Here is a 56,725-nt window from a genome sequence, read left to right as displayed (position 1 = left end):
CCGACCCTGTCGCCAATCAGCACGTCGGCGCCGGTCAAAATGTCGGAGAGCTGCGCGATCTCAAGAAATACCTCGCGAAGCTGCTCCTCTCTGCCCTCCCAGAAACTTGGGCGGTAATTGACGTCAAAGGAAATCAGCGTGCCGTATTTTTTCGCAGCGCGCGCAAGCTCCAGGCAACATTGGCTCGACTCGGGCGAAAGCGCACAGATCAGCCCCGAGAGATGCAGAATCTGGCACCCCTCTTTCCCAAAGATGCGCTCGATGTCAAAGTCCGAGGCACAGAGCGTTCTTCCCACTTCACCCGCGCGGTCGTTGAGCACGCGCGGTCCCCGCACACCGTAGCCGCTGTCCGCAATGTTGAACTGATGACGGTAGCCCCACGGCCCGCCCTGCTCCACCTGCGCGCCCTCAAATTCCAGACCGCGGCGGCGAAGCTCCGCTCTGATAAAGTCGGAAATCGCGCTGTCCTTTACAAATTTGGTCAGCACTTTTACCGGGAGTCCTAGGGAGGCGCCGATGTTTACAACATTGGTCTCAGCGCTTGTCGCCTGCATCTCAAAAAGTCTGCTCACCCGCACGGACTGACAGTTGACCGGCGTGATTCGCACCCCCATACTCGTCGGGGTAATCAGGGCATACTTTGCGTCCTGTCTCAATACCATCGCTGTAAACCTCTCCTTACTGTGTTTTTGTCAGCTGTTCCAAATGGGCGCCGATGTGCTCTTTGAGCAGCGTATCGCAGAACTCCCTTTCCCGGCGCCACAGGCTGTACAGGCGCTCGCGAAAGCGATATGAGCCGTCCGGGCTTTTCGCGCCGAGGATGTGGCCGTAGGTGATGTGTATCAACTGGCGGGCATCGCTGTTTGAAAAGAGCTTTGGCAGCTGCTCGTCCGACAGCGAGTCCAGCGGCGGGATTCTGCTCAGGTCTGTTGTGACATGGTAGAACTTTCTCGCCTCGTCAAAGGCGCTCTCGAGCGCGTAGGCGTGGATTTCCCGGTACAGCGCAGGGGCTTTCACCGCCACGGCTTTTATTGCCTCGAGCCAGCTTGTTCCCGCCGTCTTGATGTGGAAGCGGCCCTCTGTAACCCGCCCGACGATTTCAAAGATCCGAAACTTGTCCGACCCCGAGTGAACGCTGAGCTTGTAGCCGAACTGCTGCGCGATATCCGCATGAATGGTCAGCTCCCGTTCAAACTGCGCCGTATCGCCGATGTAGTCAATTCCCTTTTGAAATTCGCCGCAGAATCTCGGAGCAACCGTCGCGACTTTTATGCCGAGTCTCTGCAGTTCCCGTGCGATGAAGTAGTGGTGCAGCGGATGCGTGACGGTTGCCGTCTCGTCGATAGAGATTTCAAAATCAATGGGGCGGCTCGCGTTCACAATCGTCCGGCGGTACACCGTGTCGATAAACTTCAATGCGGCGTCATAGATCAAAACACCGCGGCAGAACGTGTCCTCATCGAAGAAAAGGCGCTCTCCCCCCAGCACAAACTCCCTGTTGAGATAGAGGCAATCCCGCTCCGGCTGCGGGCAAAACGCCTCTTTGACCTCCCCGGCGGACATCCCCTGCACCGTATTGTCTATGTATTCGCTGCAGTCAAGCGTAATCATCGAATATCCGCAGCGCAGTGCATACTCGATCTCCTCGAGAGTCTTCAGATGATCCCCGTCGGCTCCAAAGCCCTTTTTATAGCCCCGGCGGAACACCGCAAACGTCGCGCTGTCGAGCACGTCGTCGTAGGTTCTTCCGGTGAGCTTCAATTCACGCATGGACTGCTGCGCAAACACCGGCAGTACCGAGTACCCCTCTACGGCGGCTATGTGGCCGTCGGTTGCGATGCCAAGCCGGTCGCCCAGGCCCATTGTACACGCCGAATGCAGCAGGGCGCGCGGCGCGGTGTACGCAAAGACCTCCCGAAGCCGGACGGCATTGGAATGGCTGAGCTCGCAGAGCAGAAATCCGTCTTCTGATTTGCCGGCAAAGCCCATGTCGTCCCCGAATACGACCAGAGCATCTCTGCTGCCGCAGTCCGCCATGAAAACGACGGCGTTGTCAAATCTCGACACCGAGCCGGGATATACGCCGAACTCGTTTGCCTTTGAAACGGGAAAACCCTGCCGGGCAAATTCCAAAAGCGCTCTCTTCATCTTTGTCCCTCATTTCTGTTTTTTCCAGGCGGCGTTTGATCAGGCTGTGACAAATTGAATTTCCAGCCCGCAGAAACGCTCTTTCAGATAAAACGCAGATAAGCTGCCGTCTTCGGCCCGTTCTGTTCTGCTCTCGTCGATCTGCCGGCCCATGAGCGTGAAATATGCGAGCGCCCGCTCCAGCGACAGTGTGCTTATCACAATGCCCCGACCGGCTCCATCCTGCGCTTTCGGTACCCTTTCCAAGCGGCACTCGCACTCACCAAGGCTTCCTCCCAGCAGCTCCAAAAGAGAATCTTCCCTCTCATCCTGGGCCCCATCGCCGTGCAGGCGAACCGCCTCAACATGAAAGCCCAGCACTCTTCTCATCGCGCTGCGGCACATCTGCGTGATCGCATCGTACTTTTTTTCGCGCATCAGCTCTTCTTTGACCATCCACGAGCCGCCCACTGCAAAAACCTTGTCACAGGCGAGGTAAGCGGGCGCATTTTCTTCGCTGACGCCGCCTGTCGCCATGAACCGCGCCCCGGGATAGGGGCCGCACAGCGCCCGGATCATCGACAGGCCGCCGAGCTGTTCCGCCGGGAAGAACTTGAGATTGCAAAGACCCAGCTCCAGCGCTCTCTCAATGTCGCGCGGACTTGTGCACCCCGGCACGATCGGCGTGCCCCTCTCCATCGCATGGCGAACCACCTTTTCGTTGAACCCCGGTGAGACCAGAAACTTCGCACCGGCCTCTATTGCCTCATCCACCTGCTCGACGGTGGTCACCGTTCCCGCGCCCACCAGCATGCGCGGCACATTCTGCGAGATGATTTGAATGGCCTGCGCCGCAGCCTGCGTACGAAATGTCACCTCAATGCATCCGATTCCGCCTTCGAGCAGCGCATGCGCAAGCGGCTTTGCCTGCTCAACCTCGCTGATCTTGGCGACGGGAACGATCCCGCAGTCAGAAATTTTTCTCATTGTTTCGTCCATTTTGTTCCTCTTTTCTCTATCTGCTCAGATCTCTGAGAATGTTTTCAGCCGCCATCCTGCTCATTTGCTCTGCGGCGCCCCGTGTGGACGCACCGCAGTGTGAGCCCATGATGAGATTCGGCAGACTGTAGAGCTTCTCACAGTCCGGCGGCTCCTGTGCAAACGCGTCAATGCCCGCCGCAGACAGCGTTCCGTCATGGAGCGCCTGAATCAGAGCCGTCTCATCAACAAGGCCCCCGCGCGCTGTGTTGACCAAAACGGCGCCTTTTTTCATCATTTTGAAAGCCTCTTCGTCAATGAGGTTTTCGGTCTGCGGCGTCAGGGGGATATGTAAGCTGATAAAGTCGCTCTCGCGGTAAATCTCCTCCAGCTGCGCGCGGACAATGCCGTTCTCCTCCGCATAGGCCTCGTCCCAGAGAGCGTCGTATGCCAGCACAGTCATATCAAATCCCCTCGCCCGCCGGGCGACGCCCTTTCCAATCGCCCCCAGACCGATGATTCCAATGGTCTTGCCGTAGACGTCACCCGTGACGACTTTGCCCCAGTTTTTCCGGTGGCACATCTCATTGATCTGCGTCAGCTGGCGCGCACAGGCCAGGATTAGCGCAAAGGCATAATCCGCAACTGCATTGCTGTTCGCGCCCGCCGTGACAGAGACCGGTATGCCCCGCTCCCGCGCGAAAGCAAGATCAATGTTGTCAGTCCCCACGCCGTATTTTGCAATTGCCCTGAGCTTCCTCCCGGCGGAGATAATCTCCCGGTCCAGCGGATCCACGCCAATGATGACGCCGTCGGCGTCCTCAATCAGCTCCTGCATCTGCTCTCTCGTCAGAATGGAGCCGGCGGGGTTGCAAATCAACTCATATCCCGCCTCCATCAGCAGTCTTTTGGGCGTGTCGTCTGTCTTGGCAAAGGAGCGCGGCGTAATCAGTATCTTTCCCACGGTTGCCATCCCCTCTCTATTTAGTCAGGTCGTACCAGTGCAAATAGCGCTCGTACTGCCGCCGGTAGAACTCCGAGCGCTCCGGCCGGTGTGAAACGATTCTGCCCCCGTCCAGCTCCTCGGTAAATCGCGTCACATCCTCCCGCGCGCCGCAGGCATACGCCCCCAGAACGGCCGCTCCCAGAGACGAGGCATTGATGTTCTTGACGAGCACGATATCCTGCTCGAAGATGTCCGCGATCATCTGCGTCCATCCGGCGGAGTTCAGAATGCCGCCGGAGACAATGATCTTTTCCGGCTTTTGAAGCTCGCGGCACAGCGTTTCGTAGCACTGGTACAAATTGAACAGAATTCCCGCCTGCAGCGCGCGGTACATGGCGGCAAGCGAGTGATCGGAGCTCACTTCGACAAAGCCCCCCTGGCGGTCGTCGCGCCAGCCGGGGCACCGCTCGCCGAACACAAACGGCAAAAACACCGGCATCGACCGCACCGACTCGCCCTCGCGCTCGAGCTCTTCAAAGGAAAACCGGCCCTGCAAACAGCTCTCCCGAAACCAGTCGATGCAGTTGCAGGCATTGGACACCGCGGCGCCGCACAGCCAGTCGGTGACGCCGTAGTAGTTCCACAGCTCTCTTCCCGGCGGGATGACCGGCTTTTTCGCTGTCAGTCTCACCGCGCCGCTGGTTCCCACCGACAGCGTCATTCTTCCGGCGACCGCCGCGCCGTTTGCAATTTGATTCAAAGCGCCGTCCGGGTGGGCCGGCACAACGGGGATCCCACGGTGAAGTCCGAGGGTCTGCGCTCCTTTTTCGCTCAGTGGGAACGTCTGTCTGTATGTCACAAGACCGCCGAGCTGTCCTCTGTCCACTCCCGCGTACGCGAGGGCAAAGTCGTCATACTCCAGCGAGTGAATGTTCAGCAGGCCGGAACCGGAGGCGGTGCTGACAGACTCCGCATACTCACCCGTGAGCTGGAACAGGTTGTAGGCGCCCTGGCTTATCAGCTTCTTTCCCGTCAATTTCATGCCACTGTCGGCAAGGTAGCGAAGCGTATGCCTCATATAGGTGACATGGGGGTAGCAGCCCGTGCGGGTGTACAGCTTTTCGACAAGCGCCTCGTCCTTTCGCGCCTCGGCGCACTGCAGCGACGGCGCCATGTAATTCCACGAGTAGGTGTCGCGCGCGGACATATCGCTCTCGCAGACCGCCATGCTGTGAAACGTGCCGCAGAGCGCGATCGCGGCGATATCTCTCCCCTGTGCCAGCCTCCTGCCAAGGTGCGCGGTCAGGCGAAACACACCGTCGGTATCCGTGACACCCTGCGAGCGGATGAGCCCTTCCGAGGCGTAGGAGGCGTCCGCCGTTTCCAAAACGCCCTTTTCCGTGTCGAACAAAAGGGCCTTAGCCGAGCTTGTACTGGATTCAAGCGCAAGTACCAACATAGGCCCCTCCGCTATTCACTGACATGGCGATGCAGCGTTTCACGCACCGCACCGGGACCGGTGAGCATCTCGGCAAAATAGCTCTCCACTCTCTGCCCAAGCCCGGCGGCATACAGATCCACGCCGAAAATCCGGTCATTTGACAGAATAGGTCTGAGGGTTTGGCCGGCGCCGGTATCTCCCAATGCAACGCCGCTCAGATAGGGCAGCAGCTGCCCGAACATGGGGTCGTCGCTGCGCTCAAACGCGTTGCCCCGATCGTCCACGCCCATCAGATAGCGGCACCAGCCCGCAAACACCAGCGGAATCATCTTCAGATCATCCACAGCAAGTTCGTCCGACGCCAGATACGCCTTGATGGTCTCCCCAAACCGGATGGCCAGTTTCTGCGATGTGTCGGTGGCAATTCGCTGCGGGCTGTCCGGCATGAACACGTTTGGAAAGCGCTCGTGAATCACCGTATCCAGAAACGCGCGGGGATCGAGAATCCCCGGATCCACCACGACAGGTAGCCCCTCTTTGTACCCGATGATCTCCACCATTCTGCGCAGGTCTTCGTCTTTCATCTCATCCGATATCCGTGTAAAACCAAGCAGACAACCAAAGACGGCAAGTGCCGTGTGCAGCGGGTTCAGGCAGGTACAGACTTTCATCTTTTCCACCTGGTCAACCGTTTCGCGCTGTGTAAAGATGACGCCCGCCTTATCAAGCGGCGGTCTTCCGTTCGGGAACCAATCCTCCACGACGAGGTACTGCGTCTGTTCGGCATTGACAAATGGCGCGACAAAGCTCCCCATCTTCGTCTTGAGAGACTCTGTGTCCTCAAAGCCGTCCGCCTTGAGCATCTCGACCACTTTTGCGTCCGGCCGGGGCGTGATCTTGTCGATCATGCTCCAGGGAAAGCCCACCTTTTCGCGGTCTTCCACATAGCTGAGAAAACCTTTCTCGACCAATCCCTGCGACTCCCACTTTGACGCAAAATCCCGCAGCGCCTCGTACAGACGGGTGCCATTGTGGGAGCAGTTGTCCATACTCACAAGGGCGATCGCAGGTCCCCCGCACAGAAAGCGCTTATAGAGCAGCGCCGCCACCTTGCCCATATAGCTGTCCGCCCCGTCGGGCCCCCGGGCGAAGTCCTGCTCTGTGTTCTGAAAATAGCGGCCCTGCTGGTCTTTGAGATTGTATCCTTTCTCCGTAATCGTAAAGCTCACCATTTGCAGCGAGGGGCTCTGCATCACTTCCTCAAGCCGTGCCCAATCCGGCGTTTGCCGCTGCATGGCCAGCGACTCCGTGATGCTGCCGACCACGACCTTGTCAATGCTCCCCTCCGGCTTGAGCGTAACGCTCAAAGCCAGATTGTCAAAGGGCCTGTACGCCTTTTCAATGATCTCGCAGTCGTATCCCTCTCCCACGATGATCCCCGTATCCATCCAGCCGCGGTCCAGCAGCCGCTGGGCATCCGCGGCGAGAAACGCGCGAAAAATATTGCCGGCTCCCAAATGAAGCCATATGGGTCTCTCATGCGTACGCCGTATCACTTCTTCACGGTCATACTTTGGCAGCTGATACCCTCTGTCCTCCCACGGGGCCCTGTCCGCCAGTGCCTGTGTTGTCAACTTCAAGAAAAACGCCTCCCTCTCTGTTTTACCGACTTTGAACCCGCCGGCGCATCGAAAAACAACCGGAATTCAATCCGGTTGTCTCTGTTTGAGTCCAAAGTAATCCGCAGCGTTGTAGTAGCAGATATTCTCCGCCACTTTCCCCGCCAGTTCCATGTCCTGCGGAATCTCGCCGCAGTCCATCATCCGGCCGAGCATGTTGCAGAGAATGCGGCGGAAATACTCATGGCGCGGATAGGAAATGAGCGACCGGGAATCCGTGAGCATCCCCACGAAGTCTCCGAGGCAGCCCAGGTCCGCGAAGTCGCGAAGCTGGTTTTCCATGCCGCTTTTTGTGTCGTTGAACCACCACGCCGGCCCAATCTGGACATAGCCTCTGCGGCCTGCCCCGCCGAACGAGGTGCAGATGGTAAACAGCGCCCGATTTGCGTTGCCGTCGAGCGGAAAGACGATGGTCCTCGGCAGGCTGTCCTCCTGCTCAAGCCGGTCAAACAGGCGGGCCAGATCGCGTAAATCGCCCGTGTCGAGTATCGCGTCATAGCCGGTATCCGGGCCGAGCTCGTTGAACATGCGCGTGTTGATGTTTCGCATGCAGCCGACGTGAAGCTGCATGGCGACATTCTGCTGCCTGTAGAGTTTCGCGAGAAAGACCAGAAGCGCCGTCTGATAGGCACGGCTCTCCTGCTCGGTGATCTCCTCTCCCCGCATAGCCTTTTCAAACGCCCGTACTTTCAGCCGGTCACAGTCGGGGGCAAACACCAGTTTCTCGAGCGCGTGGTCGGAAACCCGGCAGCCGAGCGCGCAGAACGCTTTCAGCCGCCGCTCCAGCGCGCAGCAGAGCCCGTTGAAATCGCTGATTTCAACGTCCGCTGCGGCGGCGAGCCGGCTGACATACTCCCGGAATCCTTTCGCCTCAATGCGCAGCGCGCCGTCCGGCCGAAAAGAGGGAACCACCAGCGTCTGAAACTTCTCTCTCTGAAGCTGACTGTGGTACTCGAGCGAGTCGCACGGATCGTCCGTCGTGCAGATCATCTCAACATTGCTGTCCTGAATCATCTTTCTTGCGCTGAGGCCGCTTTGCAAAACCCGGTTGCAGCGATCGTACACTTCGTCGCAGTTGTGCGTGCTCAGCGGCTCATAAATTCCAAAATACCGGGAGAGCTCCATGTGAGACCAGTGGTAGAGCGGATTTCCAAGACAGTGCTCAAGGGTCTGCGCAAAGGCCCTGAATTTTTCTCTGGGGTCGGCGTCACCCGTTATGTACTGCTCCTCAATTCCGTGAAAACGCATGGCGCGCCATTTGTAATGATCGTGACCCAGCCACAGCTCGGTGATGCTTTCGTATGACTTGTCCTGTGCGATCTCCTGCGCGGACAGGTGGCAGTGAAAGTCGACGATCGGCAGTTTTTCAACCGACTTGAACAGCTGCTCTGCCGATGACCCGTCGAGCAAAAAATTCTCGTCCATAAATTTTTTCACAAATCATCACATCCTCATATTGGTAATCTTTCGAAGCCGCACTTCTGATTGAATGAAAAAACATCCGCGGCGACAGCGGCAATATCCATATTTATTGTATTGCCAGCGGCACTTTTCCCGCTATGTAAAAAGCGTGGGGAACATTGCATTTTATGGGTTTCATTCTGCTGTGAGCCGCAAAAAAAAGAAAACGCCCCGTTATCGTGTAACGGGGCGTTTTCTCATCGCCGAGCCGCGCGCTCGACGCGACTTCATATTTACAATAATTTGTCAAAAAAGCAAAGGGCCGCCGGTGACGGCAGCCCTCTGTGTCAGCAAAAACAGATGTTTCTCTCAAGTCAGATGGAAATCTCGTAGGCCATCTTGTAGAGTTCGACCGGGAATTCCTTGTGCATGGACAGAGCCTGCTGCACATCGAAATCCACAATCTTGCTATCCTTAAACGCAACGACGCGATTGCCAATGCCCTGCGAGAGCAGCTCCACCGCGTGGTAGCCCATGCGGCTTGCCATGACGCGGTCGTAGCCGGTCGGGCTGCCGCCGCGCTGAACGTGGCCGAGAACGGTGGAACGGGTGTTCATCTGGGTGCGCTCGGCGATGATCTCGGTGAGCTTGTCGGTGATTTCAAGGCCCTCGGCGACAATGATGATAAAGTGCTTTTTGCCGGTCTTGGAGATCTTCTCCATACGCTTTAACACGTCGTTTTCAATGTCATAGGGAACCTCGGGAACCAGGATCGCCGAGGCGCCGACCGCGATGCCGGCCTCGAGCGCGATGTAGCCCGCGCGGCGGCCCATGACCTCGACCACCGAGCAGCGGTCGTGGCTCTGCGCGGTGTCACGCAGGCGGTCCACCATCGCGATGACCGTGTTGATGGCCGTGTCAAAACCGATGGTATAGTCGCTGCAGCCGACATCGTTGTCAATGGTTCCGGGCAGACCCACGCACGGGATACCGCGCGCAGACAGATCGCTCGCACCGCGGAAAGAGCCGTCGCCGCCGATGACCACAACGCCCTCGATACCAAATTCCTTACAGGTCTGTATCGCTTTCTGCATGCCCTCCTCGGTCTTGAACTCTTCACTTCTTGCGGTGTAGAGCACAGTTCCGCCGCGGTGGATGATGTCCGACACGCTTCTGACATCCATCTCAAAAATATCGCCCGAAATCAGGCCGCTGTACCCCCTGCGGATACCCATGACACGGATGCCGCGGTTGATGGCGGCTCTTGTCACAGCTCTGACTGCGGCGTTCATGCCGGGAGAGTCTCCCCCGCTTGTCAAAATACCGATTGTTTTCATCAGGTCTACCCCCCAAAATTTAAATTCTTACGAACATGAAATATTCTATCCTAATTTACTTTATTTTACAATAACATTTTTTTCGCCGAGGATGCCCCGCAGCTCTGCCAAAACCGTCTTGTTGCAGTCGACCCACAGGCGGCGGTTCGCCACGGTGTACTTCGCCTCATCCTCAAAGTACACGTACAGCGGCATATTCCCGTCGAAAATACGAATGACTTTCATTGCCCTCTCGAGCAGCTCGCTGTCTCTCGACGGTACACGCAGATAGAGCTTTTGCACCGCGTCGGCGGGCTGCGCACTCTGTGTGCCGGGCGCGCGCTTTTTGTAGTTCTCATAGGAGAAGCGCTCTGCGAGCGTCAGAGACCCGCCCTGCTCAATCGGGACCGCCTCCATGAGAACGAGCTTTGCATCCTCCTCCTCGCGGGCTGAGATGCGCGCGCGCAGGGCGACGACAGCCTCCTCGTGCAGCACCATCTGAAACTTCTCAAGCACTTTTGGAAAGACGATCACCTCAATGGTACCGGTCATATCCTCCAGCTGCAAAAACGCCATGGTCGCGTCGCTCTTGGTGGTCTTGAGCCGAAAAGCGGCGATGATGCCGCCCACGGTGACAATCTGGTTGTCCTCGTAGAGGCGCTCGTTTCCCTCTTCAAAAGAGCTGGTGATGTCCCTCAGGCGAACGCCCTTGATGGCCGCGATCTGGGCCTCGTACTCGCTTAAGGGATGACCCGAGAGGTAGAGCCCGGTCGCCGCCTTTTCCAGCGCCAGCCGCTGCTTTGCGGGCAGCTCGGGAATATCCGGGTAGACCGGCTCGCCGCCGGCTGTCTGCTCCTCCCCGCCGCCAAAGAGGTCAAGCTGCCCCTCCACGTTCTTGCGGCGCGAGTCGGCAATCTCGTCCATGATCTTGTCGTAGGTCGCCAGCATCTGCGAGCGGCGCAGCCCGAGGCCGTCAAAGGCGCCGGCGCTGATCATGGTCTCGACCGCTTTCTTGTTGAGATCCTGCCCGGTCATACGCGAGAGAAAGTCGTAAAAGCTGCGAAACGGCCCGTTCTCTTCGCGCTCGCGCACAACGTTTGCAATCACATTGTAGCCGATGTTTTTGATGGCGACAAGCCCGAAGAGAATGTCCTGCCCGACGACGGTGAAGCCGGAGAGGCTTCTGTTGATGTCGGGCGGCAGCACGCGGATTCCCATCTTGATGCACTCGCCGATGTAGTCGGAGACCTTGTCGGAAAAGTCGAGCACCGACGTCAGAAGCGCCGCCATATACTGCTGCGGATAGTGGCACTTGAGGTAGGCCGTGCGGTAAGAGACCACCGCGTAGGCCGCCGCGTGGGACTTGTTGAACGCGTAGCTCGCAAAGGAACTCATCTCGTCAAAAATCTCGTTGGCGACCTTTTCGCTCACGCCGTTTCGCAGCGCGCCGACGCACTCAAAGCTGCCGTCCTCGCGCTGAATGCCGTGAATGAAGTTCTTGCGCTCCTGCTCCATGACGTCGAGCTTCTTTTTGCTCATGGCCCGGCGCACCAGGTCGGCCCGGCCATAAGAGTAGCCGCCGAGCTTGCGCACGATCTGCATGACCTGCTCCTGGTAGACGATGCAGCCGTAGGTGACGTCGAGAATATCCTTGAGAAGCGGGGTCTTGTATGTCACCCGCTCCGGGTGGTTCTTGTTTTCAATGTACTTTGGTATCGCATCCATCGGGCCCGGGCGAAACAGCGAAATGACGGCGATGATATCTTCAAAATTGCGCGGACGCATGCCGGTGAGCACGTTTCGCATCCCCCCCGACTCGAGCTGGAACACGCCGTTTGTCTGCCCCGAGGAGAGCATGTCGTAGACGGCCTCGTCGTCAAAGCCGACCTCCTCGATGGAGAAGCGGTCGTCCGGCGCGCGGTCGGCGTTTATCATGTCCTCAGCGAGCTGGATGATCGTCAGGTTGCGAAGCCCGAGAAAGTCCATCTTCAAAAGACCCAGTTCCTCGAGCGTCGTCATGGTGTACTGGGTCACGGCGAGCTCGTCACTCTTCTGCAGCGGCACATAGTCCGACAGCTCATTCTGCGTGATGACCACGCCCGCCGCATGGATGGAGGAGTGGCGCGGCATGCCCTCGAGCTTGCGCGCCATGTCGATCAGCTCGCGGATCCGCTCGTCATTTTGCACCATCTCGCGCAGCTGGGGCATGAGGTGAAGCGCCTTGTCAATGGTCATTTTCAGCTCCTGCGGCACGAGCTTTGCGACCGCGTCCACCTCGTTGTAGGGCAGATTCAGCACCCGCCCCACATCGCGGATGGCCGCCTTTGCCGCCATGGTGCCGAATGTCACAATCTGGGCGACATGGTCCTTGCCGTACTTGTGCACGACGTAGTCGATGACCTCCTGGCGGCGGTTGTAGCAGAAGTCGATGTCAATATCGGGCATGGAGACGCGCTCGGGGTTCAGAAAGCGCTCAAAGAGCAGCCCATAGCGGTCAGGGTCCACGTCGGTGATGCCGAGACTGTATGAGACGATGCTGCCGGCGGCGGAGCCCCGACCCGGGCCGACCGGAATACCCCGGTCACGCGCGAACTTGATGAAGTCCCACACGATGAGAAAATAGTCCACATAGCCCATCTGGCGGATGACCGACAGCTCGTACTGCATCTGCTCGAGCAGTCTGCCGTCGTCGTCCGGGTAGCGCCTGCGAAAGCCCTCCATGCAGAGGCTCTCGAGGTACTCATAGGGCTCACGCCCCTCGGGAACCTGGTAGCTCGGCAGGTGCAGCTCATGAAAGGTGAAGTCGACGTTGCACTGGGCGGCAATTTTCCTGGTGTTTTCAATCGCCTCGGGTACGTCGCGGAAGAGCTCGGCCATCTCATCGCCCGTCTTGAGATAGAACTCCTCTGTCTCAAAGGCCATGGGGTTCGGCTCGTCGATGGTCTTACCGGTCTGCACGCAGATGAGTACCCTCTGCGCCGCCGCGTCCTCCTTTTTGATGTAGTGGACGTCGTTCGTTGCCACCAGCGGCACGCCGATCTCCTTTGACATGCGCAAAAGCGCGTCCTTGACGACGAGCTGTTCGCGGATGCCGTGATCCTGTATCTCGAGATAGTAGTCCTCACCGAAGATGGCCTTGTACTCGAGCGCCATCTTCTTCGCGCCCTCGTAGTCGCCGCGCACAATCAGCCGCGGCACGTCGCCCGCAAGGCAGGCTGACAGCGCGATGATGCCCTCGTGGTGCTCGCGCAGCACGGAGAGATCGGTGCGCGGTTTGCTGTAAAAGCCCTCGGTAAAGGCGTCGGAGACGATCTTGATGAGATTCTGGTAGCCGCGGTAGTCCTTTGCGAGCAGCACCAGATGGCCGATGGCGCTCTCGGCGCGGTTCTGCTTGTTCAGGCGCGAGCCCTCGGCGGTGTACACCTCACAGCCGATGATCGGTTTGATGCCCGCCTTTTTGGCCGCCTTGTAGAAGTCGACCGCCGCATACATCACACCGTGGTCGGTGATGGCGAGTTCGGTCTGGCCGATCTCCTTTGCGCGCTCGACGAGCTCCCCGATGCGGCAGGCGCCGTCGAGCAGGCTGTATTCGGTATGTACGTGTAAATGGGTGAATTCTGTCATGGTGCCTCCTGGTCAGGCGAACAGTCGTTCGCCGCTCTGAGCAGCTTTTGCAGCCGGTGATTCATTCCCGATTTGCTCACGCCCGCCGCCGCGGCGAGCTCTGAAAGGGTCATATCGGGGTTCTGTTCGCGCAGCTCGGCGGCCTCAATGAGCTCCTGCGGCAGCGTCTCAAAGCGCCCTGCGCCGCGAAGACGGCCGATCGCCTCAAGCTGGGCCGCCGCCGCGCCCACAGCCTTGCCGAGGTTGGCGGTCTCGCAGTTGGTCACGCGGTTTGCGCGGTTTCGCAGATCCCGGTAGATTTTGACGTTCATGATGTCAAACGCCGCGTTCTGCGCGCCGATGAGGTTCAAAAAGTCCTCAATGCCCTCGCTCTCCTTGAGGTAGGCGACAAAGTTGCCGCGGCGCCGGGTGCTCCGCACGGCGATGCCATACTCGCCGAGCAGTGCGCAGAGCCCCTCGCCCACCCGGATGTGGGGGGTCGCAAGCTCGAGGTGGTAGCCCTTGCCCGGGTCGATGACTGCGCCCGCCGAGAGAAAGGCCCCGCGCAGAAACGAGCGCGCGCAGTTTTCGCAGGTGAAGAGCGCGCGGTTGATGGTGAGCGCAAGCTCGCCGGGAGCATGTCCGAAAAAGCCGGTGAGTGCGAGCGCGTCCTGCGGCGTCTCAGTCGCGGCGGTGTAGAAGCGATCCGATTTTGCCCCCTGCTTGCACTCGATGGCGAGCGGCACGCCGACAAGCTCCGCCGACAGCAGCGCCGCGCGGCCGACCACGTCCTTGTTCTCGGCCTGAAGCTTGACAAGTGCCGGGGAAAAGCTCATGGAAAAGAGCAGAAGACCGTAGAGCTCCGCCGTCTTGCAGCAGCGCGCCGCGGTCCCCTCAAGCGAGCATATTTCCGATTTGGTCCGTCGGGCGAACGATGTCTGTTTCAATCGCGGCCACCTCTGCTGTCAGTCTCTGTGAATGTCCCGGTGATTGATGATGGAGTGCTCAATGTTCGTGTTGATATACTTGTGCAGCGCCTCGGCGATTGCGACCGACCGGTGGCGGCCGCCCGTGCAGCCGATGGCGATGGTCAGCTGGGGCTTGCGCTCCTCGACATAGTGGGGAATCAGAAACGCGATCATGTCACAGAGCTTGTTCAAAAACTCCCTCGTCTGGGGAAAGCTGAACACATAGTCGTAAACCGGCGCCTCCAGCCCGGTGTGGGGCTTGAGATCGGCGATGTAGTAGGGGTTCGGCAGGCAGCGCACGTCAAACACCAGATCGGCGTCGGCCGGCAGCCCGTACTTGAAGCCAAAGGAGACCACATTGATGGTCATGGAATTTTTGCGGCCCTTGACAAACATGTCGATCAGGCGGTCGTTGAGCTCGCCCGGCGAGTAGTTTGTCGTGTCGATGACGACGTCGGCTTTCTCGCGGATGCTGCGCAGCAGCCCGCGCTCGTACTCGATGGCCTTGGTCACCGAGCCGCCGAAGCGCTCCGAGAGCGGGTGGCGGCGGCGTGTCTCCTTGTAGCGGTTGACCAGCACGCTGTCGGTCGCGTCAAAGAAGAGAATCTTGAAGCTCAGGCCGTTTTGCTTTAGCTCCTCGAGGGAGTCAAAAATCTTCGGAAACATCGCGGCGCCGCGCACATCGGTGACAATCGCGACCTTGTCGATCTCGCTGTCCTCCCCGCCGAAGATCTCCGCAAAGCGCGGAATCAGCGCGGGCGGCATGTTGTCGATGCAGTAGAAGCCGATGTCCTCGAGCGTCTTGATCGCGCGGCTCTTGCCCGCGCCGCTCATGCCCGTCACAATGAAAAATTCCATACACGTCCTCCCCTCAAAGGCGCCCGACCAGTCTGACCTCACACTCGAGCGCCACACCGTGGTCGCGCAGCACCGTCTGCTGAATGTGGGCGATCAGCCGGCGCACGTCGTCGCAGGTCGCCCCGCCGCGGTTGATGACGAAGCCCGCGTGTTTCTCGCTCACCTGCGCGCCGCCGATGCGGGTCCCTTTCAGACCGCTGAGCTCAATCAAGCGGCCCGCGAAGTGGCCCTCGGGCCGTTTGAACACCGAGCCGGCGCTCGGGTACTCGAGCGGCTGCTTGAGCACACGCTGGCGCTTGAATTCCTCCATGCGCGCGCGAATCTCGCCCGTGTCGCCGCCGAGCAGCTCCATGACAACCTCGGCGGCGATGTACTCCCCGCCGGAAAAGGCGCTGCTCCGGTAGCCGAAGCCGAGCTCCTCACCCGTGAGCGTGAGCTCCTCGCCTTCTCTGGTAAAACAGCGCACCGAGCGCACCACGTCGGCCATTTCACCGCCGTAGGCCCCGGCGTTCATGCAGACCGCGCCGCCGATGGTGCCGGGGATGCCGAACGAGAACTCGAGTCCCGACAGGCCCTGGCGCTGCGCGGTCGAGGCGACCGCAGTGAGCATGGCTCCGCACTCGGCGCGAAGCGTATTGTCACCCTGACGCGATATGCGCGTGAGATAGGTGTCGGTCTTGATGACCACGCCCTCGATTCCGCCGTCGCCGACGAGCAGATTGCTGCCGTTGCCGAGCAGGAAAAAAGGGACGCCGTGCCGCGCGCAGGCCGAGAGAATGTCCTGTAAGTCGACCGGAGTGTGCGGCACGGCCATCAGGTCGGCAGGCCCTCCGATTTTAAAGGTCGTGTGCCGGCTCATCGGCTCATCGAAGAGCAGATCCACGTTGTTGCTGTCGAGATCCCCTGCAAGCAATTTCAGCCTGTGCATGTCTTCCCCCTCGCGGCGCGGAATTTGGTGGCGAGCGCCGCCCATGATGCTATGTTACTCGAAAAAATCGCAAACTATTCGCCGGTGAAACGGATGCCCTTTTTCTTCGAGAGAAAGTCGAGAAGCACACGGGCGTTTCGGTTGATGATCTTCTCCTCGGGGAAGTCGAGCTCCTCGAGCACCTCGATGGAATTGCCGTAGACGCCCATCTCGGTGTAGAAGTGGGCGTCGGAGTTGACGGCGATGTAGGTGCCGTACTTTTTGCACAGCCGCGCGATCTCCTTGCAGTTCGCGGCGCTGCCGCGGCGAAACTCAAAGGAGTGGTTGTTGATCTCGACGATGGTGTCGTACTTTGCGCACTCGGCGATGACACGCTCGTAGTCGTATTTGAAATTCGGGTTGCCGCTGTGGCCGATGACGTCGATCAGCGGATTGTGTACGATGTTGAGATAGGCGTTGGTGTGATCCTCCATCGTGCCGGGGATGATGACCGACTCGTGCATGGAGGCGATGACCACATCGAGCTTTTTCAGAATGCGGTCCTCGAGGTCGACGTTGCCCTCAAAGTCGATTACATTTGCCTCGGCGCCCTTGAGAATCCAGACGCCGTCGACCATGTGGGGAATGGCGGACAGATTGAGAAAGTAGTAGAAGTGGGGCGCGCCGCCCATGGCCGGGCCGTGGTCGGTCATGCCGACGAGCTCGACGCCGATTTTCTTCGCCTGGGCGACATACTCGCCGATGGTGCAGTAGGCGTGGCGGCTCTCGATGGTGTGGGTGTGAATGTCGGTTTTGATCTCGTACATCAGTTCTCCTCTTCCTCTCTCTTCTGCTCCATCATGCTCTTGATCAGGCGGTCGTTGAGTTCCTTGGCCGCGTTGTAGCCCATTTTCTTCTGGCGGTTGTTCATGGCCGCCACCTCGATGACGAGTGCGAGATTTCTGCCCGGGCGCACGGGAATGGTCAGCACCGGCACCTCGATGCCGAGGATGTCGATCATCTCATTGTCCATGCCGAGGCGGTCGTAGGCCTTTTTCTCATTCCAGATTTCGAGCTGAATGACAAGGTCGATCTTCTCGCTGAGCTTGATCGCGCCCATGCCGAACAGGCGCCGCACATCGACCACGCCGATGCCGCGCAGCTCGATGAAGTGGCGGATGTTCTCGGGCGCGGTGCCGACCAGGCTCTTCGCCGAGACCCGCTTGATCTCGACCGCGTCGTCGGCGATGAGGCGGTGCCCCCTCTTGATGAGTTCCACCGCGGTCTCGCTCTTGCCGACGCCGCTCTCACCGAGCAGCAGCACGCCCTCGCCGAAGACCTCCACCAGCACGCCGTGGCGCGTGATGCGCGGTGCGAGATGCAGGTTTAAAAATGCGACGGCCGCCGAGATGAAAAACGAAGTCGAGTCCTTTGTGCGCAGAAGCGGCACGCCATATTTGACAGCCGCCTCGAGAAGCTCGGGCATGACGTCGAGCTCGCGCGCGATGATCACCGCCGGCACTTTCTTGGAAAAGAGCAGATCGGCGCTCTGTGTGATCTGATCGGAGGAGAGCCCCGAGAGAAAGCTCGTCTCAACGTTGCCGAGCACCTGCAGGCGCTCGTTGTCAAAATAGTCGAAAAACCCGACGAGCTGAAGCCCCGGGCGGTTGACGTCGGGGCTGTAGATGCGGTTTTTCTCGCCCCCCTCGGGCATGTGAATGGTCTCAAGGGAAAACTCCCTGATGAAATCCTCAAGCAGGACATTGTAGCGCTTTGCCATGTGGCACCCCCTGTTAGACAGTTTGTCTGCTGAGTTTATTCTAACACAAAAGGGCCGATTAAAGAATAGCGGCGCGGCTTTTTTTACAGGGACAAAACAAAAGAGAGACCATGATTTTTTCACGATCTCTCTCTAACGCTCCTCAAAGAGCTTGGAAACCGGCACTTCCAACGCCTCGGCAATTGCGAAAACCGTATCCAGACTGGTACCCGACCAGGCGATCTCCGTCTTGCTGATGCTCGAACGGTCAATTCTCGAGTGCTCGGCCAGATCCTCCTGCGTCCACCCCTTTTGTTTGCGAAAGTACGCAATGTTGAGGCCAAGCGTTCTGTATTTTGTTTTAAACCGCTCTTGCATAACAATACCCCTATGTCTTTCGTTGGTATTAGTCTATGGCAAAACCGGTCATTCATCCACTTCTTAAAAATGATAAAATTATCATCTATACGAAGCAATATATGCTTGTAAAGTCACTTTTGATCGTATAGAATAGTACATATCAGTTATATGGGGGGATTCTCTTGAAGAGTTGTCTGCGAAAGGTGGACGAGCTGGGACGGTTCGTTCTGCCGATCGATTTTCGGCGCAGCGCGGGTATTGAGAACGGCGCGATGGTGGCGATCACCGTCGACGAGGGGCGCATCACCGTGGAGCCGGCGGAGCGCTACTGTCAGGTCTGCCACAGGCGAATCGCCGATTCGGCGCAGAGTATAGCGCTCGATTGCGGCAAGGTCTGTATGAGCTGCGCGGCGGCGGTGAGCGAGCGGTATCTCACCGGGGCGCAGGGGCATTGAAAGCGGCTTTTTCCGCCCGCGCGGGGCGCAAGCTTTTCTGAAAAAGTACTTGCTTTTGGCGGGGATGTTTGTTAGAATATTAGTTGCACTAAAAAAGAAGCGGCAATTGTTGTCCGGGGAGGTGTACTGTTATGGCTAAATGCGACGTGTGCGGCAAGGGTGTCGTCTTCGGGATTAAGGTCTCCCACTCCCACAGAAGAAGCAATCGCACCTGGAAGCCCAATGTCAAACGAGTCAAAGCCGTTGTTGCAGGCTCGCCGAAATATATCTACGCTTGCACCAGATGCCTTCGTTCGGGCAAGGTGACTCGCGCCGTATAATCGGAAAAGGCAACGTAAGCCTCTCCTGTCGGAGAGGCTTATTTTATTTTCAAATGATACCTGGCCCATCTCAAAACAAAAGCCCCCGCTCTCGCGGGGGCTTTTGTTTTGGGCTTAGAGGGGCGCCGCCCCTCTGGTTTCTCTTGTTACCCCCGCCAAAGCCGTGTGCGCTAAAAATAACCCTGCATAATTGCAGGTGGGCATTCGCCCATCGGTTTCGCGCTCCCTGCATCCGCATGAAAGCGGGAGGTCTGCATCCCACCGACGGAGCATCATTCCCGTATGAACTTTGTAGGTATTTTATAGCGCATTCACGAACCCAGCAGGGTGCCTTTCGGTCTACTGTTAGTATATCACGAAGTGCTCAAAATTGCTCCGCTACATTTTGGAAATCAGCTCAAAATTTCAAAATCGTCTTCCAGACGGCTCTGAAACTGCCCGGCGACCCGGTCAAACTCCTCCTCGTCGTCGATGGTTGAGAGGATCTCCTCCCCGTTTTCGTCCTCGACGACTTTGAGAATGACCAGCTCCCCGTCGGACTCGACAAAGCTCTGGGGGTCGTCAAACGTCGGAATCAGCGCGACATAGGTCTCGCCGTCGGTCTCCAGTGTATCGACATGTTCAAATTCCCGCTCGTTTCCGTCCTCGTCGAGCAGGGTGACCAGGGTACCGTCAAAAGCGTCAGACATGAAATCGCTCCTCTTCTCGATGTTGTTTGTAGAAATTCTAATCGTTTTGCCCGGCGTTGTCAACCGTCAGTCCATGGTGTTTTCGCGAAACCATCTCTGCTTTGTAATGGTCTCCCACTCGCCGAGGTGGCTGCTGTCGCCGGCGAGCACAACGTGGGGCGCCATGTCGCCGTCAAAATCCACAATCGAGACGGCGGTGTTGTCGTACCAGGCAATCTCCCCCATGCGCGCAAGCGGCAGACCGCTGTAGAGCGTCATCATGATTTTAATCGGCGTGCCGTGGCAGGCGACTGCTATATTCTTTCCCACATTTTCGCGGATGATACGCCCGAGCGTTCGCTCGACGCGCTCGCGCAGCTCCCCGATGGATTCGCCGCCCGGCAGACGCACGTCAGCCGCGCTCACATTCCACTTTTTCGACTCCTCGGGGTAGGCGCCGTCGAGATCTTTCCAGTGCATGCCCTCCCACCGGCCACCGTTGATCTCCATCAGGCCGGGGTCGGTGTGGATGGGCAGCTCGCGCGCGCCGCGAATGGCCACCGCCGTGTCGTAGGCGCGCGACAGCGGACTTGACCAGATCACGTCGATCGGCTCGCCCGCCATGCGCTCGCGAAGCAATTCCAGTTGTTTTTTCCCCCGCTCGGTGATTTTGCCGTCAGTCTGGCCGTGGAAGATGCGCAGATGGTTCCCCTCGGCCTCCGCGTGGCGTACCAGATACAGTCTCGTCATACCGCCCCTCCGTCAGTAGGGCTCAACGGCGCCGATGAGCTCGCGCACGTCGTCTATGCCGTTTTCATCGAGGTAGCGCTCGAGCCCCCGCTTGACGTTCAGCGCCGCGTAGGGGTCGGTGAAGTTCGCCGTTCCCACGGCGACGGCGCTCGCACCCGCGAGCATCATCTCGACCGCATCCTCGGCGGCGGCGACGCCGCCCATGCCGATGATCGGCACCTCCACGGCGTTTGCCACCTGCCAGATCATACGCACCGCCACCGGGCGCACCGCCGGGCCCGAGAGCCCGCCGACGTTGTTTTTGAGAATCGGGCGGCGGGTCTTGATGTCAATCTTCATGCCGAGCAGCGTATTGATCAGCGAGAGCGCATCGGCGCCCGCCTGCACCGCGCTTCTGGCGATGGCCGCAATGTCCGCAACGTTGGGAGAGAGCTTGACGATCACCGGCTTTTTCGCCGCCTTTTTGACGGCTGAGACCACCTTGTCGACCATGGCGCAGTCGGTCCCAAAGGCGACGCCGCCCTCCTTGACGTTCGGGCAGGAGATGTTGACCTCGATGAGGTCGACCTCGCTCGCCGAGACGATGCGGGTCATCTCGACATAGTCCTCGATGGAGTTGCCGGCAATGTTGGCGATCACCTTGGCGTCAAACTGCTTCAAAAAGGGCAGATCTTCGAGAATAAAGGCCTCGACGCCCGGGTTTTGAAGCCCCACGCTGTTGAGTATCCCCATCGGCGTCTCGGCGATGCGCGGCGGCGGATTGCCCAGGCGCTTTTTGAGCGTCAGCCCCTTGACCGCAATTGCCCCGAGCTCATTGAGCGAGTAGTATTCGCCGTACTCCCGGCCGAAGCCGTAGGTGCCGGAGGCCGTCACAATGGGATTTTGCAGCTCCACCCCGGCGATGTTCACTTTTTGATTACGCATCAAAGTCCACCTCGCTTGCATCAAATACCGGTCCGTCCTTGCAGACGTGGACATAGTCGCGCTCACCGTTTGCGCGGCGCACCGCGCAGGCACACACAAGACATGCCCCAATGCCGCAGCCCATGCGCTCCTCCATGGAGACCTCACAGGGCAGGCTGTATTGCGCGGCGAGCTCCGCCACGGCCTTGAGCATGGCCTTCGGCCCGCAGGCATAGACCCGGTCGGCCTCGCCCCGGCGCAGAATCTCGGCCATCTTGTCGGTGACAAAGCCACGCTCGCCGAATGAGCCGTTGTCGCTCATCACCGAGAGGTTGCACGAGAGCTTTCTGAAATCGTCCACCAGAACGACGCGCGAGATATCGCGAAAGCCGAGAATCACGCTCGGCGTCTTGTCGCAGCGGCGCGCGGGCATCAACAGCGGAAAGATGCCGATGCCGCCGCCGACAAAGAGCGCACGCTCCCCGCGCGGAACGTCGGAAAAGCCGTTTCCCACCGGGCCGAGCACGTCGATGGCGTCGCCCGGCTCGAGGCGGCTCAGGTACTCTGTGCCGCCGCCGCGCACCTCAAAGAGCACGCGCACCGCGCCGCCTTCCACGTCACAGATGCTGATCGGCCGGCGCAGCACCTGCGCCGGCGAGCAGAGAATGTGCACAAACTGCCCCGGGAAGCAGGCCGCGGCGATCTCCTGGCTGTAGAAGCGCAGATCGACGATGTCGGGCGTCAGAAATTCCTTTTTGACAATTTTGCAGATTTGTCTCATGGCATCCTCACAGTTCTGTAATGTCGACAATCTCGATGTTCTCCACATCCAGATTCGCTTTCAGGCTCGAAACCAGAGCCGCCGCGGTGTCGACCGAGGTCAGGCAGGGAATCGAGCGCTCCACCGCCTTGCGGCGGATCTGCACGCTGTTTCTCGTGGGCACACGGCCGTGGGCGGAGGTGCTGATGACGTAGTCGATCTTGCCGCTCTCGAGCAGCGTCATGATGTTCGGCTCGGGTTCGTCCGCGCCGCGCACGGCGTTTGTGGCGATCATGTTGTAGTTGAAGACGTTTGCCGTGCGGCCCGTCGCATAGAGCTCGAAGCCCATGTGCGCGAGCTTGTCGGCAATGGGAATCATCTCCTGCTTGTCCTGGTCGCGCACGGTGATGAGAACGCCGCCCGCATTTTTCGCAATTTTGAAGCCCGCCGCGAGCAGCGCCTTGTAGAGCGCCTCCTTGAACGTCTTTGCAAGGCCGAGCACCTCGCCGGTCGACTTCATCTCGGGGCCGAGCATGGTATCGACGTTGTGCAGCTTCTCAAAGGAGAAGACCGGCACCTTGACGGCGATGTACTCGCTCTCGCGGTAGAGCCCCGTGCCGTACTCGAAGTCGGAGAGCTTCTGCCCGAGCACGCAGCGGGTCGCAAGGTCGACCATCGGCACGCCCGTCACCTTGCTGATGTAGGGCACGGTGCGCGAGGAGCGGGGGTTGACCTCGATGACAAAGACCTCGTCGTTGTAGATGACGAACTGGATGTTGACCATGCCCACCACGTTGAGCGCCCGGGCGAGCCGGCGGGTGTAGTCGACGATGATGTCCTTGTGCTTCTGCGCGACGGTCTGGGTCGGGTAGACCGAGATGGAGTCGCCCGAGTGGACGCCCGCGCGCTCGATGTGCTCCATGATGCCGGGGATGAGGATTTCCTCCCCGTCGCAGATGGCGTCGACCTCGATCTCCTTGCCCATGAGATATTTGTCGACGAGAATCGGGTGGTCCTGCTTGACGCGGTTGATGACCTCCATGTACTCGCGGATGTCGCTGTCCGAAAAGGCGATGGCCATACCCTGCCCGCCGAGCACATAGGACGGACGCACGAGCACCGGGTACTTGAGTTCGTTCGCCATGGCGACGGCCTCCTCCGTGGTGAAGACCGTGCCGCCGGCCGGGCGCTCGATGCCGCAGTCGCTCAATATTTTATCAAAGCGCTCTCTGTCCTCGGCGGCGTCGATGTCCTCGGCCGAGGTGCCGAGAATCGGCACGCCCATGCCCTCGAGGTGGGCGGCGAGCTTGATCGCCGTCTGGCCGCCGAACTGCACGATCGCGCCGTCGGGGCGCTCGGCCTCGACGATGGCGCGCACGTCCTCAGGAGTCAGCGGCTCAAAGTAGAGCTTGTCGGAGGTGTCAAAGTCGGTCGACACCGTCTCGGGGTTGTTGTTGACGATGATGGCCTCGTAGCCCATCTCCTTGGCGGACCACACACAGTGTACCGAGCAGTAGTCAAACTCGATGCCCTGCCCGATGCGGATGGGACCCGAGCCGAAGACGATGACCTTTTTGCGGTCGCTGCGCCGGACCTCGCACTCCTCGTCCCAGGTGGAGTAGTAGTAGGGGGTCTGCGCCTCAAATTCGGCGGCGCAGGTGTCGACCGTCTTGAACGAGGCTCTTCTGCGGTAGGGCGGCTGCTGGCCCGAGAGCTCGGTGATGACCGCATCCGGGAAGCCGTAGCGCTTGGCCCGGTCGTACTTCTCTCTTGTCAGCGGGCCGTCGGCGAGGGCGCGCTCCATGTTGATGAGATTCTCGATGCGATGCAAAAACCACAGATCAATCTTTGTCGCGCCGTGAATCTCCTCAAGGGACACGCCGCGGCGGATGCACTCGGCGATGACGAACAGGCGCTCGTCGTCGCATTCGTGCACCTTCTCGCGCAGCTGCTCGGTCGAGAGCCCGTCGAGCTTTTTGAGTTTTATGTACATGCAGTTGATCTCGGCCGAGCGCACCGATTTCATCAGCGCTGCCTCAAAGTTGTCGGCGATGGACATGACCTCGCCCGTCGCTTTCATCTGGGTGCCGAGGGTGCGCTTGGCGTAGACAAATTTGTCAAAGGGCCACTTGGGGAACTTGACCACACAGTAGTCAATGGTCGGCTCGAAGCAGGCGAGAGTCTTTCCCGTGACCGCGTTTTGAATCTCGTCAAGGCCGTAGCCGATGGCGATTTTGGAGGCGACGCGCGCGATCGGGTAGCCCGTGGCCTTACTGGCGAGAGCCGACGAGCGCGACACGCGGGGGTTGACCTCGATGACCGCATATTCAAAGCTGTTCGGCTCGAGCGCGAACTGCACGTTGCAGCCGCCCTCGATGCCGAGTTCGGTGATGATGTTCAGCGCCGAGGTGCGCAGCATCTGGTACTCCTTGTCGGCGAGCGTCTGCGCCGGGGCGACGACAATGGAGTCGCCGGTGTGCACGCCGACCGGATCGACATTCTCCATCGAGCAGACGGTGATGACATTGCCCTTGCCGTCGCGGATGACCTCGTACTCGATCTCTTTCCAGCCGGAGATGCACTTCTCGATGAGCACCTGATTCACGCGCGAGTAGCGCAGGCCGTTCTTCGCGATGTCTACGAGCTGCTGCTCATTCTCGGCGATGCCGCCGCCCGTGCCGCCGAGCGTGTAGGCCGGGCGCACAATGACCGGGTAGCCGATCTCCGCCGCGACGCGCAGCGAATCCTCCACCGTCTCGGTGACGGCGGAGGGGACAATCGGCTCGCCGAGCTTGAGCATCATCTCACGGAATGCCTCGCGGTCCTCGGCCTTTTTGATGGTCTCGGGCGTGGTGCCGAGAAGACGCACGTTCTGCTCCTCGAGAAAGCCCTCGTCGGCGAGCTCCATTGCGAGATTGAGTCCCGTCTGGCCGCCGAGCGTGGGCAGCACGCTGTCGGGGTGCTCCTTTTGGATGACTCTCTTGACAAAGTCAGTGGTCAGCGGTTCGACATAGATCTTGTCCGCCATGTGGCGGTCGGTCATGATGGTCGCGGGGTTTGAGTTGATGAGCACGACCTCAATGCCCTCTTCCCGCAGAGACTGGCAGGCCTGTGTGCCCGCGTAGTCAAACTCGGCCGCCTGGCCGATGACGATCGGGCCCGAGCCGATGACGAGAACTTTTTTGATCGCAGGATTCTTCGGCATTACCGTGCGCCCCCTTTCATGAGATCCAGAAATTCGTCGAACAGATAGCGTGTATCCCTCGGGCCGGGGCTGGCCTCGGGGTGGAACTGCACAGTGAAGACCGGGCGATTTTTGTAGCGCACGCCCTCAACCGTGCCGTCGTTCATGTTGATGTGGCTGACCTCGCCCACCTGCGGCGGCAGCGACTCGCCCACAATGGCGTAGCCGTGGTTCTGGCTTGTGATGTAGGTCTTGCCGAGCGCGAGATCCTTGACCGGGTGGTTGCCTCCGCGGTGGCCGTATTTGAGCTTTTCGCTGCGTGCGCCGGCCGCGAGCGCCATGAGCTGATGCCCGAGGCAGATACCGAAAACGGGCAGTCCGGAGTCGAGCAGAATTTTAAGCTCCTCGATGATTTCGGTGTTCTCCGCGGGGTTGCCCGGACCGTTTGAGAGCATGACGCCGTCGAAGCCGCCGTCGAGCACCTCCTGCGCGGGCGTGGCGGCGGGCAGCACGCTCACATCGCACCCGAGGGCGTTTAGGCAGCGCGTGATGTTCCGCTTGTTTCCAAAGTCGTAGAGTGCGACCTTGAACTTCGCCTCGCCCTCGGCGGGGTACTCGCGCCGCTCGGCACAGGTGACGTTCCTGACCGCGTCGCGGATGGCAAACTCCTTTGCCCGGCGCACGCAGGCCTCGACATCGGGATTCTCGGCGGTTGTAATCACGCCGTTCATCACGCCGCTCTCACGCAGTTTTCTCGTCAGCGCCCGCGTATCGACGCGCTCAATGCCGATGATCCCGTTTTTCTTCAGATAGTCCGCAAGCGTCCCCTCGCAGCGAAAGTTGCTCGGAAAGGAGCAGCACTCGCGCACAATAAAGCCCTTTGGCCAAGGGCGGTCGGACTCATTGTCCTCGCTGTTGACACCGTAGTTTCCCTGAATCGGATAAGTCATGCACACGAGCTGTCCGAAAAAGGACGGGTCGGTGAGCACCTCCTGATAGCCGGTCATGCCGGTGTCGAAGCAGACCTCGCCGACAGCCTCCCCCTCGGCGCCGAAGGACTCGCCCACGTACACCGTTCCATCTTCCAAAATCAACGTTGCTTTCATATTTCTCTCCTATCAGCCGATTTTCCCGCCGAGCACGCCGAGCAGGTCTTCTCTCATCCGAATCGCGGCCTCGCGCGCCGCCTTTGCAAAGTCTCTCCCGTCGGAGCCGCCCTTTTGCCAGGCGCAGATGATGCCGCGTGAGGAGTTCACAATCGCGCCCAGCCCCCGGCTGTCAAACGCCGGCGCCGCGTCCGCGCCACCGCCGCCCTGCGCGCCGTAGCCCGGCACCAGGAAGAAAGTGTGCGGCACCCTCTCGCGCAGCTCGCCGAGCATGGCGGGATAGGTCGCTCCGACCACGATTCCGACGTCACTGTAACCACAGGCGCCCATATGGCTCTCACCGAGGCGCTCCATGTTGGAGGCCGCGAGCTGATAGATGGTCTCGCCGGAGGTCGTGACCTGGTCCTGGTACTCGCCCGAGGACTGGTTTGAGGTCTTGGCGAGCACGAAGATCATCTTTTTGCCCTTGCAGAGCCTGGCAAAGGGCAGGATGCCGTCGCTGCCGAGATAGGGGTTCACCGTGACCGCGTCGGTGTCGAAAGCCGCGCGCGCCTCACCGAAGAGATCGGGCCGGCCCATGTGACCGATGGCGTATGCTTCGGCGGTCGAGCCGATGTCGCCGCGCTTGATGTCGCCGATGACGTAGAGGCCGCGCTTTTTGGCGTATTCCACCGTCTCGTGGTAGGCGCGCACGCCCTGCCAGCCGTACATCTCGTAAAAGGCAATCTGGGGCTTGACCGCAGGCACCACGTCCGCAATTTCGTCGATGATGGCCTGGTTGAACGCGAGCAGCGACTGCGCCGCCGCCTCAAAGGGGTTCTGATGCGCCGCGCGCATCTCGTCTTTGATCGCCTGCGGAATGTAACTCAGAACCGGATCGAGACCCACGACCGAGGGATTTTGCCTCTCGATGATTTTTTCACACAACTTGTCAACCGACATATTCGCACTTCCTTTCTCTGCTTTCCGTCAGACCATGAGTTCTCCGCCGTCGACGATCACTCTGCCGTCGACGATGGTGTATTCCACCGCCCCTGCGAGCAGCTTCCTGTCGTAGGGCGTATTTTTCGATTTGGATGCGAGCGCCGCGGCAGAGACCACCCACTCGCGGTTCTCGTCGAAGATTACAAGGTCGGCCGCCGCACCGCGCGCGAGCCTGCCCCTGTCCAGGCGCAGAATGGCCGCGGGATTGACTGTCATCTTGCGCAGCAGCTCCATCAGGCTCAGGCGGCCCGGCCGCACCAGATAGGTGATGCCGAGCGCAAGAGCCGTCTCAAAACCGACGATGCCGTTTGGCGCCTTGTCAAATTCGCACTGCTTCTCCCCTGCCGCATGCGGTGCGTGATCGGTCGCAATCGCGTCGAGCGTGCCATCGCACAGGCCCTCGATCACGGCCTCGACATCCGCGGCGGTGCGCAGGGGCGGGTTCATTTTTGCGTTGGTGTCGAAGCCGCGCACCGCCTCCTCCGTCAGGGAGAAGTAGTGCGGGCAGGTCTCTGCCGTGACCGGCACGCCGCGCCGCTTTGCATCGCGCAGCAGCGCCACGCCGCCGCGTGTGCTCACGTGGGCAATGTGCACCGGCAGACCGGTGGTCTGGGCGAGAACGATGTCGCGCGCGATCATGACCTCCTCGGCGGCGGGGGTAATACCCCTGAGACCGAGATCGTCCGCCACGCACCCCTCGTTGATCTGCCCCCCCTCGGCGAGCGGCAGATCCTCGCAGTGGGAGCTGACCACCATATCAAAGCCTGCGGCATAGATCATGGCGTTTTTCATCAGATTGGAATCGCTGACCGGCCGGCCGTCATCCGACACGGCGACAGCCCCGGCCTCTTTCAGTTCGCCGATGGGTGCGAGTTCCCGGCCCGCAAGGCCCTTTGTCACCGCCCCGATCGGGTAGACGTGTACCGCGCCGTGAGCGGCCGCGCGGTTCAAAATGTACGAAATGACCGTCTTGTTGTCGGCCACAGGCTGGGTGTTCGGCATGCAGGCGATGGAGGTGAAGCCTCCCTTTGCCGCCGAGCGCGTGCCGGTCTCGATGGTCTCCTTGTGCTCAAAGCCCGGCTCGCGCAGATGACAGTGCATGTCCACAAGCCCGGGGGCAACAATCTTGCCGGTGGCGTCGATGCGGCGAATCTCAGCATCGTCGGCGTAATTGCGCGCAATGCCCTCGCCGAGCTCAGCGATCACGCCGTTCTCAAGACAGAGATCCATCACCTGATCGGTGCCCGAAGCCGGGTCGATCACCCGGCCGTTTTCAATCAACAATCTCATAGGCCGTCCCCTTTCTCGAGAACTGGTGCAGCACCGCCATTTTGACGGCCACACCGTTTTCTATCTGGCGGCTCACCATGGAGCGCCCGCTCTGCAGCAGCCCCGCCGAGACCTCCACTCCGCTGTAGGTGGTGCCGGAGTGCAGCAAAATGGCGTCCGGTTTCGCCAGGGCCATACGCGCCTCATCCATACAGAAAAAGCGCTTGTACTCGGCGCGGCTTGGAATGCGGCCCTCGTCGATGCTCTCCTGCTTGAGGCGCGCCACGATGACCACGTCGGCGCCGGTGAGCGCCTGCGAAATGGTCGGGTAGCTTTTCACGCCGAGCGCCTCGAGGTTTCGCGGCAGCAGCGCGGCGGGCCCGCCGACGGCTACCTGCGCGCCGAGCTTGACCAGACCGTAGATGTCGCTTTTGACAATGCGGCTGTGGAGCACATCGCCGATCACCGCGACGCGCAGCCCCTCGATATGCCCCTTTTCCTCGCGGATGGTAAACAGGTCGGTCAGGCCCTCGGTCGGCTGCTCATGGAAGCCGTCGCCCGCATTGATGACACAGGCCCGGCAGTTCTCGGCCACGAATTTCACCGCGCCTGACATGGGGTGGCGCAGAATGATGGTATCGGCCGACATCTCGTCGATGATGTGTGTGGTGTCTATCAGCCGCTCTCCGCCGTCGGTCTTGCAGCTGACAACCGTGATCGTTCCCTGCATGTACTTCGCCGCGAGGCTGAACGACACGCGCGTACGGGTGCTGGTGTCCTCCTCGTAGATCATTTCGACAATGCTCTTTCCGAGCAGATGCGGCGCGCGCTTGATCGGCTGCCGCAGGATGTAGCGCATGGTGTCGGCACTCTGCAGAATGTACTTGATCTCCTCCGCGCTCATCTCGCGCAGACCGAGCAGGTCTTTTTTCATATGCATTGCAATACCTCTTCTGCGGCCAATCAGACGTCCGCGATCACAACGCGGTTGTCCTGGTCGTACTCCGAGACGAGCACACGGACGGACTCATTTTTGGAAGTGGGCACGTTTTTTCCCACAAAGTCGGGCCGGATGGGCAGCTCCCGGTGACCGCGGTCAATGAGCACCGCGAGCTGGATGAGCTGGGGGCGCCCAAGGCTCATCACCGCGTCAATCGCGGCGCGTACAGTGCGCCCGGTGTACATGACGTCGTCGACGAGAATGACCTTCTTGCCGTCGACCGGAAACGGCAGCGAGGGCCGGTCGACCTGCTGTGTGCGGTCGCGGTCGTCGCGGTAGTAGGTGACGTCGAGCTCGCCGAGCGTGACAGTGCTGCCCTCGATCGACTCGATTTTGCGCGCGATCATCTTTGACAGCGTCACGCCGCGGCGCTTGATGCCGAGCAGACACAGGTCCGCGACCCCCTTGTTCTTCTCGAGAATCTCAAACGAGATTCGGCTGATGGCGCGCTGCATCGCCTCGTGGTCCATGATCTCGGCTTTGATTTTCAGCTCCAATGCACTCTTCCTTTCTCTCGAAACGGTCTGCGGCCGTCCCGGTGATGATCCGTTTTCTCTGCGGCAAGCAATGCTGCATCCGCTCAGAGAAACGGAAATTTATGAAACTTCACGGCAATCTTATGGTATAATAGCCGCAAAGCGGCTATTATATGAAATTCAGCCGTTTTTCTCGCCCCTTGCGGGGCAACCGAAAAACATGGCCATATTATACCATGATCGCTTCGCGCTCCATGGTATAATAACCGCAAAGCGGCTATTATATGAAATTCAGCCGTTTTTCTCGCCCCTTACGGGGCAAGTCCCTGCGGGACGGCTGCCAATATGCCCATCACTTCATGGTGTCATGAGATCACAGTATAAATCTGATGAATGAGAGGTGCTGATATGAGTATTAAAAAAGCACGAAAACTGAGAAATGCGCTCCTGCTTATCGGCATGGTCATCATGCTGTCGGCCTGTATCTACGAGCCGCTGCTTGCAGTCGGCGCGGCGGTTGCTCTCAGCTGTCTCATCCCGCATTTTCTCTACAACAAATGTCCTCACTGCGCAAAGCAGCTGGGCAGAAGCGAAGGCCCGTTTTGTCCGTTTTGCGGGCAACACATTGAGTGATGCATGAAAAAAACACTTCCCAAACCGATCCGATCGATAAGAAGTGTTTACAAAATCCAATTTCCCTATGAAATTTGTAAGACGTCTCCTTACCGGCCTCTCTGGACCGATTTAAAGGGCACCCAACTTATTAGTATTATACACGTCCGCGTGCGATCTGTAAAGCGAATTGGCGAGGAAAAGTGCCGCCAGTTGTGCCAAATTTTCGCCGGTGTTCCCGCCGATTTTTGACCGATTCTCCACGCCGTCTGCATACAGAGCGGGCGCGGCCTATGCCGCGCCCGCTCTGTGTATGCTATTGCTCTTTTTTCTTTTTCAGACTGAACTTCGACTCCTCACCCCGAATCAGACGCACAATGTTGGCGCGGTGCTGGTAGATGACAAGCAGACTCATGAAAATGCTCCACGCGAGGTAGTAGGCATTGTACCCTTTGAAGAGCACCACGAGAAACGGAAACGCCACGCAGGCGAGCATGGAGCCGAGGCTCATATAGCGTGTGACGACAAGCGTCAGCGCCAATATGCCGAGCATGATCAGAAAGATGCGCCAGTCGACAATCAGCAGCATGCCTCCGCAGGTTGCGACCCCCTTGCCTCCCTTGAAGTTGTAGTACACCGGGAAACAGTGGCCGAACAACGCCATGCCGCCGCCCACCATCGCGCCCCACTCGCCGCAGAACAGAAAGCCTATGTACGCGGCGAGCGTGCCCTTGAGCATGTCGCCGACCAGTGTCACCACGGCCGCTTTCTTTCCGAGCACACGCAGGGTGTTGGTTGTGCCCGCGTTGCCGCTGCCAAACTGGCGGATGTCGATGCCCGCGGTAAGCTTGCCCATGATGATGGAGAAGTTGATGCCCCCGAGCAGATACCCGATGACAACGGTGTTGATCATTTTCAGGGTTTCCGGTTCCAGCATGTGATCGCCTCCTATTTGTCGCCCCGTTCGCGGATGATGATGCGAATCGGCGTGCCCTCGAGCCCGAAGACCGAACGAATCTGGTTTTCAATGTAGCGCTGGTAGCTGAAGTGAAACAGCTCCGCCCTGTTGCAGAAGATGACAAAGGTCGGGGGCTTGACGGCGCACTGGGTGATGTAGAGCACCTTGAGCCGCTTGCCCTTGTCGGTCGGCGGCTGCACTTTCGCCGTCGCCTCGGTGAGAATCTCGTTGAGCTTGCCCGTGGAGATTCGCATGGTGTTCTGCGCGTAGGCGTGGCGGATCTTCTCGAAGATGGTGTCGATTCTCTGACCGGTCAGCGCCGAGATGAACACCACCGGCGCATAGGTCATAAACCCGAGGTCTCGCTCGATGTCGCGGCGAAAATGTTCCATGGTCATGGTTTCTTTCGCGATCGCGTCCCACTTGTTGACAGCCACGACAATCGCCTTTCCCTGCTCGTGGGCAAAGCCCGCGATCTTGGTGTCCTGCTCGGTGACGCCCTCGGTGGCGTCGATCATCACAAGCGCCACATCCGCCCGCTCGACCGCCATGAACGAGCGCAGCACACTGTAGCGCTCGATGCTGTCCTCCACCTTGCTCTTGCGGCGGATGCCGGCGGTGTCGATGAAGACGTACTTCTGGCCGTCCCGCTCAAAGGCGGCGTCGATGGCGTCGCGCGTGGTACCCGGAATGTTCGAGACAATCACGCGGTCCTCACCGATGATGCGGTTGACCAGCGAAGACTTGCCCACATTCGGTTTGCCGATGACCGCCACCTTGATGGTGTCATCCTCCTGTGTCTCGTCGACCTCGGGCGGAAAGTGCTCAAAAACGGCGTCGAGCAGCTCGCCCGTGCCGATGCCGTGCACCGAGGAGACCGGGTAGGGATCGCCTGCGCCGAGGTTGTAAAACTCGTAGATCTCGGGCGGCGGCGCGCCGACGTTGTCGACTTTATTGACGCACAGAATCAGCGGCTTTTTCGAGCGCAGCAGCATGCTCGCCACGTCCTTGTCGGTGGCGGTCACGCCGCTGTGGATGTCGGTCACCAGCACCACGACGTCCGCCGTGTCGATGGCGATCTGAGCCTGCATCTTCATCTGCTCGAGAATGATGTTGTCGGTCTTGGGCTCAATGCCGCCGGTGTCGATGAGCGTAAACTCCCGCCCGCGCCACTCGCACTCGGCGTAGATGCGGTCGCGGGTGACGCCCGGCCGGTCCTCCACAATGGAGTGGCGCCGGCCGATGAGCTTGTTGAACAGCGTCGATTTGCCCACATTCGGGCGGCCGACCACGGCCACAATTGGCTTTGGCATACTACCTCCTCAATCCCCGATGCCGAGGACCGTATCAATGAATTCGCCGCCGTCCAGCTCCTGGATGACGACCCTGGTGTTCAGCTCCCGCTCCAGATCCGTGACGAGCACGTCGTCAAGGAAACGGTCGCGGTCATAGCGCAGCATCTGCGCCGGAACAATGAGTTCCTCGCCGAGCTCGCGCCCGCGCAGAGCTCTCAAAATATCCTGCCCGACCACAAGGCCGGTCACGGTGATCATGGGGCCGAAAAACTCGTTTTCCACCACGACCACGTCACAGCTTAAATTATGCCATTTTGTCTTCAGCTCGTCAACAAGGCCGCGAATGAACTCCCCTGCCGCGCGGCCGGTGACAATGGTGCAGCGGCGCTCGCGCTCCGACTCGTCGAGCAGAGCGAACGCCGCGTCAAACTCCACGCGCATCATGCGCATCATGCCGACGCCGTTTTCGAGCTGCGGATACTCCTCATAGTATTCGTCCGGCGGAATGGGAATACCCGCTTTGAGATAGAATTCATCCGCCAGATACACAACGCGCGAGCCCGTCTTCTTTTTCGCCGCGTCCCCGATTTGATTCACCTGTTCGATGACGCTGCGCGCCTCACACGGCGAAAAGGGCTCGAGCGGATAGAGCTTTTCCCGGTACTTCGTAAGCCCGACCGGCACGACCGAAATGCTGTTGACATACGGGTGCAGCGCGATCAGATCCTGAAGGCTGCGCTCGAGATACGCCCCGTCGTTGATCCCCTTGCACAGGACGATCTGGCAGTTCATCCGAATGCCCGCGGCGGCAAATTTCTGCATGCGCGCAAGGCAGCCGGCGGCGTTTGGGTTTTTCATCATCATCACCCGGCGCTCATCGTCGGTCACCTGCACCGAGATGTTGATCGGGCTGATCTTGAGCCGGATCAGTCGGTTGATGTCCTCGTCGGTGAGGTTGGTCATGGTGATGTAGTTGCCCATCAGAAACGACATGCGCGCATCGTCGTCCTTGAAGTAGAGCGTCTTTCGCATCCCCCGCGGGAGCTGGTCGACAAAGCAGAAGATACAGTGATTTTTGCAGCTTTTCTGCCCGTCCATCAGATAGGTCTCAAAGTTCAGCCCGAGCTCGTCGTACTCGGCTTTTCTCACGCGCACCGAGCGCAGCTTTCCGGCCGGCGTGAGAACCTCGATGGAGAGGTTGCGGTTGGTGCAGTAGTACATATAGTCGAGCACGTCGTGAATCTCCATGCCGTTGATGCGCACGAGCGCCTCGCCGGGTAAAATCCGGCCGTCGGCAGGACTGCCCGCACTCACCGATTTGATGGGAATCGCCAAGTCCTTGTCACCTCACATTAAAAACGGGGGAAGCGCTGGCGCTTTCCCCCGTCTTTCGGTCTTTGCTTAAGCCTCTTTTTTGATGACCTGGACACCCTTGTAGTATCCGCAGGTTCCGCAGACTTTGTGCGGAGCGGTCAGCTCATGGCACTGCGGGCATTTCACCAGGGTCGGCGCATCCAATTTCCAGACGCTCGAGCGTCTCTTGTCTCTGCGCGCCTTCGATACTTTTCTCTTCGGTACTGCCAATTTAAAAACCTCCTTCTATCGAAACCTTCGTTACTCTTCTTTTAACAGTTCTTTCAGGACCGCAAGACGTGGGTCAATCGACCTGTGGTCACAGGCGCAGGGGCCGTCGTTAAGATCTTTGCCGCAGGTCGGGCAGAGGCCCTTGCAGTCCTCGCGGCAGAGGTGCTTCATCGGCAGATTCAGGATGATATGGGTCACCGTGAGATCGTCGAGATCGACCGTATTGTTCTCAATGAGAAGAAGCGTGTCGTTGTCCTCCTCGTTGAGCTGCGTCACAACGTAGTTTTCATATGTGAGATCGAGCGGCTCGCTGAGTTCCCTCAGACACCGGTCGCACCTTGTGTGGCAGACGCCGCGAATCGACATCGAAAGCCGCACGGTGGAAGCTCTGTTTTCGACAGAGCCCGAAACCTCAACCGGCTCGGTGAACGGGTATTCGCCAATGGCCGCCTCACAGCCGCTCAGGTCCAGTTCATAGCGAAAACCGAGCCGTTCGCCCTCGGTTTTGAGCACTCTCGAAATATCTAAGAGCATACTACACCTCACATCAGATACGCATAATATTATACCCATCCGCGCGCGCGATGTCAACACATTTCTTATCCCTGCGCCATTTTTGAAAAAAGGGGCGCAAAAGAGGATTTTTTCGCCCGGCTCTTGCATTTGACAGGCAAATCCATTACCATAATCCCATGGCTGAAAACAGCCGAATTTCGATACGGAGGGACGTTCCATGCCGGTCAAAATACCAAACGATCTGCCAGCCGCCGCAACACTCGCCAAAGAGAATATCTTCGTCATGACCGAGAACCGCGCCGTGACGCAGGACATCCGTCCGCTGAAGATCGCAATTTTGAATCTGATGCCCACCAAAGAGGTGACCGAGACCCAGCTTCTGCGTCTGATCGGAAACACGCCGCTTCAGGTGTCGGTCACGCTTCTCTACACCGCGAGCCACACCCCCAAACACACGACGCGCCAGTATCTTGAGAGCTTCTACCGCACCTTTGACGACATCGGCACGGAGAAGTTCGACGGTCTCATCGTCACCGGCGCGCCGGTCGAGCTCAAGGAGTTTGAGCAGGTTGAGTACTGGCAGGAGCTCTGCCGCATCATGGACTGGGCCGACCGTAATGTCTACAGCACCATCTATCTCTGCTGGGGCGCGCAGGCTGCCCTCTACCACTACTACGGCGTCAACAAGTACCCGCTGCCGAAGAAGATGTTCGGCGTGTTTGAAAACCGGGTTCTCAAGCCGCGAAACAAACTGCTGCGCGGCTTTGACGACGTGTTCTACGCCCCGCAGAGCCGCCATACCGAAGTGCGCGCCGCCGACATTGCCAAGGTGCGCGACCTCGAGATTCTGGCCTCGTCCGACGAGGCGGGGGTCTATCTCGTCGCCAGCCGCGACGGGCGCCGGGTCTTTGTCACCGGCCACAGCGAATACGACTACGACACGCTCGACCGCGAGTACAGGCGCGACGTCAAAAAGGGGCTTCCCATTGAGATCCCCCGCAACTACTACCCCGGCGACGACCCCTCCGAGCGCCCGCGCGTCATCTGGCGCGCGCACAGCAACGCCCTGTTTTTAAACTGGCTGAACTACTGCGTCTACCAGGAGACGCCCTACGACCTCGACGCGCAGGACTTCACCCGGTCTTCGCGCTGACAAAAGCGGCGGCATTCTGCCGCCGCTTTTGTTTTCATCAGGCGCGGGCGGCGCTCAACATCTCCTGCAGGCGGCGGCCTGCGGCGCCAATTGCCCGGTGGGTGTCGAGAACCAGGCAGATCGACCTCTGCGGGATCCGCTCATAGAGCTTAAGCTCAAAGACCTCCCCCTCGGCCAGCGCGCGTGTTGCAAACTCGCGCGGCAGAAATCCGATGCCGAGGTTGTTGCGGATCATCGGCAGAATCAAATCCGATGTGGCCGCCTCCATATCCGGCTCCAGGACCACTCCGTGGTCCAGATAGAACCGATTGTAAAAGGCAAAGGTGCCCGTATCCTGCGCGAGCATGATCAACGGGTATTGCGAGAGCTCCGACAGATGGAGCGTTCTCCCCGACAGAGCGGCAAACTTCTCTCCCGCAATCAGGCTGTCCTGAAAGGGCTTCAGGGAAATCTGTCTCATACCCTCTGCGGCCCCTGTCGGCGTTGTGACCACTGCAAAGTCAATCTGGCCGCTTCGCAGAGCATTGAGCGCCTGAGGGGTTGAGTAATTGTTGATTTTCAATCTCACGTTGGGATACTGCTCGTGAAACTCCCGCAGCACGCCGAGCAGCAGTCCGTGCAGAGCGGTCTCACTCGCACCGATGCGTACCGTTCCGCTCTCCAGACTCATACTCTGTGCCAGCTCGGCCTCGCCGAGCTGAAGCTGCTCGCAGGCTGCCGCAACGCGGCTGTAGAGCTGCTCCCCCTCCGCAGTCAGACGGACTCCGCGGTTGGAACGGATGAACAGCCGGCAGCCGAGTTCCCTCTCGAGAATGTTGATCACGCGCGTAATATTGGGCTGGCTGCTCATCAGCGCCGCAGCCGCCTGGGTCAGATTCTTATACTTTGCCACATGGTAAAAAATACGGTAGTATTCAAAGTTGACCGGCATTGTTACCCCTCATCATACTAAATTTATATAATTAATATATTAACTATATATTTTTCATCTCTCAATATGCCGAGTATAATACAGGACAGTGCCAAAAACAACCCCTGTGAGAGAGGTATGAGAAGATGAACAGAGACCTGACCGTAGGAAGACCCGAAACCGTCCTGTGGAAGTTTTGTCTGCCCCTGTTCGGCAGCATTGTCTTTCAGCAGCTGTACAACATTGCCGACAGTTTGGTGGCGGGCAAATTCATCGGCGAAAATGCTCTGGCCGCAGTTGGAAACAGCTATGAGGTCACGCTGATTTTTATCGCGTTTGCCTTTGGCTGTAACATCGGCTGTTCGGTGATCGTCTCGCAGCTCTTTGGAGCAAGGCGCTACACACAGATGAAGACGGCGGTCTACACCACCCTGCTTGCAAGCGCCGTACTCTGTGCGGCTCTCATGGCCGGCAGGCTGCTTTTCAGCGGCGGCCTGCTTGAGCTGATTCGGACACCGGCCGAAGTCATGGCTGATTCAAAGCTCTACTTGAACATCTACATTCTCGGTCTTCCCTTTATGTTTTTCTACAATGTTTCAACCGGTATTTTTTCGGCGCTCGGCGATTCGCGTACCCCCTTTCTGTTTCTGGCGGCGTCTTCGCTGTCCAATATTGCCGTTGACATTCTCTTTGTCACGGCATTTCACATGGGAGTCGACGGCGTCGCCTGGGCAACGTTCCTCTGTCAGGGGGTCAGCTGTGTTCTGGCGGTATGGGTCATCTTCCGGCGTCTGGCCCGCATTGTCACACCCGAGCCTGTGCCGGTCTACTCCTGGGGCCTCTTAAAGAGAATCGCTCTCATTGCCATTCCAAGCACGCTGCAGCAGAGCTTCATCTCGGTGGGCAACATCGTCATTCAGGGTGTCATCAACGGATTTGGGCCGAGTGTTATGGCCGGTTACTGCGCGGCGGTAAAACTCAACAATCTGGTGATCACTTCCTTTACCACGCTCGGAAACGGCATTTCAAATTTCACCGCCCAGAACATCGGCGCGCAGAAGCCCGAGCGGGTGAAGCAGGGCTTTTCCGCCGGGCTCAAAATGGTCTGGCTGCTCTGTGTTCCACTGGCTGCCGGCTATTTCTTTGGCGGGCGTCAGCTGCTGAGGCTCTTTCTAGACAATCCCACCGGGACAGCCGTTCGGGCCGGGATCGAGTTTCTTCGTATGCTTGCGCCATTTTACTTTGTTGTGTCCGCAAAGCTTGTGGCCGACGGTATTCTGCGCGGGGCGGGAAAGATGAAGCCCTTTATGGCTGCAACATTTACTGATCTGGCCCTTCGGGTGGTGCTGGCCGCCGCCCTGTCCACCGTCTGGGGTACAGTGGGGATCTGGAGCGCGTGGCCGATCGGCTGGTCCGTTGCCGCCTTGATGTCGATGCTCTTTTACCGCTCAGGTCCGGGGCGTACCGCGGCTTATGAGAGTCTTCGCGAACCGTCGGCTCAGCCGGTTGGGCCGGCATCTTGAATGCATTCAGCCGGATAGATTCCAAACAAGAAATACGCCGCGGCAGATAATCTGCCGCGGCGTATTTCTTGTTCCTATTGCAAAATAGGGTTGTTGACCACGCCGATGAAGAGCGGCACATCGTCAATTCCCGTGACGGCAAAGAGAAACGGCCGATTTAAGATCATGTCGGCCCGTCCCTCGGGCATGGCCGCACCCGTATAGTCGATGCGGGTGAACGCCGCCGCCTCGCAGCCGTTCTCATCGATCGCAATTGAGGTCTGCTGCCGCATGGAACCGACTGACAGCGGATACTCGAGCAATTGCGGGCCGTCCAGGAGATTGTCAAACTCGGCGTCCGCCGAAAAGGCGCGCTCGATGCCGAGCTCACGCGCGAGCGCTGTGAGGTCGAGATCGGTGGAAAAGTCAAACTTCGGAATCTGGAAAACTACCTCGCCCATTCCGCCGCTCTCCTGCGCTCCCTCGCCTGTGAGGGCGGCGCGCAGGCGGTCGGGGTCGCTTAGAATGCTCTCGGGCGTGACGCCCTCGTGGGGCAGCACAAACACCATCCTTGAGCCGTTTTTAAAGGAGAGGCTCGAGCGGGTGTAGCCGTCGCCGTGCGCGTAGCCGTGGCTCGAATAGCGGCTGTTGAGAAAGTCGCAGCGCACCGTGCTGCCGTCGGCGAGATAAAAGGTGTCCTCAGCCGTCCTGTCGGCGTTGAAGCGGTCGACCCACTCGTCGTGGAAGTAGACGGTGTTCAAAATGCTCATCAGCGTCATCGGGTCGCTCTGAAGCGCCGCAGGGTCGCCGCCGAGCAGGCCGCCGGTGTTGTCCGACACCCACTTTGCCATGCGCTGCGCGGCCTCGCCGCTTGAGAAGTCCGCCCGGTAGGAGCCGGCGTAGTAATTCCGGGCGGTCTGCTCCAGAAACGCCTCTTTGACATTCAGACCCTCTGCAAACCAGAGCGAGCTTGCTATTTTGAGCTGGCCGATCTCATTGTCGGTGTAGAGCCTGCGGTAGAGCTTTGCGGTCTGCGATTCGATCTGGTCGATGCTCCGCATGCCGAGCGCCGCGACAATTTCCTGCTGTGTCTCGTCCGAAGCGCTCTGTGCGAGCACGGCGAGGGCCATATAGAAGCTCAGCGGCGAATACATGGCATTTTTCTCCCCCGCGTCGGCGAGCACGCCCGCCGACCGGTAGGAAAAGCCGCCGAGGTTATTAAGAAACTCCTCGTCAAGCTCGATGGACCACTTCTCCCGCGAGGCCTCATAGTCGTCGAATTTCACTCGTCCGGGGTACTCCGGCTCGGCGATGGCATAGGCCACCGGCGCGCTCTGCCAGAGCAGAATGGACACGGTGAGCACCAGCGCCACGGCGGCAAGCGCCGCTCCATAGCGCCAGGCGCGCGGTTTGTTTCTTTTCTTCTCTGTGTTCTGTATGACAGTCTGAACGAGCGATTGCGGCGCGTGAATCTTCTCGGCCGCTCTGCGGTACTCTTCAAACATCGTCCCTCTCTCCTTTCAGGGTCGTGCGCAGCTGCTCGCGGGCGCGGCGCAGCCGGGTTTTTACGGTATTTTCGTTGGTGTGAAGCGTCTGCGCGATCTCACTGAGCGTAAAGCCCTCGCCGTAGTGCAGGTGGACAACTGTGCGGTACTTCACCGGCAGCGCCATGACCGCCTCGTAGACTCCGCTCGCCTCCGGTTCGCAGAAGGGCAGACTCTCGTCGAGCGGCACGGTTCTCCGGTTCCACGCCGAGCGCAGCAGGCTCTTTGAGCAGTTGATTGTCACCCGCGCAAGCCAAGCGCGCTCATGGGTCTCGTCGGTCAATTTGTCGCGGTGCCTGCAGTAGCGCAGAAAGACCTCCTGAAACACATCCTGTGCATCGGATTCACTGCGTGTGCGGGCAAGCGCGATACGGTACACCATATCGGCATATTTTCTGACCGCGTTTTCGATATCGTTCGTACGCCACGATTCGTCACGCATGTTCTTCACCCCTTTCATCGGTAATACGCCGCAGCATCGCAAAAGGTTTCAAAAAAGGCGCGCGGAAACCCGTGCGCCTCTCATCGGCCAAACAGCACGATTTTTGAGAGCCTCTCGTTTACCAGTTCAAATACGAGCCCCGTCAGAAGTCCGGTCGGCACCGCGCTGACCAGCAGCACCGCGAGGTAGGAGAACACCCCTGCGGTGCGCATGACGGCCGCCGCCGCGCAGATCTGACCGATGTTGTGAAAGGCCGCGCCCAGCACGCTCACACCGAGCGGCGTAAACACACTGCCATACCCGCGGCGCAGCGCCGCCATTGCGGCGAGAGCGAACAGCCCCCCCATCAGCGAGAACGCAAAGCTCGCGGGGTTGCCGAACAGCAGCGCCGCGAGAAGTGTGCGCCCAAAAACGACCGTGAGCGCCGTGCGCATATCGGTATGGTACAGCGCAAAGAGCGTGATGATGTTCGGCAGACCCAGTTTGATGCCCGGAATCGGCGCGACCAGCTCCGCCGGGAGCAGCCGCTCGAGCCACGCGAGCACAAGCGCCATGGAGATGAGAAGCGCCGTTGTGACGAGCCGGCGCACGGGCGTGAAGCCACCAAATGCCCTGCGGTTATCCTGCAACAATGTCGACCTCCCCCACTCGCGCTCCCTCTACGCGCACAATCACGCGATTCGGCAGGCAGACGATGCTCTCGCCCGTATCACGGACAAATCCCGTGCGCATACAGACCCGGTCGGGACAGTCGATCTCGCGCATGGCGACGGCGCCGCCGCGCCTCTCCAGAACAAAGTGCAGCTCTCCCGCCGAGACCTCGATCTCCCCGTCCGGTCCATCGAGCGCAATGCGCTCGACGACCTCGCCGCCGACCTCCACCACAGCCTCGCCGCCCGGGCGCTGCCAGAGCCGGGGCAGGAAAAACAGTGCCCCCGCAAGCGAGAGCACTGCCACAATGATGAGAATGTCGGCGAGCTTGATTTTGAGCTTCATGTCCTACTGAAAGTCACAGGTCTTCGGCGGCACATTGATCGCCTTGACCGGACAGCCCTCCATGCACTTGAGGCAGCCGTCGCACTTCTCCATATCGATGAACGCGACGTTGTCCGTCACCGTGATGGCTCCGTTCGGGCAGAGCTTCTCGCACTTCTTGCAGCCGATGCACCCGTGCGAGCAGTTCTTGCGGGTGACGGCGCCCTTGTCCTTGTTGGCGCACATGACCACCGGCTTCTCGTTTTCGGGAATCATATGGATGATGCCGTCCGGGCAGACCTTTGCGCAGGCGCCGCAGCCTGTGCACTTCTCGCGGTCGACTTTCGCGACGCCGTTGACCACGCGGATGGCGTCGAACTTGCACACCCTCGTGCAGTCGCCGTAGCCGAGGCAGCCGTAGCGGCAGAGCGTCGGTCCGCTGTAGAGGGCGTTGCACGCCTTACAGGAGCTGATGCCCTCATACTTGTACTTGTCGGAGGTGTTGTCATAGCTGCCCTGGCAGGCTACAAAGGCCTTGGGCTGCTCCACCTTGCCCGACTGGACGCCCATGACGGCGCCCACCGCGTCGGCGGTCTTTTTGCCGCCGGGGATGCACTTGTTGACCGGCGCTCCCGCCGTGACGATGGCCTTGGCATAGTCCGCGCAGCCGGCATAGCCGCAGGCGCCGCAGTTGGCGCCCGGAAGGATGCCGGTGATCTCGGTCACGCGGGTGTCCTCCTCCACGTGAAAGAAGACCGAAGCCGCCACCAGAATGATCGCTCCGAGGACGCCGATGCCCGTGATGATCAGAACCGCGATAATTATTCCACTCACTGTGCGTCCCCCCTATTTGAAGATTGCTTCGATGATGCCGCCGAAGCCCATAAACGACATGGAGACCATGCTCGCCGCAACCAGCGTGATGGGCAGCCCCTCAAAGGGCTTGGGCGGCTTCGCGTCCTCCAGCCGGCGGCGCACGCCCGAGAAGAGCACCATGGCCACCAAAAACCCGATGCCCGCGCCTGCCGCGCACACAATGCTCTCGGCGAAGTTGTAGCCGTTGTCGATGTTGAGCAGCGTCACGCCGAGAATCGCGCAGTTGGTGGTGATCAGCGGCAGATAGACACCGAGCGACTTGTAGAGCGCCGGGATGAACTTCTTGAGAATGGTCTCCACCAGCTGCACCAGAATGGCGATGACCAGAATGAACGCAATGGTGTTGAGATACTCGAGCTGGTTCGGCACGAGCAGATAGGTGTAAAGCGGATGGGTGACGGCGGTTGCGAGCACCATGACAAAGGTGACCGCAACGCTCATGCCGACGGCGGAGTCAAGCTTCTTTGACACGCCGAGAAACGGACAGATGCCGAGGAATTTCGCGAGTACATAGTTGTCAACCAGAATCATCGAAAAGAAGATCATGGCAAGTCTTACAGCCATCAGTCACACGCTCCTTTCGACGGGCAGGAATCGCCGGCGGGGCATCCGCCGCAGGAGTTGATCTTCACCTTTTTGCCGCCCTTTGAGCTGATGGCGATTGCAGCCGCCATCATGCAGCCGAAGACAAAGAAGCCTCCGGGCGGGGTGATGAGAATGCCGATCGGGTCAATTGCCTCGGGGATGATGCGAAGCCCGAAGAGCGTGCCCGCGCCGAGCAGCTCACGAATCGAGCCCATGACGGTCAGCGTGAGCGTAAAGCCGATGCCCATGCCGAGGCCGTCGAGCGCCGAGGCAAACACCCCGTTTTTCGAGGCGAACATCTCGGCGCGGCCGAGGATGATGCAGTTGACCACAATCAGCGGCAGATAGATGCCGAGCGACTGGTCAAGTGCCGGGAAGAACGCCTTGACAAGCATCTGAACGATGCTGACAAACCCCGCGATCACCGTGATATAGGCCGGGATGCGCACCTGGTCGGGAATGACCTTGCGCAGCGCCGAAATCGCCATGTTGGAGCAGATGAGCACAAAGGTCGCCGCGAGCCCCATGCCGATGCCATTTGAAGCGAGAGTCGTGATGGCGAGGGTCGGACAGGTGCCGAGCACAAGGCGCAGCACGGGATTCTCCTTGATGAATCCCTTTGTGACAATGGACAGTTTCTCTCTCATCGGTTACGCGCCCCCTTTCACGGCGAGAAATGCCTGGGCAGCATGCGCCACCGCGCCGGTCGCGGCGTTGCTTGAAAAGGTGGCGTTGCTGATGATGTCGACGTCAGAGGGCTGGTAGCTGTCGGCTCTGAGCCCGACGAAACGCTCCTTATAGGACTCCTCCTCGATCTGCTTGCCGATGCCCATCGTCTCGCCGTTTTCCAAGACGGCAATTCTGAGAATGACGCCGTCGTTGTCAAAGGCCACCATGATGGGCACGTCCCCGTCATAGCCTTTCTCCACGCCGGTGATGACCGTTCCAACCCCATTTGTGGCCACATACACGTCGCGCACGCCGTCCATGGTGAGCTCCACCTTGTCGAATCCGTCCGCCTCGGGCAGAAGCTCACGCCGTGCGGCAAAGGCCGCGGCGTTCTGCTTTTCGTCGATGATGTCTTTTGTCAGATCGTTTGTCAGCGCGAGCGCAAACGAGGTCAGAAGACAGATCACAGTCAGCACCACAATGGGCTTGACGATGCGGCTCCATGTGGTAGCAGGTTTCTTTTCACTCATTTTGCCGCACCTCCTGCCGTTTTTCGCACGCGTCTCTTCGCGCCGAGCACTTTCTGCCGTGTCAGCACATTGATGTAGGGCACGAGGATATTCATCAGCAAAATCGCATAGGAAACACCCTCCGCGCTCGTCCCAAAGAAGCGGATGCCGCAGGTGATGATGCCCAGGCCGATACCGTAGACGAGCTTGCCGCGCTCGGTGAAAGGCGATGTGACATAGTCGGTCGCCATGAAGAAAGCACCGAGCAGCAGCCCGCCCGAGAGCAGCTGATAGAGAATATCCTGTTTGAAGATCAGGCTCATGATCACGACCGTGCCGATGTAGCTCGCTGGGATCATGGGGCTTATGACCTTTGTGGCGATCAGATAGAGCCCGCCGAGCAGCAGCGTCAGCGCGCAGGTCTCGCCGAGAACGCCGCCGTGGGTGCCGAGAAAGAGCTCCCAGTAGGGCACGTCTGCGCCAAAATCCACCTGCAGAGGCGTCGCCGACGAGAGCGCGTCCACCGAGGTTCTCGGGTAGATGTAGCTCGTCATGCGGGTGGCAAAGCTCAGCGAGAGCACAATGCGCCCGACAATGGCCGGGTTTGCAAAGTTGAACCCGATGCCGCCGAAGAGCTGCTTTGCGATAACAATCGCCACAAAGGCGCCGACAATCGCCATCCACAGCGGTATGGTGGCAGGCAGGTTGTACGCGAGAAGAAGTCCCGTCACGACGGCCGAGAGGTCGCCGACCGGAATGTCCTTCTTCATCATAACACAGTAGAGATACTCAAATACCACACAGGCGAAGACCGTCACGCCGACGACCAGCAGAACCCTCGGTCCGAAGATCAGAGCCGAGGCGAGGAGCGTCGGCAGCAGCGCCACACAGACATTGCCCATGAGCCGCCTCGTCGTCACATCGCTTGTGATGTGGGGCGAGGCTGAGACAATCAGACGGCTGTCATCCATTCTTCTTTCCTCCCTTTCGCAGAAGATCCTTTGCAAGGCGCACCGTCTGGGTCACCGGCCGTTTGGCCGGACACACATAGGTACAGGTGCCGCACTCCATGCAGAGGTCGGTCTTGAGCTCGGCGAGTGCGTCGATGTTCTCGGCGCTGAACGCCGAGGCGATCTCCACCGGCGAGAGCCCCATCGGGCAGCCGTTGATGCACCGCCCGCAGCGGATGCAGGGCTTCGGCTCGGGCAGGTGCGCCGACGCCTCGGTGAAAGCGAGGATGCCGTTGTTCTGTTTGATGATGGGAAAATCGGTCGAGACAAGGCAGGTGCCCATCATGGGGCCGCCCGCCATCACCTTTGCCGGCCGCTCGCGCAGCCCGCAGAAAGCGAGCACTTCTTCGACTGGCGTACCCACAACGGCCTCGACGTTCTTCGGGTGCTCCACCGCGTCGCCGTCTACCGTCAGGCGTCTGGTCACAAGCGGCATGCCGGTCTCGAGATAGCGCCCGAGAAAGCCCGCGCTCGCCACGTTCATCACGAGCACGCCCACATCGCCGGGCAGCCCGCCCTGCGGCACTTCGCGGCCCGTGCACTTCTCGATGAGAATCTTCTCCGCTCCCTGCGGATAGCGGCTCGGCAGCACCTTGAGCGAGATTGCCGCATCGTCGATTGCCGCGCGCATTGCCGCAATGGCCTCAGGTTTGTTTCGCTCGACGGCGATGATCACGCGCTCGAGATTCATATGCTTTTTGACTGCCTTGACGCCGGCGATGATATCCGCCGTGCACTCGAGCATCTCGCGGGTATCCGCGGTCAGAAAAGGCTCGCACTCCGCGCCGTTGACGATGAGAATCTTCACCTCGTCCGGGTTCTTCGGGCTGAGTTTCACCGCCGTCGGAAAGCCTGCGCCGCCGAGGCCCACCAGGCCGCTTGCACGCACTGCCTCGACGAAGCTTTTGTAGTCGTTCACCTCGGGCGGCCTGACGGACGGATCTGTCTGCTGCTCCCCGTCGGGAATGATGGTCACGGCCGGAACCACCGTGCCGTTCGGCATCATGATCTCGCCGATCTCGCTGACTTCGCCCGACACGCCCGAGTGGATGTTCGCCGACACAGAACCCTCGGCCCTGCCGACGAGCGACCCCACCAGCACCCGGTCGCCTTTTTCCACCGCAACTGCGGCGGGCGCGCCGATGTGCTGCGCCATCGGCAGCACCAGCCGGCCCGGCAGCGGCAGCTTCTGCGTTTCGCACGCAGCTGTGCCCTTTTCATGCGGCACTGCCGCGCCGAGCGCACTGCGCTTTAAGATGTTTCTCATTTGGCACCCGTACCTCCCCGTTGTTCGTACTCAATAGTATTATCATACTGGACTGCAATCAAACTTTCAACTACAACTTTTGCTCTCTGTGCGCCGCGGCGCTCTCGCCTTTCATCTCCCAGTGAATCAGCAGCGACAGCAGCGCCCGCAGCAGGATGACCGCGCCGAGGATGAAGAGCTCATTGAGCTCGCGCACCAGCACGGTCTTGAGTATTTCAGCCGCCATCTTAAACTCAAGCCCGGTCGCAAGACCGTCTGCCAGGCGCAGCTTGATGTCGTACTGCTCGCGCGAAAACAAATTGTGAAGATAGGCCCCAAAGGCCCTCACGACAGTGACCACGACCACCAAAATTCCGATCAGATCGATCGCGGCGATCAGCGTCGGCAGAATCTGTTCGATCAAATGCTCCAAAAACATACATTCACTCTCTTTCTCTCATTTGGCTGCGGTACTCGCCCGGCGACACACCGTACTGCTGCCTGAACACCTTGAAAAAGCCGCTGTACTGGCCGTAGCCCACGGCGGCGGCAATTCGGGCGGCGGGCAGATCGGTGGTGCGCAGCAGACACTCGGCCTGCTCCATACGGTAGCCGCGCAGCAGCTCGACAAAATTTTTGCCGGTCTCGCGGCGAAGCGCCGCCGACAGATAGTCCGGGTGATAACCGAAGCGCCGCGCCGTCTCGGCGAGCGTCGTCGACGCGGCATGCTCTTTCATATACTTGATGATATCGCCCGTCCGACCGCGGATTCCCTCCCGCTCAGACGGAAAAAACTCGTAGAGCTGACGGGCAAACATGGTCAGCAAAAGCGAGACTGCGCTCTCGGTAAAACGCTCATAGAGATACGCTTTCTTCGCCGACTCCACAATGAGCATCTCGACCAGATTTCGCGCACAGGGGAAAAGCGACCCTTTCAGCAGCATAACATCCTCCACATTGGGGGACGATATACAGGACATCAGATAGCGCAGAAACGGCTCATTTCCCGTTAAAATAGGCGCAAGGGCACTGTAGAGCGCCGGGATTTTACCCGCTACGCAAAAGGCGCAGCCCTGTTCGTGCGCGACCTCAACTGCGTGGATGAGTCCCGGACTGATGAGATAGAAATCATGGTCTGCAAGGCGGATTTCTCTTCCCTCCATGCGAACGGTGCAAGCGCCCCGATAGGGAAACAAAAGCTCAAAGTAGTCCTGCACGTGCTCGCGCGGGCTGCCTCCCGGCGGGATCATATAGACAAAAAGCTGCGTCTCATTGTCGCTGAGCTCGCTGTAGCGAAAAACGCCAACCGGCTCGTCGGACTGTCGGCTGTCAAACTTCTCGAGGATTTTTACCGCCTGCTCCCAGTGCCAGTGCAACGCGTCTTCCAGCCGCTTCGCATCCATTCATTTCCCCCCTTGTATTTAGTATACTTTTATGGTATACTTTAGTCTATTGAAACAACTGCGTGTGATATTATAATACTATTGCTCGGCAGATTGTTCAATTCCCATTTAAATCTCGGCTTTGGAAAACCAAATCATCGGTTTCCTACATTTTCATTTTGCCCCCGTTGTGGTTAAATATTTTTGTATGGTATTTGATTAAAGGAGTGGAGCTCTGTTGAAGAAGAAAAAGAACATCCATGCCATTCTGGCCCCCGTGCTCTTCCTCGTTGTTGCGGCAATCTTTGTGCTGTCGATCTACTTTTCCGGCGCATGGCCGGGCCGAGGCGACAATGGGTCTTCGGGCGGTTACACGCCCGGCACCTACACGGTCGAGACCGAGGGCATGCACGCGATGACTCTCGAGGTGACGTTCAGCGAAGATCGCATCACCGACATCCGTTTTGCCCATCAGGAGGAGACCGAAGGTGTCGCCGACGAAGCTCTCGCCGAGGTTCCCAAGCGCATATTGGAAGCCCAGGCCTATGAGGTCGACGGCGTCTCAGGCGCCACCTACACCAGCGACGGCATCAAAAACGGCGTCAAGCTCGCCATGGAGCTGGCACGCGGCGGTTCCGGCTCCGCTGTCGATCCCGGCGTCGACAACAATCCCGGTACGGATGTTGATGACGGCCCCGTTTCCGACGCGACCGATCTGAGAACCGGCATCGGCGTCGTAAGCTCTCTGTCGAGCTCCAAGGCACCAGCTGACGGCAAGGACGGCACAGCCCAGACCGATGCGACCATTGCAGCCGTCACAGTCGACCGGGACGGCCGCATCGTCGCCTGCACCATCGACGCCATTCAGGCCAAGATCGGCTTTGACGCCTCGGGCGCCATCACAACCGGCGCCGACGCGCAGTTCCAGACCAAGCAGGAACTCGGCCGCAACTACGGTATGTACAAGGCCTCCTCCATTGGCAAGGAGTGGAGCGAGCAGGCCGACGCTTTCGCGCAGTACGCCGTTGGCAAGACAGTGGCCGAGCTCAAAGGTCTCGCGGTCAACGAAGCAGGCGCGCCCACTGACACGGATCTCAACTCCTCGGTCACGCTGAGCGTCGGCGGCTTCCTCGAGGCCATTGAAAAGGCAGTCGCCAATGCCTCCGGCTCGAGCGCTCAAGGTTCTGACACACTCAGACTCGCCGTGATCACCAGCGCCTCCTCCTCAACCTCCGCCACGGCGGACAAGGAGGGCACCGCGCAGTCTGACTCCACCATTGCCGCCGTGACGCTTGACCGAGACGGCAAAATCACAAGCTGCGTCATCGACGCGCTTCAGGCCAAGGTAAAGATCGACGCCACCGGCGCGATCAAGACCGATCTCGCCGAGCCGGTCAAGACGAAAAATGAGCTCGGCCAGAACTACGGTATGCACAAGGCCTCCTCCATCGGCAAGGAGTGGAACGAGCAGGCTGCGGCTTTCTCGCAGTATGTCGTAGGCAAGACTGCGTCTGAGGTTGCCGGCATCGCCGTCGACGAGCAGGGCAAGGCTGCCGACACCGATCTGGTCTCCTCGGTTACAGTTGCCGTCAGCCCCTTTGTCCAGATCGTCGAAAAGGCGGCAAAATAAGTGCTTTCTTTCAAGATTTATGCTAAAATGGAAAGGCCCTTGGCCTTTCCATTTTTGATTTGAGGTGACGCTATGCACCGTAAATTGGCGGCTTTTATGCTCGCGGTCTGTCTGTCCCTGTCCCTTGGCGGCTGTGCGCCCAATACAGAGCAGCCCGAGCGCTATCAGGCCCAGTTTCTCTCGCTCTTCGACACGCTGACAACCGTCGTCGGCTACGCCGACACCGAAGAGGATTTTACCGCTCAGGCTGCGGCTGTACGCGATGCGCTGCAGGTCTACCATGAGCTCTACGACATCTACAACACCTATGAGGGGCTGACCAACCTCAAGGTTGTCAACGATACCGCAGCGCTCGCGCCGGTTCAAGTCGACAAGCGCATCATGGATCTGCTGGTCGAGGCCAAAGAGATGTACGCTGAGACCGACGGCCGGGTCAACATCGCCATGGGCAGCGTGCTCTCCGTCTGGCACGACTACCGGGATGCCGGAATCAACGATCCCGAGAGCGCCGAGCTGCCCCCGATGGAGCTGCTGCGCGAGGCGGCACAGCACACGGATCTCAACGATCTCATCCTCGACGAACAGGCGCTCACTGTCTACTTTGCCGACCCCGGGCTCAAGCTCGACGTCGGCGCCATTGCCAAAGGCTATGCGGTGGAGCGGGTGGCGGACGAGCTCTCCGCTGCAGGCATCACTTCTCTTTTGTTAAGTGTGGGCGGCAATGTGCGCGCCATAGGCGCCAAGGGAGACGAGCCGTGGTCGGTCGGCATTCAGGACCCGGACGGCGAGGGACTTCTCTGCTCTGTCGAAGCCATCGACACCTCCGTTGTGACAAGCGGCGTCTACCAGCGCTACTACACCGTCGACGGCCGGCAGTACCATCACATCATCGACCCCGACACGCTCATGCCAAGCGAGTACTATCTCTCGGTGAGCGTCGTCTATGCCGACTCCGGCCAGGCGGACGCTCTGAGTACGGCGCTGTTCAACCTTTCCCTCGAGCGCGGCAGGGCTCTGATCGAATCGCTGCCCGATGCGTATGCCATTTGGGTCCTCCCCGACGGCAGCATCGAGTACAGCGCCGGCTTCGAGCGGCTTGCAAAGTTTTAAGCAGCAGCCGGCATGTGTCGGAGGATTATTGCAGGAAAACAAAAAAGCGGCTGACGCCGCTTTTTTTGTTTTGCCAGAGATCAACCCTCGGCTTTTTCCACAACTTCTTCCGAAGAGGTCTTCTTAAGGCCCTTGACATGGTCGATCAGCCAGTTCTTCCCCTCAGTGAATCTCGCGATGATCATGGCGCAGGTGGTGTCGCCGATAACCGCAAGAACGGTCGCCGCCGGATCGATCAGCCAGCCGATGGTGACGATGAGCGGGAATACCTCAAGCGGGAATCCATACAGGCTCACAATGAGCATTTCGCCGATCAGGCCGCCGCCGGGGATGCCGCACATGACCACGCCGCTGAGGATTGCCACGAGCAGCGCCGAGCCAAACGTTCCGATGGAGTTGAAAGGCAGACCGAGAATACCGAACAGAAACGCAATTTTCAGAATACCGGACAGGCACGCGGCCTCCGTATGCGCGCTCGCACCGATCAAAAGGACGACATCGCGCACTCTCTTCGGAATGCCGATTTTCTCCGCCGCCTCCAGATTGGCCGGCAGAGAGGCCACACTGCTCTGGGTGCCGAATGCCGTCAGAATGGGCGTCACACTGTATTTCCAGAAGCGGGACACACCGAGCTTTCCAGCACCCACATAGGCATAGAATGTCAGGAATATGCCGCCGTAGATAATCAGCGCCACATGATACACCAGCACACAGCGGAAGTATGAGCCAAAGAGATTTGGTCCAAAGTCGCCGATGAGCGCCGCAAAGAAAGCCAGCAGGCCGACCGGCGCCGTGTACATGACCACCTGCACCAGCTTCATCATGACTTCGGTCAGTGTATCAAGCGCCGAGGCCACTTTCTTTCCCTTTTCGCCCACCATGTTAATGGCAACGCCGAGAAGAATGGAGAATATGATCAGTGGCAGAAGATTTTCCTTTGACAGCAGTTTCGAAAAATCGTCGACAGTCAGGGCCGCGACCACCTGGTCGGCTGTATTGAACTCATTGATCTCCCCCGGTGCCTCCAACTGGACATCCATTCCCTGCGCCGGCGGGAAAATGACACACACCACCAGCATGAACACCGAAGCGATGATGGATGTGATGATGAAGACAATGAACATGGTCGCAATCAGCCGGCCGAGCTTTTTCATGTCGCCGAAATTGGCGATAGCGCTCGTCACACTGATCAGAACCAGCGGAACCACGACGACAAAGAGCAGATTCATAAAGATGGTTCCCAGCGGTTTCAGAATCACTGCGTCCTTGCCCATAATGATACCGACAATGCAGCCGATGATGATTGAGATGATGAGAATCAGTGGAAATCGATACTGTTTCCAGAAGCTCTGTTTCTTTGCTGTCTCACTCATTGAATAACACCCTCCCTTTTCTTGCGTCAATAGAACTGTCTGTTCTGACTGAACAGCACCGGGGTACCACCCGTATGGTAAATACAGACGGCCTCGTCGCTCGGGATCACCCCCTTGCGCACCAGGTCAAACAGGCCCTCATAGGTCTTTGCGTTATAGGTTGTCTCGAGGAAGATCGCCTCCTGCCGGGCCATCCATTTTGCCGCGTCGATGCATCCCGCTGTGGGAACGGCGTATCCCTCTCCCATATAGTCGTCATAAAATGTACAGCACTGCTGAATCGTACCGGCCGGCCGAACCCCGAGCTTTTGAGCCACGCCCTCTACCATCTCCTCAAGCAGCCCGAAGAAAGTATCGCGGTCATATTCCACACTGACAAAATGAACGTGAAAGGATTTTCCGAACAGCATCAGCCCATAGAGCAGACCCGCCTCGGTGGGGCCGGCCGAGGCACACAGAAAGATGTGGCGAAGATCGATGTTTTTTCTCTCCGCCTGGTGGACGAGCTCCAGCGCCGAATTGACATAGCCCAGAGCGCCCACCACAGGATCGCCGACGATGTAGGCCTTTCTCCCCTGTGCGGACAGTTCGCCGGCATACTCTTTCATGCGCTCGAGTCTCTCCGGCTCGGAGATTTTACCGCAGTAGACAATCTCCGTCCCCATCAGATGGTTGAGAAGCGGGTTTCCCTGAAACTCCGTCTGCGGCTCGGCGTTGTGAAACAGCACGCACCGAAGACCGAGCTTGGCGCAGGCCGCCGCTGTCAATCTGCACAGATTGGAGGGCGGCATACCGGCCGCCAGAATGGTATCTGCGCCCTGTTGCACCGCTTCACCGAGCCAGAATTCCAGACTTCGGATTTTATTGCCGCCCAGGCCGATGCTCATCATGTCGTCGCGCTTGATCCAGATGCCGCTGTGGTTCAGTTTCGACGATACGTTGTTCAGCCGCTCCAGAGGGGTCATTTCTTCCATCAGTCGAATGCGCGCAATGCCAGAGAATAACATAAGCCTCTCCTCCCTTGTTCCCTTTCCGCAAATTTGTTTACAACACCATATTACAAATTTTCATTATGTATTACAATCTTTTTTTAAGTGTTTCTATTCTTTTGTACAATAAAGACAATTTTCTCTTTGTTATCTGTTCAATAATGACAATGCCGCGGTGCAGAAATGTGCTTCCCTGTTGTGATACGGTCGGCTCTCACCGCTCCGTCAGGGCCATTGCATCCGTGCAACGGCAAAACAGAAGAGGACGGCAGCGGTTGCTGCCGTCCTCTTACAGGAATGCCGTCGCCAGATAGGCGTCGGCCTGCTCTCTTGACTTGAATACGATGATCTCTCTTCCCTTTCGATACTCCTCCAAAAGCTCATAAATTCGCGGCAGCTGATCCTCACAAAAGTCCAAGATCCACTGCCGGAATTCCCCGTCGAACGCCGTCTCGACCCAGGGCATGTCCTCCCGTTTTTTCCCGATGCGGGACGCCGCACCCAAAAGACAGTCCTCCAGTGGAATGTCCAGCAGAAAAACCGTATCGCATGCTCTCAAGCGCATTTCAAGCGTCCGCAGATAATTCCCGTCGACGATCCACCTGTCCCCGCGGACGATCCCGGCAAGCTGCCTGTCGAATTCGTCTGCGGAAACGGTTGTACGGTCCGGCCTGTGCCAGAGCATATCGAGATAGTGCAGCGGCAGTGCGGTGGTATCTCGCAGCCGTCTTGCAAATGTGCTCTTACCCGCACCCGGGCACCCAATTACAATGACTTTTTGCATACTCCTCCTCAAAAGCGGCCCTCCGTTCGCCTCACCGTGTCCGTCATGGCAGCCACCGTGGGCGTCTTGCTGCCGAAAGTCATTTCACATAGTCCACACGGTTTCCAATGCGTTCGCGCGGCGTGAGCTCCCGCTCAGTAATCCGCTCGTAGTCCGGGTAGCCGAGTGCGAGGCTGCCGCAGACCACCTCATCACCGCCGAGCGAGCACTCCTCCAGCTTGCGGCGGATGACAGGGTTGTCGGTCAGCCAGTGCAGTTGGTTGACCCAACAGGCGCCGAGCCCCAGCGATGCCGCGGCAATCATCATGTTTTCGAGAGCACAGGCGCTGTCCGCCATGCAATTTGCATAGTCGCGCCGGTTTGCCACCACAATGAGCACCGGCGCCGAGAACATGAAGTCATAGCCGCCCTTTCTGGCGAGCGACACCGAGACTTTCAGATTCCGGTAGGCGTTTTCATCGACCTGCATCTTTGCAAACTCCTGCTCGACAAGGGCGATGAGTTCCCGGTGAATCTCCCTGTTTGTCACGACAATGAAGTGGCTGTTCTGGTGATTGCCTCCGCTCGGGGCATACCGGCCGGCCTGCACCACGGCGTCGAGCTTCTCCTCCTCGATCGGGTCGGGTCTGAATTTGCGAATGCTTCTGCGGTTGTGGATGAGCTGTAGTGTTTCGTTCATCTGTCTTCTCCCTCCTGCCGTCCCAGGCGGATGATCTCTGTCGCCACGTTGTCTACAAAAGCGCGGTCGTGCTCGACAAAGAGCATGCTGGGCCGATACTGTAAAAGTAACTGCTCAATCTGTTCGCGTGAGACGATGTCAATGTAGTTGAGCGGTTCATCCCAGATATAGAGATGCGCCTGTGACGCAAGAGACGCTGCGAGCAGCACCTTTTTTCTCTGCCCGGCGCTGTAGGATTCCATCGGCTCATCAAACTGAGCTCTTGAAAAGCCGAGTTTTCTGAGAATGGAACGAAAGACTGCTTCGTTCACTGGCTGCGCAGTGGTGAAGTCCCGCAGACTGCCCCGCAGAAACGAGGTGTCCTGCGGCACATAGGAGACGATGAGCCCCGGCTGACGCCAGAGGGTTCCCTCGTGCGGCACGGGCTCCCCCATCACAAGCTTGATCACACTCGACTTGCCGCAGCCATTGGGCCCTGTCAGCGCCACCCGGTCTCCCCGCCCAATGGAGAAGCGGAGCTTTTCAAAGAGACTTCGCTGCGCATAGCGGATGGTCAGATCTGCCGCCGTCACAAGTTTTTCCCGCTCCGGCGGCAGTGGCTTTAACACAATGGGCTCTGCGCTCTCGAGCTGGCGGATGAGCTCCGCTTTCTGCGCGGCGGCCTCCTCCCGGCGGCTCTCAATGGATTTGGCCCGCTTCATGAGTTTTGCCGCCCGGTGTCCGACAAAGCCGCGGTCCGGGCGCAGGCCGGCATTGCGTGCTGCAAACTTTCCCTGCTCGGTCTTTCCCGCCCAGTCCGCCGCGCGGCGCGCGGCAAGCTCCAGCCGCTCGCGCTCTGCTCTCGCCCGCTCAAGCTGCATGTGAGCCTGCTGCTCACGGCGGCGCTCATTTTCCCTCCAGGAGGAGTAGTTTCCCTGCTCAAGTGTAATGCCGCACTTGTCAATGGACAAAATATGGTCGACCACCTGATCGAGAAAACTCCGGTCATGCGAGACTACAATAAATCCCTTTTTCCGGCCGAGATACTGCGCCGTCAGCTCGCGGCCGCGCTCGTCGAGGTGATTGGTCGGCTCATCGAGCAGCACAAATCGATCGCGGCGCAAAAAGAGCGCACACAGCAGTGCCCGTGTCTGCTCCCCGTTTGACAGGGTGGAAAACGGGCGCCCGAGAAGCTCGGTGGACATTCCCATCTGCGAGAGCTCGGCCTCAATGCGTCCGTCAATCTGGTATCCGTCATGGAACTGATAACGTTCAAGCAGCTCAAAATAGCGCTCTGTGGTCTCCTCACCAAGCGCTGCGAGACACTGCTCCATCTCGCGCTCCATCGCATCGAACGGCGCGATACTCTCGCGCAGCACGCAGAGCGTATCCCTCTGTGGATCGGCGACCGCAAAGGGAAAATAGGTAAAACCGACATTTGCGTGTATGCTGCCCTCATGGGGCAGCTCTCCCATTAGAAGCCGCAGCAGAGTCGTCTTTCCTCTGCCGTTTCGGCCGATCAGCCCGAGCCGCCAATCGGTGTCAAGCTGTAAGTCCACATGGGTGAAAATCGCATCGAGCCCGCCGCCGTAGGCAAAGCTCAAATCGCGTATGGCAATCATGGACATTTCATCCACCTCCAAATGCAAAAATAGCCGCGGGAAAGAACACCTCTTCTCCCACGGCATTTGCACAGACGCGGATTGCCCCAGAAGAATGACACTCGCTGCTCTCCCGCTTGATCCAACGCAAACAAAGCCCCTGCGGGCCCTATACGGCGGATCGACATACACTCAGCGGGAATTGCGCATATGAGTTTCATTCTCCTCTCTGTCTTCGCTACGTTACTATCATAGCGAACGGAGCGTGCCTTGTCAACCGCGAACAAAAAAAGAGAACCATACAGTTTGTATGGTTCTCTCTGTGCCGGCATCGACCTATCTTCCCAGGCGGTCTCCCACCAAGTATTTTCAGCACTGCTGAGCTTAACTACCGTGTTCGGTATGGGAACGGGTGGATCCTCAGCGTCATTGACACCGGCTGTGAGCTCACACCGAAGCATGAACTGTTTGTAGGGTTCACACCCTCAAAATTGAATGAAAAGAGAAGAGGCAGAACTCACAAATCAAACCGTAGTAAGGTCAAGTCCTCGACCTATTAGTACCGGTCAGCTAAATACATTACTGCACTTACAC

The 56,725-nt window shown here is 59.0% G+C and carries 55 protein-coding genes, 1 rRNA gene and 1 other RNA gene (1 of these 57 cut by a window edge); 7 read left to right on the top strand and 50 right to left on the bottom strand.

The annotated features are described in order from the left end of the window. The 15 genes from H8695_RS00285 to H8695_RS00215 all read right to left on the bottom strand — a co-directional run. Nucleotides 1-662, bottom strand: the 5' portion of a protein-coding gene (locus tag H8695_RS00285; protein WP_249298773.1) for a PfkB family carbohydrate kinase. The gene continues 424 nt to the left of window position 1, outside the view; 662 of the gene's 1,086 nt are visible here — the first part of the coding sequence; it begins with the start codon at nucleotides 660-662; its stop codon lies beyond the left edge, outside the window. Nucleotides 663-678: 16 nt separating this feature from the next. Continuing rightward, nucleotides 679-2,148 (bottom strand): tagaturonate epimerase family protein, encoded by a 1,470-nt coding sequence (locus H8695_RS00280; RefSeq protein ID WP_249298772.1) that lies wholly within the window; start codon nucleotides 2,146-2,148, stop codon nucleotides 679-681. Nucleotides 2,149-2,187: 39 nt separating this feature from the next. Next, entirely contained in the window at nucleotides 2,188-3,126 is a 939-nt protein-coding gene (locus H8695_RS00275; protein WP_283243533.1) for a bifunctional 4-hydroxy-2-oxoglutarate aldolase/2-dehydro-3-deoxy-phosphogluconate aldolase, read from the bottom strand. A 16-nt stretch (nucleotides 3,127-3,142) separates the two neighbouring features. Further along, nucleotides 3,143-4,069, bottom strand: coding sequence for a phosphoglycerate dehydrogenase (locus H8695_RS00270; RefSeq protein WP_249298770.1), 927 nt, complete (start codon nucleotides 4,067-4,069; stop codon nucleotides 3,143-3,145). A gap of 16 nt (nucleotides 4,070-4,085) precedes the next feature. Beyond that, nucleotides 4,086-5,510 carry a gluconokinase gene (locus H8695_RS00265; RefSeq protein WP_249298768.1) on the bottom strand — a complete coding sequence of 475 codons (1,425 nt, stop codon included), beginning with the start codon at nucleotides 5,508-5,510 and terminating at the stop codon, nucleotides 4,086-4,088. Nucleotides 5,511-5,521: 11 nt separating this feature from the next. Next, nucleotides 5,522-7,132, bottom strand: a complete 1,611-nt coding sequence (locus H8695_RS00260; protein WP_249298767.1) for a mannitol dehydrogenase family protein — start codon at nucleotides 7,130-7,132, stop codon at nucleotides 5,522-5,524. Nucleotides 7,133-7,198: 66 nt separating this feature from the next. Further along, nucleotides 7,199-8,608 (bottom strand): glucuronate isomerase, encoded by a 1,410-nt coding sequence (gene uxaC / locus H8695_RS00255; protein WP_249298765.1) that lies wholly within the window; start codon nucleotides 8,606-8,608, stop codon nucleotides 7,199-7,201. A gap of 338 nt (nucleotides 8,609-8,946) precedes the next feature. Then, nucleotides 8,947-9,909: a 6-phosphofructokinase gene (gene pfkA / locus H8695_RS00250; RefSeq protein ID WP_249298764.1), complete on the bottom strand. Its 963-nt coding sequence runs from the start codon at nucleotides 9,907-9,909 to the stop codon at nucleotides 8,947-8,949. 60 nt (nucleotides 9,910-9,969) lie between these two features. Then, complete coding sequence (locus tag H8695_RS00245; RefSeq protein WP_249298761.1) at nucleotides 9,970-13,512, bottom strand: DNA polymerase III subunit alpha; 3,543 nt, start codon at nucleotides 13,510-13,512, stop codon at nucleotides 9,970-9,972. Further along, nucleotides 13,509-14,438, bottom strand: a complete 930-nt coding sequence (whiA, locus tag H8695_RS00240) for a DNA-binding protein WhiA (RefSeq protein ID WP_249298760.1) — start codon at nucleotides 14,436-14,438, stop codon at nucleotides 13,509-13,511. The genes H8695_RS00245 and whiA overlap by 4 nt, the downstream gene beginning before the upstream one ends. 18 nt (nucleotides 14,439-14,456) lie before the next feature. Next, on the bottom strand, nucleotides 14,457-15,317 hold the full coding sequence (gene rapZ, locus H8695_RS00235; RefSeq protein WP_249298758.1) for an RNase adapter RapZ: 861 nt from the start codon (nucleotides 15,315-15,317) through the stop codon (nucleotides 14,457-14,459). Between the two features lie 13 nt (nucleotides 15,318-15,330). Continuing rightward, nucleotides 15,331-16,245, bottom strand: a complete 915-nt coding sequence (gene murB, locus H8695_RS00230) for a UDP-N-acetylmuramate dehydrogenase (protein WP_249298756.1) — start codon at nucleotides 16,243-16,245, stop codon at nucleotides 15,331-15,333. A gap of 74 nt (nucleotides 16,246-16,319) precedes the next feature. Beyond that, on the bottom strand, nucleotides 16,320-17,051 hold the full coding sequence (locus H8695_RS00225) for a phosphatase (RefSeq protein ID WP_249298755.1): 732 nt from the start codon (nucleotides 17,049-17,051) through the stop codon (nucleotides 16,320-16,322). Next, on the bottom strand, nucleotides 17,051-18,004 hold the full coding sequence (gene hprK, locus H8695_RS00220; RefSeq protein ID WP_249298753.1) for an HPr(Ser) kinase/phosphatase: 954 nt from the start codon (nucleotides 18,002-18,004) through the stop codon (nucleotides 17,051-17,053). The genes H8695_RS00225 and hprK overlap by 1 nt, the downstream gene beginning before the upstream one ends. A gap of 132 nt (nucleotides 18,005-18,136) precedes the next feature. After that, a complete protein-coding gene (locus H8695_RS00215; RefSeq protein WP_249298752.1) occupies nucleotides 18,137-18,361 on the bottom strand; it encodes a helix-turn-helix domain-containing protein in 225 nt (74 codons plus the stop codon). Nucleotides 18,362-18,525: 164 nt separating this feature from the next. Here H8695_RS00215 and H8695_RS00210 point away from each other — a divergent pair, with 164 nt between their 5' ends. Both H8695_RS00210 and rpmB read left to right on the top strand, forming a co-directional pair. Further along, nucleotides 18,526-18,798 carry an AbrB/MazE/SpoVT family DNA-binding domain-containing protein gene (locus H8695_RS00210; RefSeq protein WP_249298750.1) on the top strand — a complete coding sequence of 91 codons (273 nt, stop codon included), beginning with the start codon at nucleotides 18,526-18,528 and terminating at the stop codon, nucleotides 18,796-18,798. 131 nt (nucleotides 18,799-18,929) lie between these two features. Then, on the top strand, nucleotides 18,930-19,118 hold the full coding sequence (rpmB, locus tag H8695_RS00205; protein ID WP_249298748.1) for a 50S ribosomal protein L28: 189 nt from the start codon (nucleotides 18,930-18,932) through the stop codon (nucleotides 19,116-19,118). Between the two features lie 145 nt (nucleotides 19,119-19,263). Here the strand turns inward: rpmB and ssrS are convergent. From ssrS to pyrR, 11 genes are all read right to left on the bottom strand, one after another. Continuing rightward, nucleotides 19,264-19,450, bottom strand: a non-coding RNA gene (ssrS, locus tag H8695_RS00200) — 6S RNA. Nucleotides 19,451-19,510: 60 nt separating this feature from the next. Next, the gene (locus H8695_RS00195; protein ID WP_249298747.1) at nucleotides 19,511-19,807 is read right to left on the bottom strand and encodes a DUF1292 domain-containing protein; all 297 of its coding nucleotides are present in this window, start codon (nucleotides 19,805-19,807) and stop codon (nucleotides 19,511-19,513) included. A gap of 66 nt (nucleotides 19,808-19,873) precedes the next feature. Next, nucleotides 19,874-20,536 (bottom strand): histidine phosphatase family protein, encoded by a 663-nt coding sequence (locus tag H8695_RS00190; RefSeq protein WP_249298745.1) that lies wholly within the window; start codon nucleotides 20,534-20,536, stop codon nucleotides 19,874-19,876. A 12-nt stretch (nucleotides 20,537-20,548) separates the two neighbouring features. Continuing rightward, nucleotides 20,549-21,460 (bottom strand): dihydroorotate dehydrogenase, encoded by a 912-nt coding sequence (locus tag H8695_RS00185; RefSeq protein WP_249298741.1) that lies wholly within the window; start codon nucleotides 21,458-21,460, stop codon nucleotides 20,549-20,551. Further along, entirely contained in the window at nucleotides 21,453-22,220 is a 768-nt protein-coding gene (locus H8695_RS00180) for a dihydroorotate dehydrogenase electron transfer subunit (RefSeq protein ID WP_249298739.1), read from the bottom strand. The genes H8695_RS00185 and H8695_RS00180 overlap by 8 nt, the downstream gene beginning before the upstream one ends. A gap of 7 nt (nucleotides 22,221-22,227) precedes the next feature. Then, a complete protein-coding gene (gene carB, locus H8695_RS00175) occupies nucleotides 22,228-25,404 on the bottom strand; it encodes a carbamoyl-phosphate synthase large subunit (protein ID WP_249298738.1) in 3,177 nt (1,058 codons plus the stop codon). Next, complete coding sequence (locus H8695_RS00170) at nucleotides 25,404-26,489, bottom strand: carbamoyl phosphate synthase small subunit (RefSeq protein WP_249298736.1); 1,086 nt, start codon at nucleotides 26,487-26,489, stop codon at nucleotides 25,404-25,406. Before H8695_RS00170 ends, carB begins: the two co-directional genes overlap by 1 nt. A 12-nt stretch (nucleotides 26,490-26,501) precedes the next feature. Further along, a complete protein-coding gene (gene pyrF / locus H8695_RS00165) occupies nucleotides 26,502-27,431 on the bottom strand; it encodes an orotidine-5'-phosphate decarboxylase (RefSeq protein WP_249298732.1) in 930 nt (309 codons plus the stop codon). A gap of 27 nt (nucleotides 27,432-27,458) precedes the next feature. Further along, nucleotides 27,459-28,763, bottom strand: a complete 1,305-nt coding sequence (locus tag H8695_RS00160; RefSeq protein WP_249298730.1) for a dihydroorotase — start codon at nucleotides 28,761-28,763, stop codon at nucleotides 27,459-27,461. After that, complete coding sequence (locus H8695_RS00155) at nucleotides 28,747-29,682, bottom strand: aspartate carbamoyltransferase catalytic subunit (protein WP_249298729.1); 936 nt, start codon at nucleotides 29,680-29,682, stop codon at nucleotides 28,747-28,749. The genes H8695_RS00160 and H8695_RS00155 overlap by 17 nt, the downstream gene beginning before the upstream one ends. A gap of 23 nt (nucleotides 29,683-29,705) precedes the next feature. Further along, complete coding sequence (gene pyrR, locus H8695_RS00150; RefSeq protein ID WP_488154039.1) at nucleotides 29,706-30,239, bottom strand: bifunctional pyr operon transcriptional regulator/uracil phosphoribosyltransferase PyrR; 534 nt, start codon at nucleotides 30,237-30,239, stop codon at nucleotides 29,706-29,708. Between the two features lie 387 nt (nucleotides 30,240-30,626). Between pyrR and H8695_RS00145 the strand changes: the two genes are divergently transcribed. Next, entirely contained in the window at nucleotides 30,627-30,851 is a 225-nt protein-coding gene (locus H8695_RS00145) for a hypothetical protein (protein ID WP_249298728.1), read from the top strand. 295 nt (nucleotides 30,852-31,146) lie between these two features. Here the strand turns inward: H8695_RS00145 and plsY are convergent, their stop codons facing one another. The 5 genes from plsY to H8695_RS00120 form a co-directional block, all read right to left on the bottom strand. After that, nucleotides 31,147-31,767 (bottom strand): glycerol-3-phosphate 1-O-acyltransferase PlsY, encoded by a 621-nt coding sequence (plsY, locus tag H8695_RS00140; protein WP_249298726.1) that lies wholly within the window; start codon nucleotides 31,765-31,767, stop codon nucleotides 31,147-31,149. Nucleotides 31,768-31,778: 11 nt separating this feature from the next. After that, nucleotides 31,779-33,101, bottom strand: coding sequence for a ribosome biogenesis GTPase Der (gene der, locus H8695_RS00135; RefSeq protein ID WP_249298725.1), 1,323 nt, complete (start codon nucleotides 33,099-33,101; stop codon nucleotides 31,779-31,781). Nucleotides 33,102-33,110: 9 nt separating this feature from the next. After that, entirely contained in the window at nucleotides 33,111-34,418 is a 1,308-nt protein-coding gene (locus H8695_RS00130) for a DUF512 domain-containing protein (protein WP_249298723.1), read from the bottom strand. Nucleotides 34,419-34,484: 66 nt separating this feature from the next. After that, nucleotides 34,485-34,667: a 50S ribosomal protein L32 gene (gene rpmF / locus H8695_RS00125; RefSeq protein WP_249298722.1), complete on the bottom strand. Its 183-nt coding sequence runs from the start codon at nucleotides 34,665-34,667 to the stop codon at nucleotides 34,485-34,487. A 30-nt stretch (nucleotides 34,668-34,697) separates the two neighbouring features. Then, nucleotides 34,698-35,201: a YceD family protein gene (locus H8695_RS00120; RefSeq protein WP_249298721.1), complete on the bottom strand. Its 504-nt coding sequence runs from the start codon at nucleotides 35,199-35,201 to the stop codon at nucleotides 34,698-34,700. 199 nt (nucleotides 35,202-35,400) lie between these two features. Here H8695_RS00120 and metA point away from each other — a divergent pair, with 199 nt between their 5' ends. After that, on the top strand, nucleotides 35,401-36,336 hold the full coding sequence (gene metA, locus H8695_RS00115) for a homoserine O-acetyltransferase MetA (RefSeq protein ID WP_249298720.1): 936 nt from the start codon (nucleotides 35,401-35,403) through the stop codon (nucleotides 36,334-36,336). A gap of 37 nt (nucleotides 36,337-36,373) precedes the next feature. Here metA and H8695_RS00110 read toward each other — a convergent pair whose 3' ends face one another. Next, on the bottom strand, nucleotides 36,374-37,267 hold the full coding sequence (locus H8695_RS00110) for a LysR family transcriptional regulator (protein WP_249298719.1): 894 nt from the start codon (nucleotides 37,265-37,267) through the stop codon (nucleotides 36,374-36,376). 125 nt (nucleotides 37,268-37,392) lie between these two features. Here H8695_RS00110 and H8695_RS00105 point away from each other — a divergent pair, with 125 nt between their 5' ends. After that, nucleotides 37,393-38,769 (top strand): MATE family efflux transporter, encoded by a 1,377-nt coding sequence (locus tag H8695_RS00105; protein ID WP_249298715.1) that lies wholly within the window; start codon nucleotides 37,393-37,395, stop codon nucleotides 38,767-38,769. 74 nt (nucleotides 38,770-38,843) lie between these two features. Here the strand turns inward: H8695_RS00105 and H8695_RS00100 are convergent, their stop codons facing one another. The 12 genes from H8695_RS00100 to H8695_RS00045 form a co-directional block, all read right to left on the bottom strand. Continuing rightward, nucleotides 38,844-40,253 (bottom strand): serpin family protein, encoded by a 1,410-nt coding sequence (locus H8695_RS00100; RefSeq protein WP_249298714.1) that lies wholly within the window; start codon nucleotides 40,251-40,253, stop codon nucleotides 38,844-38,846. After that, nucleotides 40,246-40,752: an RNA polymerase sigma factor gene (locus H8695_RS00095; RefSeq protein ID WP_249298713.1), complete on the bottom strand. Its 507-nt coding sequence runs from the start codon at nucleotides 40,750-40,752 to the stop codon at nucleotides 40,246-40,248. The genes H8695_RS00100 and H8695_RS00095 overlap by 8 nt, the downstream gene beginning before the upstream one ends. Before the next feature lie 62 nt (nucleotides 40,753-40,814). After that, nucleotides 40,815-41,366 carry a Gx transporter family protein gene (locus tag H8695_RS00090; RefSeq protein WP_249298711.1) on the bottom strand — a complete coding sequence of 184 codons (552 nt, stop codon included), beginning with the start codon at nucleotides 41,364-41,366 and terminating at the stop codon, nucleotides 40,815-40,817. Continuing rightward, nucleotides 41,353-41,730, bottom strand: a complete 378-nt coding sequence (locus tag H8695_RS00085) for a NusG domain II-containing protein (RefSeq protein ID WP_249298709.1) — start codon at nucleotides 41,728-41,730, stop codon at nucleotides 41,353-41,355. The genes H8695_RS00090 and H8695_RS00085 overlap by 14 nt, the downstream gene beginning before the upstream one ends. Before the next feature lie 3 nt (nucleotides 41,731-41,733). Then, nucleotides 41,734-42,543, bottom strand: coding sequence for an RnfABCDGE type electron transport complex subunit B (locus H8695_RS00080; protein WP_249298707.1), 810 nt, complete (start codon nucleotides 42,541-42,543; stop codon nucleotides 41,734-41,736). 12 nt (nucleotides 42,544-42,555) lie between these two features. Then, nucleotides 42,556-43,149, bottom strand: coding sequence for an electron transport complex protein RnfA (locus H8695_RS00075; protein ID WP_249298705.1), 594 nt, complete (start codon nucleotides 43,147-43,149; stop codon nucleotides 42,556-42,558). Continuing rightward, on the bottom strand, nucleotides 43,149-43,817 hold the full coding sequence (gene rsxE / locus H8695_RS00070; protein WP_249298703.1) for an electron transport complex subunit RsxE: 669 nt from the start codon (nucleotides 43,815-43,817) through the stop codon (nucleotides 43,149-43,151). Before rsxE ends, H8695_RS00075 begins: the two co-directional genes overlap by 1 nt. Nucleotides 43,818-43,820: 3 nt before the next feature. Next, nucleotides 43,821-44,369: an RnfABCDGE type electron transport complex subunit G gene (locus H8695_RS00065; protein WP_249298702.1), complete on the bottom strand. Its 549-nt coding sequence runs from the start codon at nucleotides 44,367-44,369 to the stop codon at nucleotides 43,821-43,823. After that, on the bottom strand, nucleotides 44,366-45,319 hold the full coding sequence (locus H8695_RS00060; RefSeq protein ID WP_249298701.1) for an RnfABCDGE type electron transport complex subunit D: 954 nt from the start codon (nucleotides 45,317-45,319) through the stop codon (nucleotides 44,366-44,368). Before H8695_RS00060 ends, H8695_RS00065 begins: the two co-directional genes overlap by 4 nt. Continuing rightward, nucleotides 45,312-46,625, bottom strand: a complete 1,314-nt coding sequence (rsxC, locus tag H8695_RS00055) for an electron transport complex subunit RsxC (RefSeq protein WP_249298700.1) — start codon at nucleotides 46,623-46,625, stop codon at nucleotides 45,312-45,314. The genes H8695_RS00060 and rsxC overlap by 8 nt, the downstream gene beginning before the upstream one ends. A 70-nt stretch (nucleotides 46,626-46,695) precedes the next feature. After that, nucleotides 46,696-47,043, bottom strand: a complete 348-nt coding sequence (locus H8695_RS00050) for a DUF1622 domain-containing protein (RefSeq protein ID WP_249298699.1) — start codon at nucleotides 47,041-47,043, stop codon at nucleotides 46,696-46,698. A gap of 4 nt (nucleotides 47,044-47,047) precedes the next feature. Beyond that, entirely contained in the window at nucleotides 47,048-48,007 is a 960-nt protein-coding gene (locus H8695_RS00045; protein ID WP_249298698.1) for a helix-turn-helix transcriptional regulator, read from the bottom strand. A 217-nt stretch (nucleotides 48,008-48,224) separates the two neighbouring features. On the opposite strand from H8695_RS00045, the gene H8695_RS00040 reads away from it, so the two are divergent. Both H8695_RS00040 and H8695_RS00035 read left to right on the top strand, forming a co-directional pair. Then, the gene (locus H8695_RS00040) at nucleotides 48,225-49,616 is read left to right on the top strand and encodes an FMN-binding protein (RefSeq protein ID WP_249298697.1); all 1,392 of its coding nucleotides are present in this window, start codon (nucleotides 48,225-48,227) and stop codon (nucleotides 49,614-49,616) included. 72 nt (nucleotides 49,617-49,688) lie between these two features. Further along, complete coding sequence (locus H8695_RS00035) at nucleotides 49,689-50,726, top strand: FAD:protein FMN transferase (protein ID WP_249298695.1); 1,038 nt, start codon at nucleotides 49,689-49,691, stop codon at nucleotides 50,724-50,726. 80 nt (nucleotides 50,727-50,806) lie between these two features. Here H8695_RS00035 and H8695_RS00030 read toward each other — a convergent pair whose 3' ends face one another. The 6 genes from H8695_RS00030 to rrf form a co-directional block, all read right to left on the bottom strand. Then, a complete protein-coding gene (locus tag H8695_RS00030; RefSeq protein WP_249298694.1) occupies nucleotides 50,807-52,099 on the bottom strand; it encodes a dicarboxylate/amino acid:cation symporter in 1,293 nt (430 codons plus the stop codon). 26 nt (nucleotides 52,100-52,125) lie between these two features. Next, nucleotides 52,126-53,106, bottom strand: coding sequence for a pyridoxal-phosphate dependent enzyme (locus H8695_RS00025; protein WP_249298693.1), 981 nt, complete (start codon nucleotides 53,104-53,106; stop codon nucleotides 52,126-52,128). 271 nt (nucleotides 53,107-53,377) lie between these two features. Beyond that, nucleotides 53,378-53,872, bottom strand: coding sequence for a P-loop NTPase family protein (locus H8695_RS00020; protein ID WP_249298692.1), 495 nt, complete (start codon nucleotides 53,870-53,872; stop codon nucleotides 53,378-53,380). 79 nt (nucleotides 53,873-53,951) lie between these two features. Beyond that, complete coding sequence (locus H8695_RS00015; protein ID WP_249298691.1) at nucleotides 53,952-54,551, bottom strand: nitroreductase family protein; 600 nt, start codon at nucleotides 54,549-54,551, stop codon at nucleotides 53,952-53,954. Next, entirely contained in the window at nucleotides 54,548-56,167 is a 1,620-nt protein-coding gene (gene abc-f / locus H8695_RS00010; RefSeq protein ID WP_249299489.1) for a ribosomal protection-like ABC-F family protein, read from the bottom strand. Before abc-f ends, H8695_RS00015 begins: the two co-directional genes overlap by 4 nt. 287 nt (nucleotides 56,168-56,454) lie before the next feature. Then, nucleotides 56,455-56,571, bottom strand: a 5S ribosomal RNA gene (gene rrf, locus H8695_RS00005). Nucleotides 56,572-56,725 lie beyond the last annotated feature (154 nt).

The organism is Feifania hominis (assembly GCF_014384765.1).
GTDB classification, from domain to species: Bacteria; Bacillota; Clostridia; order Oscillospirales; family Feifaniaceae; genus Feifania; species Feifania hominis.
This window is presented reverse-complemented; position numbering and strand designations above follow the sequence as displayed.

Bases quoted from the DNA above. Each gene is read 5' to 3' on its own strand.
- H8695_RS00050 (WP_249298699.1), bottom strand. From the start codon at position 47,043: ATGTTTTTGGAGCATTTGATCGAACAGATTCTGCCGACGCTGATCGCC.
- H8695_RS00075 (WP_249298705.1), bottom strand. From the start codon at position 43,149: ATGGCTGTAAGACTTGCCATGATCTTCTTTTCGATGATTCTGGTTGAC.
- H8695_RS00215 (WP_249298752.1), bottom strand. From the start codon at position 18,361: ATGCAAGAGCGGTTTAAAACAAAATACAGAACGCTTGGCCTCAACATT.
- rsxC (WP_249298700.1), bottom strand. From the start codon at position 46,625: ATGAGAAACATCTTAAAGCGCAGTGCGCTCGGCGCGGCAGTGCCGCAT.
- H8695_RS00155 (WP_249298729.1), bottom strand. From the start codon at position 29,682: ATGCATATGAAAAAAGACCTGCTCGGTCTGCGCGAGATGAGCGCGGAG.
- H8695_RS00060 (WP_249298701.1), bottom strand. From the start codon at position 45,319: ATGGATGACAGCCGTCTGATTGTCTCAGCCTCGCCCCACATCACAAGC.
- H8695_RS00065 (WP_249298702.1), bottom strand. From the start codon at position 44,369: ATGAGTGAAAAGAAACCTGCTACCACATGGAGCCGCATCGTCAAGCCC.
- der (WP_249298725.1), bottom strand. From the start codon at position 33,101: ATGCCAAAGCCAATTGTGGCCGTGGTCGGCCGCCCGAATGTGGGCAAA.
- H8695_RS00245 (WP_249298761.1), bottom strand. From the start codon at position 13,512: ATGACAGAATTCACCCATTTACACGTACATACCGAATACAGCCTGCTC.
- H8695_RS00145 (WP_249298728.1), top strand. From the start codon at position 30,627: ATGAGTATTAAAAAAGCACGAAAACTGAGAAATGCGCTCCTGCTTATC.
- H8695_RS00025 (WP_249298693.1), bottom strand. From the start codon at position 53,106: ATGTTATTCTCTGGCATTGCGCGCATTCGACTGATGGAAGAAATGACC.
- H8695_RS00160 (WP_249298730.1), bottom strand. From the start codon at position 28,763: ATGAGATTGTTGATTGAAAACGGCCGGGTGATCGACCCGGCTTCGGGC.
- hprK (WP_249298753.1), bottom strand. From the start codon at position 18,004: ATGGCAAAGCGCTACAATGTCCTGCTTGAGGATTTCATCAGGGAGTTT.
- H8695_RS00045 (WP_249298698.1), bottom strand. From the start codon at position 48,007: ATGGATGCGAAGCGGCTGGAAGACGCGTTGCACTGGCACTGGGAGCAG.
- H8695_RS00195 (WP_249298747.1), bottom strand. From the start codon at position 19,807: ATGTCTGACGCTTTTGACGGTACCCTGGTCACCCTGCTCGACGAGGAC.
- H8695_RS00280 (WP_249298772.1), bottom strand. From the start codon at position 2,148: ATGAAGAGAGCGCTTTTGGAATTTGCCCGGCAGGGTTTTCCCGTTTCA.
- H8695_RS00035 (WP_249298695.1), top strand. From the start codon at position 49,689: ATGCACCGTAAATTGGCGGCTTTTATGCTCGCGGTCTGTCTGTCCCTG.
- murB (WP_249298756.1), bottom strand. From the start codon at position 16,245: ATGCACAGGCTGAAATTGCTTGCAGGGGATCTCGACAGCAACAACGTG.
- H8695_RS00180 (WP_249298739.1), bottom strand. From the start codon at position 22,220: ATGAGACAAATCTGCAAAATTGTCAAAAAGGAATTTCTGACGCCCGAC.
- rsxE (WP_249298703.1), bottom strand. From the start codon at position 43,817: ATGAGAGAGAAACTGTCCATTGTCACAAAGGGATTCATCAAGGAGAAT.
- H8695_RS00225 (WP_249298755.1), bottom strand. From the start codon at position 17,051: ATGTACGAGATCAAAACCGACATTCACACCCACACCATCGAGAGCCGC.
- H8695_RS00100 (WP_249298714.1), bottom strand. From the start codon at position 40,253: ATGTTTGAAGAGTACCGCAGAGCGGCCGAGAAGATTCACGCGCCGCAA.
- H8695_RS00030 (WP_249298694.1), bottom strand. From the start codon at position 52,099: ATGAGTGAGACAGCAAAGAAACAGAGCTTCTGGAAACAGTATCGATTT.
- carB (WP_249298738.1), bottom strand. From the start codon at position 25,404: ATGCCGAAGAATCCTGCGATCAAAAAAGTTCTCGTCATCGGCTCGGGC.
- metA (WP_249298720.1), top strand. From the start codon at position 35,401: ATGCCGGTCAAAATACCAAACGATCTGCCAGCCGCCGCAACACTCGCC.
- H8695_RS00170 (WP_249298736.1), bottom strand. From the start codon at position 26,489: ATGAAAGCAACGTTGATTTTGGAAGATGGAACGGTGTACGTGGGCGAG.
- H8695_RS00120 (WP_249298721.1), bottom strand. From the start codon at position 35,201: ATGCTCTTAGATATTTCGAGAGTGCTCAAAACCGAGGGCGAACGGCTC.
- rapZ (WP_249298758.1), bottom strand. From the start codon at position 15,317: ATGGAATTTTTCATTGTGACGGGCATGAGCGGCGCGGGCAAGAGCCGC.
- H8695_RS00185 (WP_249298741.1), bottom strand. From the start codon at position 21,460: ATGCGTAATCAAAAAGTGAACATCGCCGGGGTGGAGCTGCAAAATCCC.
- H8695_RS00015 (WP_249298691.1), bottom strand. From the start codon at position 54,551: ATGAACGAAACACTACAGCTCATCCACAACCGCAGAAGCATTCGCAAA.
- H8695_RS00095 (WP_249298713.1), bottom strand. From the start codon at position 40,752: ATGAAAGGGGTGAAGAACATGCGTGACGAATCGTGGCGTACGAACGAT.
- H8695_RS00190 (WP_249298745.1), bottom strand. From the start codon at position 20,536: ATGACGAGACTGTATCTGGTACGCCACGCGGAGGCCGAGGGGAACCAT.
- H8695_RS00110 (WP_249298719.1), bottom strand. From the start codon at position 37,267: ATGCCGGTCAACTTTGAATACTACCGTATTTTTTACCATGTGGCAAAG.
- H8695_RS00020 (WP_249298692.1), bottom strand. From the start codon at position 53,872: ATGCAAAAAGTCATTGTAATTGGGTGCCCGGGTGCGGGTAAGAGCACA.
- H8695_RS00085 (WP_249298709.1), bottom strand. From the start codon at position 41,730: ATGAAGCTCAAAATCAAGCTCGCCGACATTCTCATCATTGTGGCAGTG.
- H8695_RS00275 (WP_283243533.1), bottom strand. From the start codon at position 3,126: ATGGACGAAACAATGAGAAAAATTTCTGACTGCGGGATCGTTCCCGTC.
- pyrF (WP_249298732.1), bottom strand. From the start codon at position 27,431: ATGTCGGTTGACAAGTTGTGTGAAAAAATCATCGAGAGGCAAAATCCC.
- rpmB (WP_249298748.1), top strand. From the start codon at position 18,930: ATGGCTAAATGCGACGTGTGCGGCAAGGGTGTCGTCTTCGGGATTAAG.
- plsY (WP_249298726.1), bottom strand. From the start codon at position 31,767: ATGCTGGAACCGGAAACCCTGAAAATGATCAACACCGTTGTCATCGGG.
- H8695_RS00265 (WP_249298768.1), bottom strand. From the start codon at position 5,510: ATGTTGGTACTTGCGCTTGAATCCAGTACAAGCTCGGCTAAGGCCCTT.
- pfkA (WP_249298764.1), bottom strand. From the start codon at position 9,909: ATGAAAACAATCGGTATTTTGACAAGCGGGGGAGACTCTCCCGGCATG.
- H8695_RS00105 (WP_249298715.1), top strand. From the start codon at position 37,393: ATGAACAGAGACCTGACCGTAGGAAGACCCGAAACCGTCCTGTGGAAG.